This is a genomic window from Psychromonas arctica DSM 14288, from assembly GCF_000482725.1.
Lineage (GTDB): Bacteria > Pseudomonadota > Gammaproteobacteria > Enterobacterales > Psychromonadaceae > Psychromonas > Psychromonas arctica.
Genome location: NZ_KI519477.1, coordinates 28787 through 86457, shown reverse-complemented (window position 1 = coordinate 86457; position 57671 = coordinate 28787). Strand labels below are relative to the sequence as shown.

Annotated in this window: 50 protein-coding genes and 3 tRNA genes (1 of these 53 cut by a window edge); 23 read left to right on the top strand and 30 right to left on the bottom strand. The window is 37.6% G+C overall.

The features are described from left to right. Positions 1 to 1024: the 3' portion of an ExeA family protein gene (locus H592_RS24805; protein ID WP_028868961.1), read on the top strand. The gene continues 692 nt to the left of window position 1, outside the view; the window shows 1024 of its 1716 coding nt (coding positions 693-1716); its start codon lies beyond the left edge, outside the window; the stop codon is at positions 1022 to 1024. Positions 1025 to 1031: 7 nt separating this feature from the next. Next, positions 1032 to 1823: a general secretion pathway protein GspB gene (locus tag H592_RS0111915; RefSeq protein WP_028868960.1), complete on the top strand. Its 792-nt coding sequence runs from the start codon at positions 1032 to 1034 to the stop codon at positions 1821 to 1823. Between the two features lie 208 nt (positions 1824 to 2031). On the opposite strand, the gene H592_RS0111910 is transcribed toward H592_RS0111915, so the two are convergent. From H592_RS0111910 to H592_RS0111900, 3 genes are all read right to left on the bottom strand, one after another. Beyond that, positions 2032 to 2631 carry a TIGR04211 family SH3 domain-containing protein gene (locus H592_RS0111910; RefSeq protein WP_028868959.1) on the bottom strand — a complete coding sequence of 200 codons (600 nt, stop codon included), beginning with the start codon at positions 2629 to 2631 and terminating at the stop codon, positions 2032 to 2034. A gap of 122 nt (positions 2632 to 2753) precedes the next feature. After that, positions 2754 to 4019, bottom strand: a complete 1266-nt coding sequence (locus H592_RS0111905; protein WP_028868958.1) for an inorganic phosphate transporter — start codon at positions 4017 to 4019, stop codon at positions 2754 to 2756. A 15-nt stretch (positions 4020 to 4034) separates the two neighbouring features. Continuing rightward, on the bottom strand, positions 4035 to 4715 hold the full coding sequence (locus H592_RS0111900) for a TIGR00153 family protein (protein ID WP_028868957.1): 681 nt from the start codon (positions 4713 to 4715) through the stop codon (positions 4035 to 4037). Positions 4716 to 4894: 179 nt separating this feature from the next. On the opposite strand from H592_RS0111900, the gene H592_RS0111895 reads away from it, so the two are divergent. Both H592_RS0111895 and H592_RS0111890 read left to right on the top strand, forming a co-directional pair. Then, positions 4895 to 6406, top strand: coding sequence for a CYTH and CHAD domain-containing protein (locus H592_RS0111895; RefSeq protein WP_028868956.1), 1512 nt, complete (start codon positions 4895 to 4897; stop codon positions 6404 to 6406). Positions 6407 to 6722: 316 nt separating this feature from the next. Next, positions 6723 to 7868 (top strand): methyl-accepting chemotaxis protein, encoded by a 1146-nt coding sequence (locus tag H592_RS0111890; protein WP_028868955.1) that lies wholly within the window; start codon positions 6723 to 6725, stop codon positions 7866 to 7868. Between the two features lie 171 nt (positions 7869 to 8039). Here the strand turns inward: H592_RS0111890 and H592_RS0111885 are convergent, their stop codons facing one another. From H592_RS0111885 to H592_RS0111870, 4 genes are all read right to left on the bottom strand, one after another. Beyond that, a complete protein-coding gene (locus H592_RS0111885; protein ID WP_028868954.1) occupies positions 8040 to 8381 on the bottom strand; it encodes a hypothetical protein in 342 nt (113 codons plus the stop codon). Between the two features lie 2 nt (positions 8382 to 8383). Further along, positions 8384 to 9022 (bottom strand): hypothetical protein, encoded by a 639-nt coding sequence (locus H592_RS0111880; RefSeq protein ID WP_028868953.1) that lies wholly within the window; start codon positions 9020 to 9022, stop codon positions 8384 to 8386. 120 nt (positions 9023 to 9142) lie between these two features. Further along, complete coding sequence (locus H592_RS0111875) at positions 9143 to 9826, bottom strand: PspA/IM30 family protein (RefSeq protein WP_028868952.1); 684 nt, start codon at positions 9824 to 9826, stop codon at positions 9143 to 9145. A 13-nt stretch (positions 9827 to 9839) separates the two neighbouring features. Beyond that, on the bottom strand, positions 9840 to 10253 hold the full coding sequence (locus H592_RS0111870; RefSeq protein WP_028868951.1) for a YjfI family protein: 414 nt from the start codon (positions 10251 to 10253) through the stop codon (positions 9840 to 9842). Positions 10254 to 10692: 439 nt separating this feature from the next. Here H592_RS0111870 and glnE point away from each other — a divergent pair, with 439 nt between their 5' ends. Next, complete coding sequence (glnE, locus tag H592_RS0111865; RefSeq protein WP_028868950.1) at positions 10693 to 13548, top strand: bifunctional [glutamate--ammonia ligase]-adenylyl-L-tyrosine phosphorylase/[glutamate--ammonia-ligase] adenylyltransferase; 2856 nt, start codon at positions 10693 to 10695, stop codon at positions 13546 to 13548. A 200-nt stretch (positions 13549 to 13748) separates the two neighbouring features. Here glnE and lpxL read toward each other — a convergent pair whose 3' ends face one another. Further along, entirely contained in the window at positions 13749 to 14669 is a 921-nt protein-coding gene (gene lpxL / locus H592_RS0111860) for an LpxL/LpxP family Kdo(2)-lipid IV(A) lauroyl/palmitoleoyl acyltransferase (protein ID WP_028868949.1), read from the bottom strand. A gap of 321 nt (positions 14670 to 14990) precedes the next feature. On the opposite strand from lpxL, the gene H592_RS0111855 reads away from it, so the two are divergent. Further along, on the top strand, positions 14991 to 17261 hold the full coding sequence (locus H592_RS0111855; protein ID WP_028868948.1) for a sensor domain-containing diguanylate cyclase: 2271 nt from the start codon (positions 14991 to 14993) through the stop codon (positions 17259 to 17261). Here H592_RS0111855 and H592_RS22225 read toward each other — a convergent pair. The 4 genes from H592_RS22225 to H592_RS0111835 form a co-directional block, all read right to left on the bottom strand. Then, positions 17253 to 18734 carry an AMP-binding protein gene (locus tag H592_RS22225; RefSeq protein ID WP_051369152.1) on the bottom strand — a complete coding sequence of 494 codons (1482 nt, stop codon included), beginning with the start codon at positions 18732 to 18734 and terminating at the stop codon, positions 17253 to 17255. The two genes, H592_RS0111855 and H592_RS22225, sit on opposite strands and share 9 nt — an antisense overlap. Next, entirely contained in the window at positions 18722 to 19786 is a 1065-nt protein-coding gene (menC, locus tag H592_RS22220; protein WP_051369151.1) for an o-succinylbenzoate synthase, read from the bottom strand. Before menC ends, H592_RS22225 begins: the two co-directional genes overlap by 13 nt. Before the next feature lie 115 nt (positions 19787 to 19901). Further along, positions 19902 to 21302 carry a replicative DNA helicase gene (gene dnaB / locus H592_RS0111840; protein WP_028868947.1) on the bottom strand — a complete coding sequence of 467 codons (1401 nt, stop codon included), beginning with the start codon at positions 21300 to 21302 and terminating at the stop codon, positions 19902 to 19904. Positions 21303 to 21328: 26 nt separating this feature from the next. Continuing rightward, positions 21329 to 21685 carry a diacylglycerol kinase gene (locus H592_RS0111835; RefSeq protein ID WP_028868946.1) on the bottom strand — a complete coding sequence of 119 codons (357 nt, stop codon included), beginning with the start codon at positions 21683 to 21685 and terminating at the stop codon, positions 21329 to 21331. Positions 21686 to 21873: 188 nt separating this feature from the next. Here H592_RS0111835 and plsB point away from each other — a divergent pair, with 188 nt between their 5' ends. From plsB to recQ, 5 genes are all read left to right on the top strand, one after another. After that, entirely contained in the window at positions 21874 to 24183 is a 2310-nt protein-coding gene (plsB, locus tag H592_RS0111830) for a glycerol-3-phosphate 1-O-acyltransferase PlsB (RefSeq protein ID WP_028868945.1), read from the top strand. A 182-nt stretch (positions 24184 to 24365) separates the two neighbouring features. Next, on the top strand, positions 24366 to 24998 hold the full coding sequence (locus tag H592_RS0111825) for a YigZ family protein (RefSeq protein ID WP_028868944.1): 633 nt from the start codon (positions 24366 to 24368) through the stop codon (positions 24996 to 24998). A gap of 12 nt (positions 24999 to 25010) precedes the next feature. Further along, the gene (locus tag H592_RS0111820) at positions 25011 to 26468 is read left to right on the top strand and encodes a TrkH family potassium uptake protein (protein ID WP_156916115.1); all 1458 of its coding nucleotides are present in this window, start codon (positions 25011 to 25013) and stop codon (positions 26466 to 26468) included. Between the two features lie 3 nt (positions 26469 to 26471). After that, positions 26472 to 27062, top strand: coding sequence for a menaquinone-dependent protoporphyrinogen IX dehydrogenase (hemG, locus tag H592_RS22215; protein WP_084296272.1), 591 nt, complete (start codon positions 26472 to 26474; stop codon positions 27060 to 27062). A 96-nt stretch (positions 27063 to 27158) separates the two neighbouring features. Further along, positions 27159 to 28973, top strand: coding sequence for a DNA helicase RecQ (gene recQ, locus H592_RS0111810; RefSeq protein WP_028868942.1), 1815 nt, complete (start codon positions 27159 to 27161; stop codon positions 28971 to 28973). Between the two features lie 93 nt (positions 28974 to 29066). Here recQ and H592_RS22210 read toward each other — a convergent pair whose 3' ends face one another. Then, a complete protein-coding gene (locus tag H592_RS22210) occupies positions 29067 to 30032 on the bottom strand; it encodes a metal-dependent hydrolase (protein WP_051369150.1) in 966 nt (321 codons plus the stop codon). A 357-nt stretch (positions 30033 to 30389) separates the two neighbouring features. Next, positions 30390 to 30743, bottom strand: coding sequence for a hypothetical protein (locus H592_RS0111800; RefSeq protein WP_028868941.1), 354 nt, complete (start codon positions 30741 to 30743; stop codon positions 30390 to 30392). A 403-nt stretch (positions 30744 to 31146) separates the two neighbouring features. Here H592_RS0111800 and H592_RS0111795 point away from each other — a divergent pair, with 403 nt between their 5' ends. Continuing rightward, positions 31147 to 32820 (top strand): DUF2813 domain-containing protein, encoded by a 1674-nt coding sequence (locus tag H592_RS0111795; RefSeq protein WP_028868940.1) that lies wholly within the window; start codon positions 31147 to 31149, stop codon positions 32818 to 32820. An 80-nt stretch (positions 32821 to 32900) separates the two neighbouring features. Here the strand turns inward: H592_RS0111795 and H592_RS0111790 are convergent, their stop codons facing one another. From H592_RS0111790 to H592_RS0111775, 4 genes are all read right to left on the bottom strand, one after another. Then, the gene (locus H592_RS0111790) at positions 32901 to 33335 is read right to left on the bottom strand and encodes an META domain-containing protein (protein WP_169727658.1); all 435 of its coding nucleotides are present in this window, start codon (positions 33333 to 33335) and stop codon (positions 32901 to 32903) included. 112 nt (positions 33336 to 33447) lie between these two features. After that, positions 33448 to 35571 carry a RelA/SpoT family protein gene (locus H592_RS0111785; protein ID WP_028868938.1) on the bottom strand — a complete coding sequence of 708 codons (2124 nt, stop codon included), beginning with the start codon at positions 35569 to 35571 and terminating at the stop codon, positions 33448 to 33450. 90 nt (positions 35572 to 35661) lie between these two features. After that, positions 35662 to 36510 carry a deoxyribonuclease IV gene (nfo, locus tag H592_RS0111780; protein ID WP_028868937.1) on the bottom strand — a complete coding sequence of 283 codons (849 nt, stop codon included), beginning with the start codon at positions 36508 to 36510 and terminating at the stop codon, positions 35662 to 35664. Between the two features lie 486 nt (positions 36511 to 36996). Beyond that, positions 36997 to 38328 (bottom strand): IS4 family transposase, encoded by a 1332-nt coding sequence (locus tag H592_RS0111775; protein ID WP_028868936.1) that lies wholly within the window; start codon positions 38326 to 38328, stop codon positions 36997 to 36999. Between the two features lie 179 nt (positions 38329 to 38507). Here H592_RS0111775 and H592_RS22205 point away from each other — a divergent pair, with 179 nt between their 5' ends. Next, entirely contained in the window at positions 38508 to 38753 is a 246-nt protein-coding gene (locus tag H592_RS22205) for a DUF3624 family protein (protein WP_037071725.1), read from the top strand. A gap of 117 nt (positions 38754 to 38870) precedes the next feature. Here the strand turns inward: H592_RS22205 and H592_RS0111765 are convergent, their stop codons facing one another. From H592_RS0111765 to H592_RS0111745, 6 genes are all read right to left on the bottom strand, one after another. Further along, a complete protein-coding gene (locus H592_RS0111765; protein ID WP_245600416.1) occupies positions 38871 to 40001 on the bottom strand; it encodes an anhydro-N-acetylmuramic acid kinase in 1131 nt (376 codons plus the stop codon). Next, positions 39991 to 41358 (bottom strand): oxygen-independent coproporphyrinogen III oxidase, encoded by a 1368-nt coding sequence (hemN, locus tag H592_RS0111760; protein WP_037071724.1) that lies wholly within the window; start codon positions 41356 to 41358, stop codon positions 39991 to 39993. The genes H592_RS0111765 and hemN overlap by 11 nt, the downstream gene beginning before the upstream one ends. 213 nt (positions 41359 to 41571) lie before the next feature. Further along, positions 41572 to 42018 carry a DUF2489 domain-containing protein gene (locus H592_RS0111755; protein ID WP_425414390.1) on the bottom strand — a complete coding sequence of 149 codons (447 nt, stop codon included), beginning with the start codon at positions 42016 to 42018 and terminating at the stop codon, positions 41572 to 41574. Next, positions 41972 to 42070, bottom strand: a complete 99-nt coding sequence (locus tag H592_RS24920; RefSeq protein ID WP_425414389.1) for an SWIM zinc finger family protein — start codon at positions 42068 to 42070, stop codon at positions 41972 to 41974. Before H592_RS24920 ends, H592_RS0111755 begins: the two co-directional genes overlap by 47 nt. Next, positions 42067 to 42639 carry a Der GTPase-activating protein YihI gene (gene yihI / locus H592_RS0111750; RefSeq protein WP_028868932.1) on the bottom strand — a complete coding sequence of 191 codons (573 nt, stop codon included), beginning with the start codon at positions 42637 to 42639 and terminating at the stop codon, positions 42067 to 42069. The genes H592_RS24920 and yihI overlap by 4 nt, the downstream gene beginning before the upstream one ends. Positions 42640 to 42837: 198 nt before the next feature. Next, positions 42838 to 43440, bottom strand: a complete 603-nt coding sequence (locus H592_RS0111745) for a c-type cytochrome (RefSeq protein ID WP_028868931.1) — start codon at positions 43438 to 43440, stop codon at positions 42838 to 42840. Positions 43441 to 43568: 128 nt separating this feature from the next. On the opposite strand from H592_RS0111745, the gene yihA reads away from it, so the two are divergent. After that, on the top strand, positions 43569 to 44267 hold the full coding sequence (gene yihA / locus H592_RS0111740; protein ID WP_028868930.1) for a ribosome biogenesis GTP-binding protein YihA/YsxC: 699 nt from the start codon (positions 43569 to 43571) through the stop codon (positions 44265 to 44267). Between the two features lie 75 nt (positions 44268 to 44342). Here the strand turns inward: yihA and H592_RS0111735 are convergent, their stop codons facing one another. After that, complete coding sequence (locus H592_RS0111735; RefSeq protein ID WP_051369147.1) at positions 44343 to 46331, bottom strand: ATP-binding protein; 1989 nt, start codon at positions 46329 to 46331, stop codon at positions 44343 to 44345. Between the two features lie 205 nt (positions 46332 to 46536). Between H592_RS0111735 and prlC the strand changes: the two genes are divergently transcribed. Then, complete coding sequence (gene prlC, locus H592_RS0111730) at positions 46537 to 48588, top strand: oligopeptidase A (protein ID WP_051369146.1); 2052 nt, start codon at positions 46537 to 46539, stop codon at positions 48586 to 48588. 147 nt (positions 48589 to 48735) lie between these two features. Here prlC and cobO read toward each other — a convergent pair whose 3' ends face one another. Then, the gene (gene cobO / locus H592_RS0111725) at positions 48736 to 49344 is read right to left on the bottom strand and encodes a cob(I)yrinic acid a,c-diamide adenosyltransferase (protein WP_037071722.1); all 609 of its coding nucleotides are present in this window, start codon (positions 49342 to 49344) and stop codon (positions 48736 to 48738) included. A 307-nt stretch (positions 49345 to 49651) separates the two neighbouring features. Here cobO and H592_RS0111720 point away from each other — a divergent pair, with 307 nt between their 5' ends. Beyond that, positions 49652 to 50860, top strand: coding sequence for a DUF945 family protein (locus H592_RS0111720; protein ID WP_028868926.1), 1209 nt, complete (start codon positions 49652 to 49654; stop codon positions 50858 to 50860). 80 nt (positions 50861 to 50940) lie between these two features. Here the strand turns inward: H592_RS0111720 and H592_RS0111715 are convergent, their stop codons facing one another. Together H592_RS0111715 and leuA are read right to left on the bottom strand one after the other, a co-directional pair. Beyond that, complete coding sequence (locus tag H592_RS0111715; protein WP_028868925.1) at positions 50941 to 51570, bottom strand: MBL fold metallo-hydrolase; 630 nt, start codon at positions 51568 to 51570, stop codon at positions 50941 to 50943. Between the two features lie 71 nt (positions 51571 to 51641). After that, positions 51642 to 53192, bottom strand: coding sequence for a 2-isopropylmalate synthase (gene leuA / locus H592_RS0111710; RefSeq protein WP_028868924.1), 1551 nt, complete (start codon positions 53190 to 53192; stop codon positions 51642 to 51644). 319 nt (positions 53193 to 53511) lie between these two features. Between leuA and msrB the strand changes: the two genes are divergently transcribed. Next, positions 53512 to 53958, top strand: coding sequence for a peptide-methionine (R)-S-oxide reductase MsrB (gene msrB / locus H592_RS0111705; protein ID WP_028868923.1), 447 nt, complete (start codon positions 53512 to 53514; stop codon positions 53956 to 53958). Here msrB and H592_RS0111700 read toward each other — a convergent pair. Beyond that, complete coding sequence (locus H592_RS0111700; protein ID WP_028868922.1) at positions 53938 to 54390, bottom strand: GNAT family N-acetyltransferase; 453 nt, start codon at positions 54388 to 54390, stop codon at positions 53938 to 53940. The genes msrB and H592_RS0111700 overlap by 21 nt on opposite strands. A gap of 119 nt (positions 54391 to 54509) precedes the next feature. Between H592_RS0111700 and murB the strand changes: the two genes are divergently transcribed. The 5 genes from murB to H592_RS0111675 all read left to right on the top strand — a co-directional run bounded on the left by murB (position 54510) and on the right by H592_RS0111675 (position 56987). Next, positions 54510 to 55571, top strand: coding sequence for a UDP-N-acetylmuramate dehydrogenase (gene murB, locus H592_RS0111695; RefSeq protein WP_028868921.1), 1062 nt, complete (start codon positions 54510 to 54512; stop codon positions 55569 to 55571). Then, entirely contained in the window at positions 55564 to 56535 is a 972-nt protein-coding gene (birA, locus tag H592_RS0111690) for a bifunctional biotin--[acetyl-CoA-carboxylase] ligase/biotin operon repressor BirA (RefSeq protein ID WP_028868920.1), read from the top strand. The genes murB and birA overlap by 8 nt, the downstream gene beginning before the upstream one ends. A 117-nt stretch (positions 56536 to 56652) precedes the next feature. After that, positions 56653 to 56728, top strand: a tRNA-Thr gene (locus tag H592_RS0111685). A 10-nt stretch (positions 56729 to 56738) separates the two neighbouring features. Then, positions 56739 to 56822: transfer RNA gene (locus H592_RS0111680), tRNA-Tyr, on the top strand. Positions 56823 to 56912: 90 nt separating this feature from the next. Further along, positions 56913 to 56987: transfer RNA gene (locus tag H592_RS0111675), tRNA-Gly, on the top strand. A gap of 141 nt (positions 56988 to 57128) precedes the next feature. On the opposite strand, the gene H592_RS0111670 is transcribed toward H592_RS0111675, so the two are convergent. Further along, positions 57129 to 57464 (bottom strand): helix-turn-helix domain-containing protein, encoded by a 336-nt coding sequence (locus tag H592_RS0111670; RefSeq protein ID WP_245600414.1) that lies wholly within the window; start codon positions 57462 to 57464, stop codon positions 57129 to 57131. Between the two features lie 24 nt (positions 57465 to 57488). Here H592_RS0111670 and H592_RS24610 point away from each other — a divergent pair. Further along, on the top strand, positions 57489 to 57671 hold a 183-nt coding region (locus tag H592_RS24610), incomplete at its 3' end, for a hypothetical protein (protein ID WP_245600413.1).

Sequence of the window (57671 nt, the reverse complement as noted above, 5' to 3'; positions counted from 1 at the left end):
CCCACGTTTAATTAATCTTATTTGCGATCGAAGTATGCTCTGTGCATATAGCCAAAGTTCGCCTAAAGTAACGGCTAAAATGATCGATTTAGCGGTAAAAGAAATTGATTTGAGTCTAGACGATGGTCATGCAACTGAATCCGTTAAGCTGTTTTGGCGGTTTGTTTTATTATTACTGTTAACGGGGTTCACAGTCTGGCAAGCACCCAAAATATATCACCATTTTAATCAACCTCAACAAGCCATTGAAACTCTTAGGGAGTTTAGTTTTTCTGACTCATCTGCATCGGTCTCTACATCAATACAAGTAGCAGAAGTTAAAGCAGAACAGCTGCAAACAGAATCAGAAGTTAATGACGTGAGTCTTTTGCCTTCTACAATGACAGAAAGTATAAACTCAGAAAGTGATATTTATACCTGGTTCGATAGTTATCCTGAATTAGACTTAAGCCAGGGTTACTTTGCAAACGCGCTGCAAACCTTATATGCAGTTTGGGGTTATCAAGTTGATTTGGCGGATGCAACCTGTGAACAGGGGGAGGTTGCTTCATTGTTATGTTTTTCTGATAATACTTCGTTACAAAAACTACAGCAGTTAAATTATCCTGCGGTGGTTAAGCTGGCTAGCGATCAAGATGTTGTATATGCAGTGCTTTATAAAACCCAGCAGCAAGGTAAAGCGCAATATGAAGTGTTAATAGGTAAGCAAAAAATATCTGTATCCGAAGAGTGGTTAGAAGAGTATTGGAATGGCGGCCTGACTTTATTATGGCGAACTCCCTTTGATATTAGTAAGCCTCTAAAATTCGGTGAAAAAAGCCAGCGAGTTGTATGGTTAAGCACACAATTAAATAACTTGTATGGTCTGAAAACGACTAATAAACAACGCTTTGATTGGAAGCTCAAGGAACAAGTAATTGAATTTCAAAATGATAATGGGTTAGTTGCTGACGGCATTGTAGGGCGACGTACCTTGATGTTCTTAGTGCAACAAACAGAACCTAATATTCCATCGTTGTTATAGGATCGTTATGTCTACGATATTAAAAGCTTTAGAAAAAAATAAGCATCATCCAGAGACGCTATTGATAGATAAATCAACAGATAAAAATTGGAAATTAGTCGTGGCAGCCGCTTTATTGATAATCGTGTTGTTATTAGTGCTGGTTTTGTATTTATTATTTAAACCAGTAGAGAGTGTGACAGCAAATACTAATCGTGTAACCATCACCGCAAGCCCTACACAAACATCTAGCGTTCAAGTGGTACCTGTTATATCACAACAGCCCAAATGGGTAAGAGAGCCTATTCATGAGGTTAGTGAAATTGATTTCAAAACTAAACCTTTACCCAAATTACAGAAAAAAGCGCTAGTTACGAGTACACAAACTTTTATATCTGCAGAAAAAAACACACAGAATGATAAATTAGAACTTACCACAACAAAAAGTGATGAAGTTGAAAATAGTCTTGCGCTAGCCGATGTGCCCAGTGATTTACAGCAACGTTTCGCGTTAGCTGTTGAACTTGAGCAAGGCCAACAATCAGTGCCGAGCCAAGTTGTTAATGATCAACCAGTTGTAGAATCTGACATTACAAAAATGCCTGCACAATTCCAATATCAAGTCCCTGTGATGAGCTATGACTCTCATGTTTATTCAACTAAAGCTAGTGATCGCTGGATCCGTATTAATGGTGTGGATATGCGAGTTGGTGATTATGTTGGAGCGGTTGAATTGGTAGAAATAATGCCTCAACAGAGTGTCTTTCGTTTAGGAAAACAGCGTTTTACTCTAGAGTCATTAAAGGATTGGAAAGGTTAAGTTGATTTCTTTGTCGTGCGCAGTATTGGTCACCTAATAAATAAAGTAGGTATAAAAAATCAAAAAGAGTTTGAGAAGCATTGTAGTAACGTTTAAATACTAACTTTTTACAGTCGTTAGCTTTTATTATATGGCTTGTTAGGCGCAACACGCTTACTCTTTGAACCTTTAAGAGTAAGCGCGATTATTACTAGCTATCGATTGCCAATTACCAGTTATCAGTGCGTTTTTTACGGCGTGGTAAAAAGGGAATAATTAAGCCAATTAATAAACCAAAGAATAAAACACTACCGCCGTACATTAACCATTCCATCTTAATGCGTTCATCTTTAGTCGATTGTAATAAATCTAACTCCATATTACGTTCTTCTAAATCAGCAATGGTATCGCGTAATGCTCTTTTTTCACTATCAAGCTGAGCGATTAAACTATCTTTATCGATAATAGCTTGCTCACTTTCTGTTAATGCTTGTTTATTATCATCGTTAATGGTTTTTAACTTGTCTTGGCTTTCTTGATATTTCTTTTGTAGCTCAGGTAATAAGGATTTTGCTGGTGGTTGCTCTTGAATCTCACCTGATTTTACCCAACCGACTTTGCCAGTCGGAGATTTGACTTGCATGAATTTTGTTTTGCTATTGTATTTTAAAGTACTGACAGCTGTGCCGACTTCGATCGTACCGATAATGCGGTACTCAAGACTAGGACCTGAATGCATATAAATTGAAAGATTATCACTGACATATTGTGTGGCTGCAAAACTGCTTGAAGAGAACAGCAAACATAAGAAAAACTTAATTGATTTCAAAAGAAATACCTTTTTAGCAAATAAATTGAGTGGTCATTCTAAAAGTTATTAAAGCTCAGTAAAAGTAAAAAGAGAACCTAAGCTCTCTTTTTTCGATCAATACATGACTTAATGAGCGTTTATTAAGAAAAAACACTCTTTAAGATGTAGAAAAATACAATTGATAAACCGGCGCCGATAGGCAATGTCACTATCCAAGAGATAACAATATTACGCACAACACCTAAGTTTAATGCAGCGATACCACGTGCCATGCCTACACCCAATACAGCACCAACTAAAGTTTGCGTAGTAGAAATAGGTAAACCGGTACCCGATGCAATTACAACCGTTGAGGCAGCGGCTAATTCTGCGGCAAAACCTCGGCTAGGTGTTAAATGTGTAATACCATTACCTATGGTCGCCATCACACGTTTACCAAAGATAGCAAGGCCTAATACAATACCAATACCACCTAGTGGTAAAATCCACCATGCAAGCTCTGCTTTTGCTGCAATTTGACCATTATGCTCAACGATACTGACAACCGCTGCAAGTGGTCCAATAGCATTTGCAACATCATTTGAGCCATGTGCAAATGCCATTGCACATGCCGTTACAATCATTAATACAGCAAATATTTTTTCAACATTCGCAAAGTGCATATGTTTGTCAGCTTGTGGATCAATTTTAACGCGATTAATAAAGAATTTACCTGTTATTGCCACAAGCAAACCAATGATCACCGCAGAAGCGATGGCTTCCATGGTACTAACATGTAAGCCCACATGTTTAAGGCCCTTAGTTATCGTCACTAATGACAAGATAAAACCAGCTAAAAACATATAAAAAGGTACAAAGCGTTTTGCATTAGCAATAGGATCTTTGGTATTAAAGATTAGCTTTTGCGAACTCATAAAAATGAAATAAGCAATAATCCCTGAAATTAGCGGTGTGATTATCCAACTACCGATAATACCGACTACTTTACTCCAAGTGACACTATCAACACCGACACCAACAGCAGAGAAACCAACGATAGCACCAACGATAGAATGCGTTGTTGATACTGGCCAGCCGAAGTAAGAGGCTATAATTAGCCATAAGCCTGCGGCTAATAGTGCTGCAGTCATACCAAATACGAGCAACTCGGGTTGGTCAATAAAGTAAGCGACATCAATAATCCCTTTACGGATCGTAGAGGTTACTTCTCCACCTGCTAAGTAAGCACCAGCAAATTCAAAAATCATTGCAATGATAATTGCTTGTTTAATGGTTAGTGCTTTTGAACCAACAGAGGTTCCCATTGCATTAGCAACATCATTTGCACCGATGCCCCAAGCCATTAAAAAGCCTACTGCACCAGCAAATATAACTAACATGCTGCCGTATGTGTTTAAAATTTCCATAAAAAGTCCTTAGAGCTACGATCTAGCTAGAATAAGTTCTAACTGGGTGCCGATTAATTCTGAGTGATCGGCTAGACTACCTACCCATTCGAGAATCTTATACAAAAACATGACATCTACAGGTTTGTAATTATCTTCAATGGCTAATAAGTTACGACGAAGTTTGATTTGCAATGAGTCTGTATCATCTTCAATCGTTTCAAGTACTTCTATCATTTTAGTAACGATATCTACTTCACGACCTTTAAAGCCCGTTTCAAGCAATTCATCTAGCTCATTAATTGCATTTTTTGCTTGCTGTATAGCATCTAGGCTGCGTTGTACATAAGCCATAAAATCAACGAAGATTTCATTAGGGATTTGTAATTGACGCCCAAAAGTACGCCCAGCAATGTCTTTTGCTGTATTAGCAATTTTATCTTGGCGATTAACTAGCTCTAATAAATCAGCGCGGTCAATAGGCATAAACAAACCTTTTGGCAGCGTTAAGCGTAATTCACGTTTTAGCTCATCGGCTTGTTTCTCATATTGAGATATTTGCTTTCTCACAACTTCTGCTTCTACCCAATCATTTTTTGAACATGCTTCAAAAAATGGAAGTAGCAATTCGCTACAAGTCGCAACTTTGTCCATGTGTAATTGGATCGGTTTGATTGGAGATTTTGCAAACACTCCAAATATCGAATTAACTGGCATGATTCACCTTAATTTTTGATGGTTTGGTAACCACATAATGATCAAATAGAACATCTAATATGCGGCGCATGTTAACTTTCTTTTGCACACAATAGAACATCAATTTAGTATAATTGAGGAAATTTTACGATTAAAAATGATCTTGGTTATTAAATGAAGGGCTATTTTAGGTATAAATTATGGAAACAGAGATAGAAATTAAGTTCTTTTTTAATGCGCATTTTGCCGATGAACTATTGGCTAAAATAAGCCAATACAAAGTTATTTCTCATAAAAACCAAATGCTATATAACGTTTATTTTGAGACTCCTCTGCGTGCGCTAAGAACCATGGATATGGGATTAAGAGTACGTCGAATTGATGACCAATGTACGCAAACGATTAAAACCTCTGGTCGAGTGATAGGGGGCTTGCATCAACGACCTGAATACAATGAACCGATAGAAGGGTTGCAACCAGAACTGTCCCGATTTAACAGTAAAATTTGGCCAGAAGATTGTAATATAAATCAATTACAATCACAGTTATCTCCTTTATTTAGTACTGATTTCAATCGTTTACATTGGTTGTTGGAAATGCCTGATGGGACATTAATTGAAGTCGCTTATGATTGTGGGAAAATTATTGCTACGCAAGGCGAAGCTGATATTTGTGAAATTGAATTAGAATTAGTGAAAGGTGATGAATCTAAATTATTTGTTTTAGCACAAGATATTGCCTCATTACCGCAAGTACGTTTAGGTAATGTAAGTAAAGCTCAGCGTGGATATATGCTCACAGAAGGAGCTGATTTTGTCGTTAAACCAATCGACTTTTCTACTTTAAATCATGATATGAATTTACAAGAAGCGATGTCAGTAAATTTTCAACATGGTTTAAAACATTTGCAGTATCATGAAAATTGCTACCTTGAAGGAGGTGATTTTAGCGCCTTAGTGGAGTTGCAAAAAAGTATTATGTTTTTACATCAAAATATTCATCTTTTTAAGGAAGCTGGCGTCTCTTTTGTCGGTTGTGCTTGGATTGAAGACCTACAATGGCTTGCTAGAAGCTTTTCATGGGTAGATGAACGTTTAGTTTTTAGAAATTTATTAGAGAATAAAGCTTACTATATTCGAAAATTACCGAGATTAAAGCAATTACAGAAAAAACTACGTTTAGCTGATCAGGCGCTTCCAAGCGAAGAAGATATTTTTAATATGTTGCACAGTTCTCGCTATTGCCACTTTGTTTTAGGGTTAACGGAATGGTTAATTCAGCTTGAAAAAACACCACAAACTGACGAGCAGCCAGTATCATTACTCTCTTTTTCTGATACTGCATTAACCGAGGGATGGTCTAAATTAAAAATAGCATTATCTTCTGAACCCTTACTAAGTATTGACAAACTACTCGCACACCAAGGGTTGCTAGCGGCAAACTTAATGACAGGGTTTAGCTTTGGTAATTTATTTAGCACGGAACGAATTGCTGAGTATTGTTATCCATGGTTAGATATTTATCAGGGAATTCATGAGTTATCGATGCTTGATACTATATATGAAGTAGCTCTTGATGAAGAAAGTAGCGAAACGAAAAATGAATATCTCAAGTGGGTTAAGCGTAAGCAATATTCTTTATTAAGTGCGATTGAACAATCTAAACAACGTGCACTATTAAATGAAATGTATTGGATTGACCCTGATAATTAACCCAAGTTCAAGGTAACTTGAACGACCCCATTATTACTTCCTTTATTTTTTAGGTTAACTGATTGAAGCTATAAATAGTTATTGCTTCAATCAGTGCTTCCAAAACCCATGTCTTTTTTGTATGAAATAAATACAATTTTTTCTGTTTATATTTCAATGATGCACAATAAGAAGCCAAGGTTAGATAAATAATAATAAATGTGCTTTTTTAACTATAATTGAGTAGATTTTGAAAATATTTCAACTAATATTTTTCGATTACAATTGATAGATTACTATCCCTCTTCCTTTTTCTTTTATTAAATCGAGTTAATATATGGCACAAGTACAGTTAAATAGCTTAGAAAAAAAATTAGTTAATACGTCTTCTTTGACCAAAGGTATTATTCTATTTTTCCTCGGAGCATTGTTTATATTAGTTATTAATCAGTTTTTTGTGGTTAATTTAGTGGCTACCTTTATTGTTGTCTTTTTATTAGTTTTAGTCGTGGTATGGCAACATTACTGTAACCATAAGCAACTCGCAGTTTTGCAACAATATCTTCAAGACCCTAGTACCTCAAAACCAGAACAATTAGAAGGGGCTTTCTCTCAGCTTTATTTCGTTGCAAATAGCCAGATTGAAGAGGCTACAAAGTATAGTGAAAGCGCAGCTGGTACCTTGACTCAATTGCATGAAGTGACTGAACAATTTGGTGCATGCATGGAAGTTATCAATGAATCCGTGGCTGAAGAGTTTGAGCAAATAGAGTTACTAGCGACGGCAATGAATCAAATGACTACTGCCGTAAAAGAAGTAGAGGGTAATGCAGAAAGTGCCTCAACTTCTACCTTGGAAGCTACAAATGTCGCTGAAGAAGGTCGCAGTGCTGTTGATGCTACGATCACTTCCATTAATTCATTGTCTAAAAATATCGATGATTCAGCAATTGCCGTTAATAACGTAGAAAGTAAAGTTGAGAGTATTGGAAGTGTGGTTGACACTATCCGCAGTATATCTGACCAAACCAACTTATTAGCCTTAAATGCAGCAATTGAAGCTGCACGCGCCGGTGAATATGGACGTGGTTTTGCGGTGGTTGCTGATGAAGTTCGAAGCCTTGCCAAACGAACACAAGATGCGACGGTTGAAATTCAAGCAATGATCGAACAGTTACAAAAGAGTGCACAACAAGCTGTTGGTTTAATGGATAGTAGCGTTAAAGAAGCTGAAATTGGGGTGAAAGAAGTGACTAAAGCGGGTATTAAACTTTCTGACATCGTTGGTAAAGTAAATCATATTTCTGAGCTAAATTATCAAATAGCTTCTGCTGCTAAGGATCAGGCAACAGTTGCTGAAGAAATCAATAATAGCTTGGTGCAAGTGAAAGAAACAGTAGAAGGTTCTGTGGTTGTATTGAAAGAAGTGACTGATATGACTGAAGAAATCTATGGTTATACGGTGCTTTTAACCAAAGTTTAATATTACTAAACACTATATAGGACTATTTTTAGGCTGAGATGTTTGTTGCACAAAGTTACTGGTTATAAACCTATAACCAGTTGTATTGCTAACAAGTGCAGTTGCTCTGTAGTCATGTACCCTTTACCATTCAAGGAGCTAAAGCCTTTTGATTGGTAAAGAGTATTGTATTTATTTTTCTTTAAAATATTCACTGTTAGAAGCAAATTTAGTTAACTCTTCGATCACACATTTTTTAATATCTAATTGGTTTTCGGCTGAAATATTATAGCGTTGCCCCAGTTGCATATAATCTTCTGTACTTAAGCTAACTGTTAAACGTGGGCGTTTAGGCTTTTTGTGTGTGGTTAATTCTAATAAGTCTCTGATCTTTTCTGAAGGGCTGATCCCTTCATCTAATGCGCTACGGCGAATGCTATATTGCAGCTTGCTATCCATATCGAAAGCTATTTGTACTGCTTTGACAACTTTTGCTGATTGCTGCCATTTTTTAGGTAATTCACCATTTGGCATGTTTATTCTCCTTTGATCCATAATTCTGCAATATCACTTGCAGGGCGCAAGCTTGATAAATATACATCGGTATCACCATTCTCAAAAATAAAGATTTCTATCTTACGTAAACCTTCATTACCTTCTAGTGAATAATATTCAAATTCTTGGCCATGTTCCTGATCAGTATATTGTGGTGGTTTACTGTCCCGATAATCGGCTCGATGAATGTAACCAGATGTTGAAAAGTCTTGTTGAATATATTCCGCGGCTAACATATCTGCATAAGCGTGTTGTTTGGCTGTCGGTGTTAAACGGGCGTGACCAGGGGCTTCAAAAATTTCAGAAAAAGCATCCATATCAAATAAAGCTTCTACTTCAGCACGTGTCAATAATAGGCTGCACTGCATAAGGTTTTTAGGGAAACTCAGATAAACCAATTTTTGATCACTACCTTGCGCAATCAATTGTACATAATGCTGATGTTTAAATTCAATGGTAATGACGTCGTTAACTTGTAGCTGTTGTTTACGCATTACTTCAGGTAATGCAAAACTATCACCGAAACAAAAAATATCACCCATTAACAGCTGATCAGGTTGATTCAAAGCTCGTGTTGGTGTCGTTGCTTGTTTACTAAATAACGATTTTAAAAAACGCATAAATATCCTTTAGCAAATATGTGATGGTAAGCGTTAGGTAGATGCAAAAAAACACGACTGCCTAAGCAAGTCGTGCTTTATTGTTATAGTAACTGTATTAGTGATGTTTCAAAATATAATTTATTTATTTTTTAATCGATCTAATACTGATTGCGCACTATTTTGTTGAGCGCCAATGCCAGCATCTTGCAGTTTATTTTTTAATGATTGGTCCGTGTTCTCAGAGGCTAATTGCTCTGCTGCCTGCAGCTTATCATCAAACATTGCTTGTTTTTGTTTGATTCGTTCTAGCGAATCTTTGGCATTTAATAATTTAGAGTTGCTTGCAGTAAAGTTATCTGAAATTGCAGACGTCGCTTTTTGTACACTCTCAGTGGTTTTTACCATGGTTAACTGGCGTTTATATTCAGTTAATTTGCGCTCACTCTTTTTAATCAATTCTTTTAAGCGATCAATACTATTTAAGAAACTTTCATTTGCTTGTTGTTGATCTGCTGCATTACTTTCAAGTTCCGCTATTTTTTCAGCGACTTCAATCGCTAACGGTTCATTGCCTTGGTTTAGCGCTTGCATTGCGTAACCTTCATGCTCTTTGATGCTGGCTTGTAATTGCGCTAATTCGCGAGCTGTTTGCATTTGTTTAGCCATCACAGTAGTCAAATCACGTTTGGCAATAGTGATATGTTTTTCTGAATCACGAATTTCTTGAGCAAAAATTCTAGTCGAGTTAGCATCTACAATTGCTTCACCAGCTTCAGTTGCACCACCACGTACAGCAGTGATTATTTTTCTAAATATGTTCATTTTAAACTCCGAATTAATTTAAGTAGCTATCCATTTCACTGATCACTTCAAGGCTGTTATCGCTTAGTGTGACCAATTCAAGCTCTATATCTTCTAAGCTTGAGTTGATTGATAGCGCGCCAAAGACAACATACTTGTCTTCGACTTTAGCAAAAGAAGAAAGCGGCATAGGAATGTTCATTTCTAACATTGCTTCCATCATATTTGCTCTAAGTTCTGATTTAATTTCATCTTCACCCCATAAATAGGCAATACATAAAATTTGGTTATCACTGATAGAAACAAAAATAGGGATCTCTTCGCGGTCAATAATCTCTACTTGTAGTACATCTATTTCACCATTGATTGGCGTACAGTCAAAATTGAAGCCCGTTTCGGTATCGTCTGCTAATTTATTTAAATGGGTAGCAATAGTATGAATATTCATCGTGTTCCTTAACCGTTTTGACATTAAATGTCATGTGAGTATTAATTTAGTAGCCAAGCCATTATATGTCAATGGATTTCTGCGTTTATTTTCGTCGTTTTACTTAACTCGGTGTGAATGCTGTTATTAAAGTCTACTCGTTGTCACTATCTTAGTCAGCTAATTATCTATGTTAAATCGTTGCTAGTGTGATAATAATGGCGCTTTAAAAGCACTTTTCAATGACTATCATTGTAAAAATGTAGAGTAGGTTTGTCATGGTGAGCTTTAGGGCTGATTATTGCGTCATTAGTAATATTTTATTCTGTGCGTAGGATCATGAATTTTAGACTAAGGATCAGCTTATGATGCTTTTTTTACCTCACTTTTTATTTTCAGGAAGGTAAACTCTATCAAAGTAGCGCCTTCCTCAACCATCGAATCTTATTGTGAGTAATGTATGTCTTTATTAAACGAAGTAGCACAAAAATATATACAGCAACTTGGTGAACGTTTTGATTTATCGAGTTTAAGTAAAGAGCACACTCAGCAATTACATGAAGTCTTTGCATTAAGTGATTTTGTTGCTGAATCTTTAATAAAGCAACCAACTCTTATTCCCTGCTTATTTGAAAGTAATTTATTAACTACAGCGGATCGTACTGAACAACTGATAATAGAACTAAAAACTGCTCTGTCAGAGATTGAAAATGAAGGGCAATTACACCAAACATTACGTTTTTTTAGGCGTAAGCATATGGTGGTGATTGCTTGGCGAGAGCTCTTAAACCTAAGTACTTTACAGGAAAGTTTTATCCACATTTCATTATTAGCTGATCAGTTAATTTTACAAAGCTTAAATTGGTTATATCAGTTGCAATGCCAAGAGCAAGGTACGCCAATCGGGGAGTCAGGTGAGCAACAAACCATGTATATTTTTGCCATGGGTAAGTTAGGTGGTAAAGAACTCAACTTCTCTTCTGATATTGACCTTATCTTTTCTTACCCTGAACGCGGCCAAACCGAAGGCGGGCGACGGGTTATTGAAAACTCTGCATTTTTCACTAAATTAGGGCAACGTTTAATTGCAGCATTACACCAAATAACCGTTGATGGTTTCGTATATCGTGTGGATATGCGTTTACGTCCTTTTGGTGAGTCTGGGCCATTGGTAACAACCTTTAATTCTATTGAAGACTATTATCAAACTCATGGTCGAGAATGGGAACGCTATGCGATGGTCAAAGCGCGTGTTTTAGGCAAAGAAGGAGCCTATAAGCGAGAGCTTGAAGCGATGCTTAGGCCCTTTGTATTTAGGCGTTATATTGATTTTAGTGCCATTGAATCATTACGAAAAATGAAAGCAATGATCAGTGCTGAAGTGCGTCGTAAAGGTTTAAAAGATAATATAAAATTGGGTATGGGCGGGATCCGCGAAATTGAATTTGTTGCGCAAGCCTTTCAGCTTATTCACGGTGGAAGGGATTTGCAATTGCAATGCAAAGGGTTACAACAAACCTTAAAAGTGATTGCAGAAACAGAGGTATTGCCGGCGGATAGGGTTGCTTGTTTATTAGATTCATATCATTTTTTACGTGCAGTGGAAAATGTATTGCAGCAAATTGGCGATCAGCAAACGCAGACCTTACCGAATAACGAATTAGATAAGCTACGCTTAATTAAAGTCATGAAGTTTGAAGACTGGGAAAGTTTTTATGCACGCTTAAATCAAGTAATGGAAAACGTACATAAGGAGTTCAATTGGGTTATTGGAGAATCTGATGAGCAACAAAATGAACCACAAGAAGAGTTTGTTGAATTGTGGGAGTTGCAGCTTTCTAGTGAAGAAATTGAGCCTATTTTAAGTAAACATATTAAACAAAGCAGCAAGTCCGCTAAGCAAGTTGCAGCATTTTCAAAAATGATTGTCTCTTTAAAAGAAGATATTAGTCGCCGTCCGATTGGCCCAAGAGGACAAGAGACAATTGATAAATTATTACCAAGAATTATTGCTTTAACTTGTGCCTTTACTCATCCGGACAGTCTTTTTGAACGCATTCATCATTTGATTTTAAATATTATGCGCCGTACTGCTTATTTGGAGTTATTAAATGAAAATGAGGGGGCTCTAAATCAGTTATTGAAATTATGTTCAGCCAGTCCTCGAGTGTCAGCACAGTTGGCACGCCATCCTATCTTACTGGATGAGTTGTTAGACCCTCAAAAACTCTATCATCCAACTGAGTTAAGTAACTATAGAAGCGAGTTACAGCAGTTTATGTTGCGTATTCCTGAAGAGGATATGGAACAGCAAATGGAAGCGTTGCGTCAATTTAAACAGATGCAATTTTTACATATTGCCACCGCTGATATTGCAAAGGGGATTAAATTACCCCAGGTAAGTGATCATCTAACTTGTTTAAGTGAGGCTATTCTTGAGTATGTGGTGCAAATAGCTTGGGCTCAAATCACTGAAAAATTTGGTATACCAAGTAATGTTGCGGGCACTGACCGTAAGGGGTTTGCTGTTATTGGTTATGGTAAAATGGGCGGTTTAGAGCTTGGCTATGAGTCAGATCTAGACGTGGTATTTTTACATGATACTAATATATCAGGAGTAACCAACGGCTCTCGGAGTATCGATAATCAGTTATTTTATTTCCGTTTAGCGCAACGTATTATTCACTTATTTAGCTCTCGTACTAATTCTGGCATCTTGTATGAAATAGATATGCGTTTGCGTCCATCTGGCGATTCTGGGGCGCTTGTCGCAGGTATGGCTGGGTTTCATCGCTATTTAAAAGAAAATGCATGGACATGGGAGCATCAAGCCTTGGTCCGCGCTCGCCCAGTGTTTATTGATAGCATTATGCAGCAAGAGTTCACGCAAATACGGGCAGAAATATTAAGTCAAACGCGAGATCAACAGCTGTTAAAAAAAGACGTATCAGAGATGCGTGCTAAAATGCGTGATCATTTGAATCGTGCTGAAAGTCAGGAGTTTGATCTTAAGCAGTCTCCTGGGGGGATGGTCGATATTGAGTTTATCGCACAGTATCTGGTGCTAGCTCATGCCAGTGAGTTCCCTGAGCGTTTAACAGAGTGGTCGGATAATTTGCGCATTTTTGCTGCTTGCGAACAGCTTGGGTTATTAACTGAGTTGCAAGCAAAACAATTAATTGATGCCTACTGCCATATTCGAGATGCGGCCCATCGTTTAAGCTTGGGTAAAAAGAAACGTATTACACATATAGATCAATTAGTCGAAGATCGCAATGCTGTCATTGCCGTATGGGAGCAACTTTTTTTAGACTAAGTCAGTGTTTTTTTTGGATTAAGCTAACATCTTGTTTTAGATTAAATTAGTAGCTGGTTTTTGGCACAGCTAATGTTTTTAAAATAAATCAAGACGCAGAGGGATCGGCGAACTAAGAGGGATAAAAATAAAGGCGAGATTGCTTTGTAACGCAACTCGCCTTTATTCGTGTATTTATCAAGCTTTATTCACAAGTGCTATTAATAGACCGAAGGTTCTCCCTCTGGTCGGGTCTTAAAGCGACGGTGTAACCACATATATTGATCATCACACTCGCTAACCATGCGCTCTATCTGTTGATTAGTATAAGTGGTATCAGCCTTTAAATCCTGGCTTGGAAAGTCACTTAACGCCTCATAAAAAATTAACTCATAGCCCTCTGAACCAGGTAAACGCTTTAAAAATACTGGAATAACAACACTATTTTTAACGCGAGCTAACGTACTTGTGCCAGATACTGTGTTGGCATTCTCTACATCGAAAAAGGGTGCAAATATACTGCTTTTGTGTCGACCATAATCATGGTCGGGCGCGTACCATAATGCCTGTCCAGTTTTTAATACGCGTAACATCGCTTTAAAATCTTTGCGATCTAGCATGGCTTTATGCTCTCGCATACGTCCCCAGTAAAACCAATAATCTAAGACTTCGTTACTATTTTTTCTATACACTGCATAACTTGGGTGAATCAAGCCTAATGCACGTGCGCCCATTTCTAAAGTTAAAAAATGTGCGCCCAAAAAGATAATACCGTTACCTTGTCGCGTGGCTTGTTTTAGATGTTCAATGCCTCGCACAGTTAGTAAACCGCGTACACGCCAACTTGGCCAAAACCAAGCCATGCCCATTTCTAATAAAGCAATACCAGTATTTTCGAAGTTAGTTTTTACTTTCTGATCAACTTGTTCTGGTGTCAGTTCAGGAAAACATAATTCAATATTACGACGTGCAGTATGAAATCGTTTTTTAGCAAAAGGGATCGCTAGTCGCCCTAGGTATTTACCGATATTCAATATTGTTGAATAAGGCAATAATGATGATAAAAAGAGAATTAAGATCCCTATCCAAGCTAACCAATATCTTGGGTGAATAAAGCTAGATTTTAATTTGTAAATATCCATAAACTGCTCTCTGCTATCGGGGAGGTATGATTCTAACGAATAATATTAGAAATACCTATTATGTCTTTGAATCTTATTGTGTTGATTAGTCTTTTGTCATTACTTTTGTTGAAGGTTAAGCTTAATAGGCTTTTAGCGAAAAATATTGAAGTATTTTTAGCCATTTGTACTTTTTATAATGATGCCGTTATCATCTGTTGTTAAAGAGTCATTACCTGACAGTGGTTTAATTGCTTCGAAAACACCCTTAAAATATCAACTGTGCCTAGTCTAATTGATATATACTCATTATTAATTTTTGTATATTTATTTGGGTTTACCATGTTAAGAGCAAAGCGTTTCCACTCTTCTGACTTTATTTTTGTGGTACTCATTGTCATCTTAATCACTTCTATTTTTCTGTTCATGTCCAATGATCAAAGCCAAAAACAACAACGTCAATTAGTTGAGCGTGCAGTATACAATAGTTACGTCTCTGCATTAGCTCAAGTGAAGTCTAATGCTAGCTTACTGTATACTTTACAATATCATAATGAAGCGATTTTACCCTTAATAGAAAAGGCAAATAACAATATAAACGCCCCTCAAGTTTTAGCCTCGATTAAGCAAAGCTTGTATGAAAAATTACATCCTTTATTTCGTAGCAGTCTCCAATATTTTGAACATCAACAGGTGTATCTCAGTAATGGTGAATCGTTGTTAACATTGCAAAAATTTACAGAACCAAGTAATAAAAATAACGTCGACAATACAACCTTGAGAAAGGTATTACAAAGTAAAGAGGCGTCATTTGGTTTGTCCTTGAAAAATGGTCGTTATCTATATAGCTACTTTTTTCCTGTTTTTAATCGCAATAATAGTTTCATCGCAGTGGTAGAAGTTGCTATGCCATTAACTGCAATGAAACAAATATTAACAGCAACTAGCGAAGTCAAATCGCAATATTTGTTAGCAAAAAGACCACTCTTATCGACCCAACAAAAAGCTAAGTTATATCAAGAAACGGCCTTTTCTGATGCTTTTTATATTGGCATCAACGAAAACAAATCAAACTTTGCATTGGGACAGCTAAGTGCGGCTAATTTGGCGCAATTAAAGCAGAGCTTAAGCCTAGCAGAAGAAACAAAACTAATGCAATTGAAACGCTTTTCAGTCAATACTCGTATTGCAGGACAAGATGGCATTGCTGTTTTTATGCCAGTTCATGATACGCGTGGTTATGCGGTAGGTGGCGTATTCACTTTTTCTCCGATGATGAAGTTGTATATTTCGCAATCTGATCGATATGCGATCACAGTTATTCTATTATTGATGTTGCTATTAACGTTAGCGTATGCCATTAGAAAGTGTATGGCTCTGAGTCGGTTGCAATTACGCTACCAGTGTTTTTTAGATGGTTTACCTTTCCCTATTTTTGTTAAAGGCTTTAATAATGAATATATTGTTGCTAATAAAGCGTTTTATCGTTTCTTTAATCTTACTAGAGCGCAGTTATTAGATAAAAAACAGGGGACAGCAATTGAACCTGAAGCCTTAACCATGTCTATTGCGGATATTAATCAAGCCGGTGGTTGCATTGAAGTAGAACCCGAGAAATTAAAAGAAAATGATCCTTCAAGTTATAAGATTTTCTATTATGCAAATTCGCAATTGAGTAAAGAAATGATTGGTTATATTGGTTACATTAAAGATATTACTGACCGTAAATCACTCAATCAATCTTTAAAATCATCCGTATTCGATCAAACGCAATTTATGGATTTATTACCATTAGGCGTGCGTATTTTTAACCTTCAAGGACGCACTACTTTTGTCAATAAAGTGTTGGCACAATTAAGCGGGCATCAAGTGGATGATTTATTAGATACAGACTGTGATGCTCTATTTACGTGTTTGCAATGTAATAAAAGTGTGTGTCCTCTACTAAAAACTAAGAATACAGAGCAAGTGCATCGCATAGAAACTATTAAATATACTGCAACAGGCGAGGCACGAACCTATGAAGTTATTCAGCATCCCTATTATTCAACAGAAAAGCAAATTCAAGGGATTATTGAAATCACCCGTGATATTACCGTTGATAAATCATTATTAGATAAAAATTATGAATTGATGCTAACCGACGAACTAACCGGCTTATTAAACCATCGTGGTATTGTCAGTGCCGGAGAAAATTATTTCCGTTTAAGCCAACGTGCTAACAAACCTTTCTTTGCTCTATATATTGATGTCATTGGCATGACTAAGGTTAATTTAGATCATGGTGAAGCAGAAGGAGATCAATTATTAATATCTTTTGCAAAAATATTGACTGACACCTTTAGAGAAACCGATTTAGTAGCGCGTATTGGTGGCGATGAATTTGTTATTTTAATGACAGATAGTGAATATCATATTACTGATACTGGGTTGTTTCCTCGCTTAGACAATAACGTTAAAAAGTTTAATTCAAGCTCCATTAGAAAAAGTCGTTTAGTGATTGATACCGGAATTGTTGAGTATAAAAAAGAAAATCATACTGATTTATTGTCCTTAATCAATGATGCAGAACAATTGGTATATGAGCATAGTATCAAACGTACTTTAGGTTAGTCCTTGCTTACTTAAGCTGTCTGTGAAAACTTGTTTGGGTACTTTTAATGCTTGGTTATTTGCTAATTGCAAAGGCCAAGCAAGATAATGATCTGGTTGTTTATAACCGATCAGTTGTTGGCCAAGGTAATGTTTAAGTTGCTGACAATCTAGATCAAATTGAGTCGAGTCTGAAAATAATACAAAAAGGGCAATGCGCTGCCCATATTGTTGATCCTTGGTGGGACAAATATAAGCTTGTTTAACACGACTATATTGTAAACATACTCGCTCTATCTCTTCCGGCTGAATATTTTCTCCACCACTAATAAATTGCCTATCTTTACGCCCTATAATGGATAATTGATGTTTGTTCAGAGTGCCTAAGTCACCACTTGCAACCCATTCTTCTGCTGCAATTTTATGTATTGCATTATCTTGGAAATACCCAACAAATCTTGTTTTGCCAGTAATATAGATTTCACCTTTGTGTATCTTTATTTCTCTATATGGCAAAACCTGCAGCTGACTATTGTTCTCTGAGGTGGCAACTTGCGAGGTCATTTCAGTACTGCCGTAACTTAAGTGATAGTGAAACCCGCGTGCGGCTAACGCTACTAGGTGCGCTTCTGAAAAAGCACTTCCACCTAATAAAACATGTTTGATGCTGCATTGCTTGGCGTTAAATAATGAATCTGCCAATAAGCGGATCAATTGCGTTGAAACTAGGGATAAGTGTGTGATCCTGTGTTGCTGTAATAAGGCAACTGTTAATGGAGCAGTTGTTAGGTGTATGCATGCACCTGCAATAATGGTTCGTAATACCGTTGCATAACCACCAATATGAAATAGTGGTAACGATAATAAGTTGTGGTCCTGTGGGGCAAGAGGGATCAGCGTTTGTGAGCCTTGTGCGCTGAAAAAGTGATTACGATAATTATGGACAATAGCTTTAGGAAAGCCACTGCTACCAGAAGTAAAAATAATATTACAAGCTTGTTCTGGTTCAATCAGTAAAGGTGCGAGCTTTACTGCGGAAGAAGGGATATTTGTTGTAATAGAATATGATGCCTGTTGGTGCAGATTTGATAGCAGTAATTCAAAATCTATCTGTAATTGAGGTAACGAGGCAGATAGGAAATCTGTAGCTTGCGCATTCTCAATCCAACAGTAAGGTGTATTTAATACTGCCAACCTTTGTGCAATCTCAGTAGTGGTAAAACGCGGATTTAGCGGACAAAATAGCCAGCCTGTTCGTACGCATAATAATTGCATTAATAGCAACTCAATGCTGTTACTGGCGACACAAGCAAGTCTGATCATTGACGGTTGAGTGTTTAGGTCAATTTGTGTCAGTAGTTGCTCTTGCAATGCGCATAATAGTTGATCTAACTGCTGATAAGTGATCGACTGTTGATCATATTGCAGTGCAGTCAAGTGACTATGGTAAATAGCATGCCAGCGAACGGGGCAGTGGTTAATTAAGAGTGCCATATACAAGTTGCCTGAGATGTCATGAACCTTTGTAAGTCTGAGTCATTCTTAACTGCATAACTTATAGAGGAAGAGAAAACGTGTAAGGTGTCTAAGCCTAAGCTGACCTTTAGTTGAGTTTGTTGTTGCCATTGCTTTGCTAGATAAGCCAGCTGCTGCAGCGCGATCGGCGATTCAAAACTCGCACTGATGCTAAGACTTAATTGTTGCTGTTGTGCGTGTGTTAATAAAGCTTGAATATGAGCAGGATAGCCAATCAATGTGGGTTTGATGATCAATGCTTTAATGCAGTTACTGGTAGGCAATGAATGGCATATTAATAAGCTCTCATCTAATGCAATAGAGACCTTAAATTGTGTTGAAATAGATATATTATCCTCAATGGAAAGCGTTGGTTCTTCAATATAATCAATACATTTGCAGTCAATCGTTTTTAGAAAATCGATATATTGAATTGCAGTCCATTGCTGATTGGCATCTAAGCGTAGCTGAACAGTGGGGTTAAGTTCAATAAGGCTTTTTATCACTTTGATATCCTCTGCCACCGATAAACGCGCTACTTTCAATTTTACTGTTGCTGGATAATTTAGCTCTCTATAGCGCTTGATGATCTCGTTTAGGCTACCTTGCAATAAAGGGATGGTAATTAAGGTAATATCTTGCGCTACATTACGTGTTTGTAATGCCCAAGGAATGCGTTGCTGTAAACAAAATAAAGCAAAGCTGACACTCGGTAAAAAAGGCGTTGTCAAATGTGCTTGTTGATGATTTGTTTGTTGTTTGCACATGTCTTGATTGGTTGAAGTTCGTACTTGTAAGGCATTGATTAGTTGTGTTTGACATGCTGCAAGCGTTTCTTGGCTAAAACCGGGCAATGGCGATACTTCACCAATATAATCTTGCCCATGTGGGTTGTGTTCAATTAACCACAGTCCTTCACGGGTGTTTAGATGATGGCCTTTAAAATTGATGGTTTTTTTAAGGGGCAATGAAAAACGGTACAAGCTTAACTTTTTATTTGAGAAATCAAATAGTTGATCAAACTTGTCCATTGTTGTCCTTTTCTAAATTATTTAAGTAAGCCGTTAATTGTCGCGTAAGTCACGTCTAACTTGAGCGTATTCAGTAGTTTTTCAAGCGGCTAGTCATAGACGCTATCAACTTTTACTATTCATCACCATGATAAGCAGTGCCGGTGTAATCATCAAAACGAGAATAACGCCCTTGGAACGTTAAGCGTATCTTACCAATTGGCCCGTTACGTTGTTTACCAATGATAATTTCAGCAATGCCTTTGTGCTCACTGTCTTCGTGATAAACTTCATCTCGATAAATAAACATAATTAAATCAGCATCTTGCTCGATCGCACCTGATTCACGTAAGTCTGAGTTAATAGGGCGCTTATCAGCACGTTGCTCAAGACCACGGTTTAACTGAGATAAGGCAATAACCGGGCAACGTAACTCTTTAGCTAATGCTTTTAAAGAGCGTGAAATTTCAGAAATTTCTAAGGTACGGTTTTCACTTAAAGAAGGGACACGCATTAATTGTAAATAATCGACCATGATCATGCTAACCCCTCCGTGGTCACGTGCAATACGACGCGCCCGTGAACGTAATTCCGTTGGTGTTAAACCAGAGCTATCATCAATAAACATTTTACCGCGGTCTAATAAAATAGACATAGTAGAAGATAATGAAGCCCAATCGTTTTCATCTAATTGACCGGTACGAATTTTACCTTGATCTATACGCCCTAAAGAAGCCAACATACGATTCATGATTTGGTCTGAAGGCATCTCTAGTGAGAAAATAATGGTTGGCTTGTCTGCATTAAGGGCCGCATGTTCCGCTAAGTTCATGGCAAAGGTCGTTTTTCCCATTGATGGACGCGCTGCTACAATAATCAAATCGCCGGGTTGGAAGCCCGTGGTCATTTGGTCTAAATCGTTATAACCAGAGGACAATCCGGTAATACCATCGCGAGGGTTTTTACATAAATCATCAATTTTTGCGACTGTTTCTTTGAGGATGTCTTTAATCGCTTGCGGACCTTCATTTTGATTATTTCTAGCCTCCGCAATTTGGAATACTTTTGTTTCTGCAAAATCTAGTAGTTCAGCACTATCACGGCCTTCTGTGTCATAGCCAGCTTCTGCAATATCATTGGCAACACCAATTAATTCTCTAACAATCGCGCGCTCACGAACAATATCCGCATAGTTATTGATGTTAGCTGCACTTGGCGTGTTCTGTAACAGCTCTGCTAAATAAGCAATGCCACCAATGCCTTCTAATTCCTGTGTATCTTCGAGTTTTTCTGACAGCGTAACGATATCTACGGGAATATCATTACTGCTTAGTTTTTCAATGGTTGAAAAAATAAGGCGATGTGCACGTGTATAAAAATCACGGTCAACAACGCGTTCAGAAACATCTGACCAAGTATCATTGTCTAATAATAAACCGCCAATGACCGCTTGTTCGGCTTCAAAAGAGTGCGGAACCGTTTTGATTGGTGAATGCGTTTTATTTTTTTGTTTAGTAAAAGCAGGTCTATCCGCCATATTAGAATCCTAATGAGTGAAGTAAATTAAATAAACAGGATTTCAATCCAAATATACGCGGTTAATAATAAACCAATTAATACAGCTGATGAGCCCATATCTTTAGCGCGCCCAGAAAGTTCATGGAATTCACTGCCAATTCTATCTACAACGGCTTCAATGGCTGAATTAATTATTTCAAATATTAATACCAAGATCACTGATGAAATTAAAAGGATACGTTCTACTTGACTGACGTCTACTAATAAGGCAATAGGGATTAAAATAAGTGCTAGCAAAACCTCTTGACGAAAAGCAGCCTCATGTTTAAAAGCACTTTTGATGCCTTTTAGTGAATAACCAAAAGCAAGAAATATTCGTTTTATTCCAGTATTTTTTTGCATTAATAAGCAATCTCGTGTGTATTAATTGAAGCGCACACTTTAACAAATCGACATCACTTGGTCATCATTTAGCTGTTGATTGAGAGGAATCATTTGCCAGCGGTCTCAGAATGCTTGTCAACGCCTATACGCACTAGCTTTGTATGTTAAACTAAAGCCAATATAATGGACAATAACAAGGAAAGTATGTGCTAGTTAAAGGCTCCTTTTGGTCTAAAATGATCAGTCGTTTTTGGGTGAAGAGTGTGGTGGTGCCACAAAACCCTGTTACTGAGTTAAAATTAGACCTATCTCGTCCTATTATTTATGTGTTGGAACAAAACAGTGCTAGCGATTTATTAGCATTACAAAAAGCCTGCGTTAAGCAAGCTTTACCCGATCCTTATCAACCTTTGCAATTGCATGGCATTACACTGCCTGCTGTTATTTATTTACATGATTGGTATTTTTTTAAAAAGAAACCGCTAAAGCAACAGCAGTCTGCTTATTTAGCGCAATACCAACACTTATTATCGTTGCACCAACAGGATGCCAAGCTTGATGTGCAATTAGTACCAGTGACATTTTTCTGGGGAAGAAATCCAGGTAAAAGCAATCCACGAAAAGCTTTTCAGGGACATAATAATGTAAGTAGCTTGCAAAAAGCATGGTCCATTATCATTGCGGGTAGTGATCATTTAATACGTTTTAATGTGCCCATATCTGTTCGATCGTTAGTAGAAAAAAACAAACGCTCAAAACATTTAGCACATAAGCTTGCGCGAGTAGCCTTGCACTATTTTAGTACCCAAAATCGTTCTAGTCGTGGGCCTCAAATCCCTAATCGTAAAGCGATGATCAAACGTGTTATCGCCAGCTCGATGATGCAACAAACCATTCAACAAGAAAGCCAGCAAAGTGGTCGAAGTGAACGACAGGTTACTCAGCAATGTCATGCTTATTTAGAAGAGATTAGTAGTAATTTTTCATATCGTTTTTTACGTATTTTCCGATCTGTTTTGTCTAAAGTCTGGAATGGTATTTACCAAGGGATCGAAGTTAATCATGCGCAAGCGGTGCGTGATGCAACACAAAGTGGGGCAGAAATTATTTATATGCCTTGTCACCGCAGCCATATGGATTATCTCTTATTATCTTATTTATTATTTGGAGAAGGTTTAGTACCACCACATGTAGCAGCCGGAGTGAATCTTAACTTTTTTCCTGCTGGTGGTATTTTTAGGCGCTCTGGTGCGTTCTTTTTACGCCGTAGTTTTAAAGATGATCCTCTCTATGGCAAAGTATTCAAAGCCTATTTTGCGATGTTATTTAAACAAGGTTATCCGATTGAGTTCTTTACCGAAGGAGGACGCAGCAGAACCGGGCGCTTACTACCCGCTAAAACGGGTTTACTGGCAATGAGTGTACAAACCTTTTTAGATCAGCCTGAACGTAATGTGATGATTGTGCCTGTGTATATTGGTTATGACCATATTATGGAAGTGAACACTTACATGAAGGAACTGTCTGGGCAGAAAAAACAACAAGAAAGTGCGTGGCAAGTCCTAGGTATTATTAAAAAATTACGTAATTTTGGGCGTGCTTTTGTTAACTTTGGAGAGCCAATTAATCTCAAGCAATATCTTGATCAACATCAGCCTAATTGGCGACATCAAGCCCTTACTGAGCAGCAATTTGCTACGCAAGTTAACCACTTGGGCAATAATGTTATGCAGGGAATAAATCAAGCAACAGCAGTGAATGCCTTACCTTTGTGCGCAGCTATATTATTGGCCAGTACTAATCATCAGCTAGGTAAACATCGTATGCTGGCTTTATTGCAATTACATCAACAGTTATTAGCTAATACGAGTCAGGACTCTAGAATCACTTATCCAACACAACCTCCTGAACTCATTTATCAACAAGCGTTAGCCATGAATAAGTTCTCAGAAACTAATTATGTGGTAAGTTGCGACCAAAAACAAAGTGCACATTTAACTTATTACCGTAATACCATTGTGCATGTATTTGCACTACCTTCATTGGTGAGTTATGGCTTAATTAAATTAAACAATCAAAATAATAAAATTAGTTGTGCCACATTAACCGAGTTAGTAAGTAGTTTATTAGGCTTTATCAATGCAGAATATTTCCTAGCGCCTTCGACAGAAACGCTTAAAGAGCGAGTCACTAGTGTTTTAGTACAATTACAGCTGGGTAAATTTGTTCGTGTTGAAGGTGACATAATAACGCTGAGCGATCTGTCATTTATCCAGACATTAAGCAGGCACTTAAGCGAAACACGATTGCGTTATCACTGTGTATTGAGTTTGTTATTTGCAGATTTTGATCAAAGCGATGAGGCATTATTAGCAGCCAGTAAAAAACGATTATTGGGCAGCAGCATTGAACCGTTTGATGCCAAAGTGATTAATGTTTTTATTCAGCAACTCGATAGAGAAACATTACAACCTAAACAAGTTGAAGAGTTATTAGCTTGTTTATCAATGAAGTAGAAGTGAATATGCTATAGAGTTGGCTAATTTCGCTCACCAGTGACAAGTTGACTGCACAGCTTACTTATTATCTGACGCATTAGAACATTGACTGCAGTATTATGACAGCAAATGCTTTATCAAAATGCCTATTTTGTAGTTATGGTTTTATGGCATGCAAACACAAGGTCTTTTAGTTAACAGTGAATAAACCCTATTTAATTTTACAGCAACCGGTTTTTTTTCAAGAAGAAATTAAAAAAAGCCGATTTTTAACTTTTATCAGTCCAGCTCAAGGTAAGGCTGCTGCGATGCAATACCTTGCCGAAATAAAAACCTTGCATAAAGATGCACGCCATCACTGCTGGGCTTATATCGGTGGCAGTCCTAAAGATAGCGTTAACATGGGGTGTAGTGATGATGGAGAACCCAAAGGTACTGCTGGAAAGCCTATGCTTGCTGTTTTGCAAGGTACAAATGTTGGTGAAATGGTCGCTGTCGTAGTGAGGTATTCGGGGGGCATTAAATTAGGAACGGGTGGTTTAGTACGTGCTTACAGTAATGGTTTGCAGCAATTGTGCCCAACTATGCCTACAATAGAGAAGCGTTTTTTCCAACAATTTAAGTTACAATGTAACTATGCCCAAATGGCAACGGTAGAGCATATATTAGCTTCACATTCAGGAAGAATCATTAATGTCGATTATCAACAAATGGTAGTGGCATTAATTGAAGTCGATAGCGAACAAATCATTCAATTTAAGCAAAAATTACAATCATCGATGCAGGGACAGATCATTGCGAAACAAATCAATACTTCAACTAATGCTAACTAGTTGGGCTAGCTAGTGGCCATTCGTTCAATTATCAGGATTGTGGCGATGTTGATCGGTCTATTCAGCCTGACCATGTTACCACCTGTTTTTGTTGCCTTCATCTATCAAGATGGTGGCGGTAATGACTTTTTAGCTGCATTTTTTGTGACTTTATTCATCGGTTTTGTTTTTTGGCTGCCGAATCGACGCCACAAAGGTGAATTAAAGGCGCGTGAAGGTTTTTTAATTGTGGTGTTGTTTTGGGCAACACTAGGCAGTGTTGGTGCAATTCCATTTCTAATGAGCTCCAGCGTAGACATGAATCTTGCGACTGCCTTTTTTGAATCTTTTTCCGGGTTAACCACTACCGGTGCAACCACTATTGCTCAGCTAGATGACTTGCCAAAATCAATTTTATTTTATCGACAAATGTTGCAATGGTTTGGTGGCATGGGGATCATTGTATTAGCCGTTGCGGTTTTACCGATGTTAGGTATCGGTGGCATGCAGTTGTATCGAGCAGAAACACCGGGGCCAGTGAAAGATTCAAAGATGACCCCACGTATAGCCGAAACAGCTAAAGCGCTATGGTATGTTTATTTATGCTTAACGGTTGCTTGTATGTTGGCATTTTGGATTGCCGGTATGAGTTTGTTTGATGCACTTGGTCATAGCTTCTCAACCGTGTCGATTGGTGGATTTTCTACTTACGATGCCAGTATGGGGCACTTTAATAGTGAAGTAATTAACATTATCACCGTGGTTTTTTTAATTATCTCGGGCATTAACTACGCGCTGCATTTCACGGTATTCTCTGCTAAAAAACTCAGTTTTGATGTCTATCGACGCGATCCTGAAGTGCGTGCATTTATATTTATTCAAGTGTTTCTAACTATTATCTGCTTTTGGATGTTAATGGGGCACGATGTTTATAACAGTATAGAAACCACCTTTTCCCATGCATTATTTCAGTCCGTTTCAATTTCAACCACGGCAGGTTTTACGACCACTTCTTTCTCAGATTGGCCTTTGTTGCTGCCTGTTTTACTTATTTTCTCTAGTTTTATCGGAGGATGTGCTGGCTCCACGGGCGGTGGTTTGAAAGTGATCCGTGTATTATTACTTAATTTGCAAGGGCAACGTGAATTAAAGCGGTTAGTGCATCCCAAGGCCGTATATAAAATCAAGTTAGGTGATAAAGCCTTACCGGATCGTGTTGTTGAAGCAGTGTGGGGATTCTTCTCTACCTATGCGTTGGTTTTTATTGTCTGTATGCTGGCATTATTAATGACCGGGATGGACGAACTGAGTGCGTTCTCTTCTGTAGTCGCCATGCTTAATAATCTAGGGCCTGGTTTAGGTGAAGTCGCGGTACATTTTAATGATGTTAGTGATGCTTCAAAATGGGTAATGATTATTGCCATGTTATTCGGTCGATTAGAAGTCTTTACATTATTAGTGTTATTTACACCTGTATTCTGGAAAAATTAAATTATGTCTAATGAAGCTCAACCTAAGCAAACTGAAACTAAGCAGACTGAAACCAAGCAAACTGAAAATTGTGCAGTAAGCAAAACTTTAGTTCTTTATTCCTCTGTCGATGGACAAACATTAAAAATAATTAATCGGATTAAGCAACCCCTTACTGGGGAAGTGATTGTATTGAATATTGATGATAATCCGACCATTGATTTTGCTTTGTACCAAAAAGTCTTAATCGGTGCATCTATTCGTTATGGCAACTTTCGTCCCAATATAATTAAGTTTGTTAATCAGCATAAAACGCAATTAGATACAGTATGTAATGCTTTTTTTGTGGTTTGTTTAACAGCACGTAAGCCAGAAAAAGCGGTGCCAGAAAATAATGCCTATATGAAAAAATTTGATCAACTTTCACAATGGCAACCTCAGTTAAAAGGAGTATTTGCCGGAGCACTGTTGTACTCTCGCTATAATTGGTGGCAAACCCTGTTAATTCAGTTGATTATGAAAATGACTGGCGGCAGTACTGATAAAACACAGGACTTAGAATTAACCGATTGGGAAAAAGTTGATTCTTTTGCTCAGGACTTTGCAGCACGTTAGTTTGTCTGATAAGAAAATTTAGGCTGAAATAATGTCGACGCTGATTTACAATACGAGCCCGTTTCACCGCTTAGATTATCAATAGGTTGCTATATTTTGAGCCAGAGTATCACTAGTACTGCACATGACGTCTTATTTGATGTGTTTGGGTACAAGCAATTTCGAGATGGTCAAGAAACCGTTATTAACGAGTTGATCGCAGGACGTGATGCACTGGTGGTTATGCCTACGGGCGGCGGTAAAAGTTTATGTTTTCAAATTCCTGCATTAGTGAGAGAGGGGATATGCATCGTTATATCACCTTTGATCTCTCTTATGAAAGATCAAGTGGATACCCTACAAGCTTGTGGTGTCGCAGCAGCCTATTTAAATTCTAGTCTCTCCTATCAACAACAAAATGATATTATTAACTCCCTACATCGTGGGCAGCTGAAACTATTATACGTTGCACCTGAGCGTCTTTTACGTCCTGACTTTGTTGCTCGACTACAACACTTGCCTATTAATTTATTTGCCATCGATGAAGCCCATTGTATCTCTTCCTGGGGGCATGATTTCCGTCCTGAATATGCACAATTAGGCAATCTTAAAGAATATTTTCCTAATATTCCTTTAGTGGCTTTAACTGCAACGGCAGATCATGCAACACAACAAGATATTTTACAGCGCTTACAGCTCAATCAACCTTTAATAGAAATTCGTAGTTTTGATCGCCCTAACATTGAATATTTATTGATTGAAAAATATCGCCCATTATCACAATTATTTAATTATTTAGATCAGCATAAAGACGAAAGCGGAATTATTTATTGCACTAGTCGTAAGCGTACTGAAGAGATTGCACAAAAATTAGCCGCAAAGGGGGTAAATTCTCGTTGTTATCATGCGGGATTACCCTTAGAAGAGCGTCAAACGGTACAAGATTTATTTATTAAAGATGAAGTTGAAATCGTCGTTGCGACCGTGGCTTTTGGTATGGGTATTGATAAACCCAATGTGCGTTTTGTGGTGCATTATGAAATACCTAAGAATATTGAGTCATACTATCAAGAAACAGGACGAGCAGGTCGAGACGGTTTACCTGCGCAAGCGATGTTATTTTATGACCCAGCGGATCCAGCACGTATTCGTAGCTTGTTAGAAAAGAACCCAAATCAAGAGCAACTGCGTATTGAGTTACATAAACTGAATACAATGGTCGCATTCGCGGAAGCACAAACGTGTCGTCGTCGAGTGGTATTAAATTATTTTGGTGAATACAGCCCCAAAGCCTGTGGTAACTGTGATATTTGCTTAGATCCTCCGCAAAGTTATGATGCAACGGTGGATGCGCAAAAAATACTATCCTGTGTTTATCGAACTGGGCAGTATTTTGGGATCACACACGTGGTTGAAGTATTACGTGGTGCACAAACTGCACGTGTCAAAAGCCTTGGCCACGATCAATTATCAACGTTTGGTATTGGTAAAGATAAATCAACCGAACATTGGTTTAGTATTGCTAGGCAATTGATCCATTGCGGATTATTAATGCAAAACTTAACTCGAGGCTCTGCTTTACAATTAACAGAAGCTGCTCGTTCAGTGCTTAAATCAGAGAATAGCTTAATGCTTGCTGTTCCAAGATTGCAGTTAGTGAAAACCACTGCCAAACAAAAGCGACGTAGTGTGTCTGTTAATGCAGATAATAAATTATTCGCTAAATTACGCCATTTACGCAAGCAGATAGCTGATCAAGCAAACTTACCTCCCTATGTTATTTTTAGTGACGTTTCTTTGTCTGAAATGAGTGAATTAATGCCCACCAATGACTCGCAATTTTTATCAATCACAGGTGTTGGCCATATTAAGTTAGATAAGTATGGAGAAGATTTTTTAGCTGAAATTAAGCAATATGTTGATCAGCTATAATCTTCAGTAATATTGCGTTTTTTTGCTTTAAGCAAAATCATCACTTTATACTCATAGAATATATCTTTGTTTATGTCGCCTTGAATAAGTGAACTATTGCAGTTTTTCCATTAGTACTTTCCAACTCACCTCTGGTTCCGGCATTTTTTCCGAGGGGATCACTAACCAGTTCTGATGCTGTTCTCGCTTTGCAATGCTAAAAGAGAATGGGTAATAATGTGATAAGCCAATGCGTAAATCCGTCACAATCAGCCGACCTTGACTCTCATTAAAGCTCAACAAACCATCACTAAACCACTCTAAGCGTTGTAACTCTGTTGAATTAAAATGCTTGGACAGTGAGCGGCCTGTTGCAAAGGCTTGCCATTCAGTGTTTTGGATATTTAAAACACTGCTGAAGGTTTCATAATAAGTATCATCTTGATAGCTAATAATCCGCCATACAAAGATATTAAAGGGTGTTGGCGAGATAAATATCTGACTATTTTTAACTACCGTATCAACAGTTAACTTTTGTTTTAAATACCAAAATTGTGCCTGTCCTAGTGCTAAGTAAGCGCAACTAATACACAAAACAACGCTATTTATTTTGTACCATTTTAAGGTGTTTTTTTGCAACCACAGCCCTAAAACCGCTATTAATAATGGCAAAGTATAAAGGGGGTCAATAATAAAAATGCTTGACCAAGAGGTAGGTTGTATTGGGATCGGCCACCATAATTGAGTGCCATAACTGGTAAATGCATCTAATAACGGATGTGTAATTAAAGGTAATAATATGGTCAGAAATAATGATTTTTTAGAGGTTTTCCATTGTGGCCTAAAGTACAAAGCAAGCCTATATAAAAACACACTGAAAGCGCTTAATACAATCAAGGAGTGACTGAAACCGCGGTGAAAAGTAAAGTTATCAATAGCAGTTTGATAGCTTATTAACACATCTAAATCAGGCAGTGTACCTAAGATAGCACCCGCTAGCAGTACCTTACGTCCAAAAGGTTTGAAACCAACTGCAGCTGCAACACTTGCCCCTAGGGCTATTTGAGTTAAGGAGTCCATAATTACTCTACACGTTCAATCGTAGAGTCAGTGTAATGTAACTAAGGGTAATAATAAATCAAATTAGGTAGTGTTTAATTTTTGAAAAATCAGTTGAAGTTATTATTTGAATTTAAGTTTAACTTGTTAGACCCTTAACTCTTGTTAACTTTAAACCTGATCACTAAATTAGAATAGCACCGCTATTATTGTGTATTTCTGCCTAATCATCTGCCAATCGCTAACGATGTTTTTGATTCTTTTTTGATCAACATAATAGTAACGGTACTGTTTAATATAAAGTAAATTATCTATGGTTATTTAACCGCATTATTCTTTTTTCACTCTTCTTTGAAGTTTGAATTCAAGTAAAGAGCGTTATTTAAAATCATTTAAACGTTTTAAAATAGCTTCAAATATGTTGGGCTCTATATTTTTTTCAATATCATCCAACTGATTATTTTTAAATAATTCACTTAAAAAAGCACATAAATAAGTTAAAGGGGCATGTGCAAATAGCTTTGGATTCGCTAAGTAATCGTTACCTCTATGGTTCATCCAAGCAGCATTGTCTTGCTGGTCCATAAAATGGTTACGTGAGATAGTAGTATGTAGTTTCTCCAAAAGTTGGTGATAATCAAAATTATCACGTTCAAAGTCGTTGCTGTAAGAAGCAATTAAATTGATAGTCCTTTGCTCAGGTAAAATATTAAGTTGATGTAGATTGCTCATAGTAGACTCCTCTATTCATTGGACATTCAATTATTTGTTATTACTGAAATCACCTATTACGAGCCACTAAACTTGCCGTTCGCTTAATATGTACAAAATAAAGCGCTATATAATAGAAACTAATAAGCAATCCGAGGCTAATAACGGTAACTTATATCCACTATTTTTTAGTGGTTATAAAAGTAAGTATAAAGGATGTTTATGATAGATTCATGACGATATCCTAATAATTTGATTATTATTTTGTGTTTTTTGTGTGATCTATTACTAATTGTTTTATAGTGAGTTTCTGATACTTTGAATTATGAAATTCTTAATTTATGCCGATTGTCTTAAACAGGTGCTCAACATTTAACAAGTAGAATAAAGCACTTAATTACTCTGGTTGGTATTAGGAGTCGATATGCTATTGGAACACATTGAAGTAGTGGGGTTTCGTGGAATTAATCGCTTATCCATTAGTATGCATGAGATGAGTGCATTATTAGGTGAGAATAGCTGGGGTAAATCGAGTTTATTCGAGGCACTCTCTCTGTTTTTATCGGGAGCTAAAAAAAGTTATCGCTTCACGTTAGATGATTTTCATCGGCCACCTATTTCTGACCTACCTATCATTAACCATATTTATCTTATCTTTACCTTTAAAGAGCAATACCCAGAAGAGTCTTTACAACGTCATTTTGCCAGTATTAGCGATGCTTGGGTAACATTACCCGATCGAAATAAATACATTATTTATCAAGTAGACGGCAGTGTGGATAGCAGCGGAGAAGTATTTACAGACAGACACTTTTTAGACCAAGAGGGGCACCGTAAGCACTTCTCGCAAAGTGATTTAAATAATCTGGTGAATGAATTTATATCTTTTGTTCCTGTATTACGATTAGGCAGTGAGCAAAACGATAGTCAGCAAGCTTATCGACCAGTTAAACATTTATTAAACAGCCATAGAGCACGCTCTGAAGCGCGTATTAAACGAATTTTTCAGCGTATAACAAGTTCGTCACAGCAATTATCCGAAGTAGAATTAAAGAAAGGGTGTGATTCAATTGTGTATCTTTTTGATCACTATCTATGCAAGCGCTATGGTGATTTACCAAACTACCTTAATGATGAAAAGTTAAGGTATGTGGATCACAGCTTTTCCTTTAACGCATTAACGCGTTTTAATGATCTATTAAAGGATGGGCATAAAACAGATCGCGCCATGCTACTACTAGTATTGGGGCAATTTTTAGAGGAGCGAGGAGAGCACTTACTTCGTCGTGGAGCGACACCTATCTTGTTATTAGAAGAGCCTGAAAATAATTTACACCCTGTCAATTTGGCGATCACATGGCGTTTCTTTTCCTTGTTACCCATGCAGAAGTTAGTCAGTACTAATTCTGCGCAGCTATTATCATTTTTTCCGTTAAGCCGGATCCAACGTCTAGTGCGCAAAACGGATATGATCAAAAGTTATACCGTTAATCGTAAGCATTACTCAAATAATGACCTAAGACGTATTGCCTTTCATTTGCGAATGAATCGCCCACAAAGTCTATTCGCACGTGCTTGGTTATTAGTTGAAGGAGAAACCGAAACTTGGTTGTTAACTGACTTAGCGAGGTTATGTGGTCATCACTTGTTAGTTGAAGGGATTCAGGTTATTGAATTCGCACAATGTGGCTTAAAACCACTGATTAAATTAGCACAGGATTTGAATATTGAATGGCATGTACTAACCGATGGTGATAGTGCAGGACAAAAATATGCAAGTCGAGTCAAAGAGATGCTAGGCGAGTCGGATTCTATCCATGCTCGTTTAACCGTGTTGCCAGCTCATGATATTGAACATTTATTTTTTGAAAATGGCTTTGAAGAGGTTTACCTAAAAGCCGCAAATTACAGTAAACAAGACTTAGCGAGATTAAATGCCAATAAAGTGATTGAAAAAGCAGTGCACAAATATTCTAAGCCAGGTTTAGGGATTGCTATTGCTGAAGCAGTAGAGTCGCAAGGAGTTGAATTGGTTCCGCTATTACTCAAACGGCTTTTTTCCCGATTGGTAGGCATGGCACGCAGTCAATCGGGTTAATAAAATAGCATTTTAAAACAGGCTAGTTGCGCAGTTGTGGTGATTCACAGACCAAGCAATTGAAGTTAATTGTGTCATTATTATTCTGTTATTGGATCCACTAGCTGATAAGTTAATGAATGCTTTTTATTACTAATAATTAATGTTTCATCATCAATCATAACATTTGCCCAGCGAGTTAATACTTCACTAACATCCATCTCTACGTCATTTTTTAATGGTTCACACATCTTACGTGTATTCCCCATATCGCTAATACGTAATTGATTATTGCTAAATTCAGCCATTCCAAAAAATTGGTTACAACCTAAGTTACCAGAACTTTTGTTATCACTGTCTATATGTAATGAACTGTTAATAATCGTGGCTAATTGAATGTTATCAACGTGAGTCAACTTCCAATTATGCTGTAGTTGTTCAACGTTTACTTTCTGTGGTTCAATTTGAGTCTCAGAAGAGCAAGCTCCAAGCGCAATGATACTTGCAGTTAGTATCATCATTTTAACGGTTTTCATAATTATGTAATCCAATGGGTATAAATTTTTACGATATAACATCAACTAACCTACTGCAGCGAATGCAGTTTATAACTCGCAGTAGGTGATAATTAAAAATTAACTATTTTTATTACTTTTTATTGCTTCGTTTGACACTTTTAACACCAGTTAGTTTCTTAATTTGTCGCATAATACGTGACAAATGTACTCGGTTAATAACTGTTAATGTCACATTAATCGAATAAATTTGATTAGTGACTGCAGTTGTTTGTAAGTCCACTACATTGGCATTACTCTTAGCAATTACATTAAACATTCTTGCTAAACCTGCTTTATGATTGACCATTTGAATGCTCAAATCACTTGAGTATTCATATTGATTCATAAAGTTCATGTCCCATTCGACAGCAATATACTTATCTAGTTCATTTTCAAACCCAATTACATTATGACAACTTTTAACATGTACAACTAAACCTTTACCGGAGCTCGTATGAGCAACAATTTGATCGCCTGGCAATGGCTTACAACAGTTGGCATAGGACAGCATAATATCTTCAGCGCCCTTAATCGCACTTTGTCTAATTTGTTGTTTATGATGGGACTCAGTTAGCTCGTCCGCATTACCACGTAAACGCCTTGCGATGATAATACTTAACAGTTTTCCGCTGCCGATAGCATGCAATAGATCATTGAAACCATCTAAATGATGATCGGCAATGACTTTATCAATATTCTCTTGTGGAATATCAGTCAAGTTGGTCGCGTTCAGCGCTTGTTTTAATAAGCGTCTGCCCATTGGAATCGTGGTTGATTGTGGTAATTGCTTAAGATAATTACGCACACTATTTCGCGCTCTGTGTGTCGCTGCAAAATTTAACCATTCAGGGCTTGGATTAGGCTTTTTAGCGGTAATAATTTCAATCGTTTGTCCGCTTTCTAATTTTTGGCTTAATGATGAGTACTCATTATCCACTTTTGCACCAATACAGTGATGGCCTATTTTTGTATGTAAGGCATAAGCAAAATCAACGGCTGTGGCTAATGCCGGTAAAACAATAATTTTACCCTGTGGTGTTAATACATGAATATCATTTTTACCTAACTCTTGTTTAATATTTTCTAATAAAACAACGGAGTTAGTATTCTGGTCTTCTTGTTCTGTTAAACCTTGGAACCAATTACGGGTTTGTAATTGAGCAGCTATATTAGAACTTTGTGCACTTTCTTTATAACTCCAATGGGCAGCAATACCATGCTTAGCAACGGCATCCATATCTTCAGTGCGAATTTGGATTTCTATATTCACACCTTCATGCGTAATAAGCGTAGTATGTAATGACTGATAACTATTGGTTTTAGGCAGCGCAATATAATCTTCAAAGTATTCTAATTTAGGCTGGTAAAGGTGGTGTATTTGCCCTAAAACGCGATAACAAGTATCTAAATCTTTAACGATGATACGAAATGCATAAACATCCATTACATCATGGAACTGACAGCCTTTTTTACGCATTTTTTTATACAGACTATAGAGATGTTTTTCTCGTCCAATGACTTGTGCATCAATTGACATTGACTCAAGCTGATCTGAAATTTCATCACAAATACTGGCAATAAAATCTTTGCGATTACCACGTGCTTTGGTGATTGCTTCTTTCAGTACATGATAACGCGCTGAATTTTGTGCTTTAAAGGCTAACTCTTCTAATTCGTTTTTTAAATGATGTAAACCAAGGCGATTAGCGATAGGTGTAAATATTTCAAAGGTTTCCTGCGCAATACGCTGACGTTTATCTAATCGTAGTGAATCTAAGGTGCGCATGTTGTGTACGCGATCCGCGAGTTTTATTAGCATCACTCGGAAATCTTTAGACATCGCGATTAACATCTTTCTGATATTTTCGGCCTGTGCCTGCTCGCGATTTTCAAAATTAAATTTATCTAGCTTAGTAACACCTTCAACCAGTTGTGCAACGTTTGGATTAAATGCATCGGAAAGTTCTTGATGGGTGGTCTCAGTATCTTCTAACACATCGTGCATTAATGCCGCTGAAATAGCTTCATAGTCTAATTTCATCGCCGCAAGTATTTCAGCCACTGCAACGGGGTGAGTAATATAAGGTTCGCCACTTGCTCTTTTCACACCATCATGTGCTGCATATGCATAATGATATGCACGTTCGACAAAGGCACATTGCTCTTCTGTCATATAGGTTTGAATAGACGCTTTTAGTGTTTGAAACATAAATATCACTTTCCTTAATTTTAGTGCTACTTTAGTAGCATAATCTCTGTTTAATGAGTTTCAAAGTGTTTAATGCTATAAAGTAACAAATACCCATTAAATACAAGCAGCCCAAAGTTTTAACTGCTTTATCTCTTGTGGCCATAAGCTTTCATCGGTTGTTTCTAAAATTAATGGTATGTGCTCAAAACGATGATCTTTCATAATAAATTCAAAGCATTCCCAACCAATTTCACCAGCACCTAAGGGCGCGTGGCGGTCAACTCTGCTAGCAAAAGGGACTTTACTGTCATTAATATGCATCGCACGTAAATATTCAAACCCAACAATATCAGAGTAAGCTTGAAATGTAGCTTCAGTTGCTTGGTGGCCTCGTAAATCATAGCCCGAAGCAAAAGTATGGCAAGTATCTATACATACACCAACACGTTGTTTATCTTCTACTTGCTCAATAATCGTTGCAAGTTGCTCGAAACGATATCCTAAGTTTGTACCTTGCCCTGCAGTGTTTTCAATCACGGCTGAGACAGAGGTCGTTTGTTGTAAAGCAATATTAATCGATTCTGCAATACGTTTTAAACAATCTTCTGGGGTCGTCTTTTTAAGATGACTGCCAGGATGAAAGTTTAATAACGTTAATCCTAATTGTTCACAGCGTTGCATTTCGTCTAAGAAAGCCGCTCTAGATTTTTGCAAAGCTTCCGCTTCTGGGTGACCTAAATTAATAAGGTATGAGTCATGGGGTAATATATTATCGCTATTAATGTTATAACGCTTGCAAGCGGCTTTGAATTTGCGAATGCTATTTTCATCAAGCGGTTTTGCTTCCCAGCGACGTTGGTTCTTGGTGAATAATGCAAAGGCTGTTGCGCCAATATCATGGGCATTTTTTGGGGCGTTAAAAACCCCTCCTGCAGCGCTTACATGCGCACCAATGTACTTCATTAATAATAACCTAAAATTTGAATGGATAACGAGTATATACTTAAACCACACCAAGATACAGAATCACTGTTAGGTGTGCATGTTAGAATAAAACCTATAATAGGGTAATGCCGTTCGGTTAAGAGATTTTAGGCTTATATCTTAACGGATACCTTGATGGTATATATAGCACTGATTTCGTCGAAGTAATCATTTTCTGTTATAATTATTCTTTTAAAATGCTAGTTGAAGGTTAGTAGCAATCACTTCTTTAATGTGAATAATATAACACTCTGATTTGGCTTATTGATCGCCCTTTATTTTATTCTTGGTGTTTTATGCAAAATTTCCCTACAAACCGTTTCTCTATTGCTCCGATGTTGGATTGGACTGACTTTTAGGCTGTCACTTTCTGTTTGATGATGGGGACGGAATATAGGCGTACTATTATTTTTATATTTTATTTTTAAGCTAAAAGGCGTACTGGGGTGAACTAATGCCGTTCGGTTAAGAGATTTTAGGCTTATATCTTAACGGATACCTTGATGGTATATATAGCACTGAACGTGAAAACGTTCGGTGTTTTCTTTTTTTAGGCAGAATAAAATGCTTAACATCTTCTCGCATAAGTCGAAGTTTTTTGGGAATAGTGCCATCGCCTGATAAAGCGTAGCCTCGAATTTGCATATCTATTATACAAATAGCTGAGGTAAAGCTAATACGAGTAGGTTCAACGTTTGCTTCTTGAGCTATATTTACCATCTCAAGCCTAATTAGATTATAACCAAGCAACACTCCCCACAACTCTTGCTTTACCCCTTCTGGAAACCGACTTCGTAAGGTTATTTCGCCATTGAGTTGGTTATTTTTAAGTTCACCAAAGCTCTGCTCTATTTCCCAACGTTCCCAATAAACAGTTAACAATGCCTCCATGGTATAAAGCTCGGGATCAATGAGTGAAGTAATAAAACCTTTAATTTCCCCTTTGGGTTGCTTATAACAAATCATCCTAGCTTGCCAAGTTTCTGGTAACGTTGGATTTTTGGCACGCGCCTGTGGAGAAACAGGCATTTCAATCAGTAAGTCATTATCGGCATATCGCTTAATAACTTCATATCTCAAATTCTTTTTTACGGGCGTCAACCAGTGAGCATTAATGCCAAATTGTTGCCAATTTAGCATTAAGTCAGCTGAAAAATAACATCGGTCAAATAACGTTAAGGAGTCATCGGGTATATCTGTCAGCAAGCGCTTTGCTAACGTTATTTCACCTATGTCACAGCTATCAAAGGCGGCTCCAAGTAACATGCGAGTATGGGTTGAGTGTAAAGAAACCATACGTAATTGAGGGTATACAGGATGATTTTTTGAAATAAAACCAAATTCAGCTCTATTTTCAGGTGTGTCTTGAGCTCTAAATGTAGTGCCATCGACTGCGAGTAAATTTAGCCCTAATGAATGTGGTTGAGAAATAATGGTCTTATGCCATGCCGCGCACGTCGTACTAAACAGATAACTCATGGGTGATTCGCCTAGGCGTTTGCGACAGTCTGTTAATACGCTAGGAGCAACATGAGAGTAAATTTCATCTGGATTTATTTGCAGGGCAATATCTAAGGACCCACAAACTTCTTTAATAGAATGGTTGCGCATCAAGCCCATCATAATGATGAGCCATACAGCTTGTTCAGCGGGTAAACGCCGGCGCCGAATACTTGCTTTTTGTGTTTTAAACAATGCCTCTTCGATCCATTTTGTATCGATAGCAGTTAAAACATTGTTGTATGAATCTTTATTTTCAAATGACTCATAAACTAATTCCATTTCTTGATTAAACAAAAAAAATCCCCAACCTTTAATAAGATTGAGGATTATGATCTATCTGTAAGATCGTTCAAGTTTTCTTAACAGATCCTTAAACGATCGGCATTATATAATAGGGGGCTTTTTATAGGTCGCTATCACTGATGGGGGCGAATAGATGTCGACTAATAACGTCATTGAAATAGAGGTAATATATGTCTTGTGATGTTTGTACCACAGCACTGATTAAGCAAAAATTAGGTCGTTGTACACAATGTATGTGGATGAATTTTATCTTGTTGGCAGTGACGGGCAGTATTTATTATTGGTTTGATATTAATACACTACCAGCGGTGCAACGTGTTGCTTTTATCATGTTTCTAGGTAGTTTAGGATTATTGATGGTCGCACATTTAAGTGCTTGGAGTTTCTATCGGTGGAAAGGAAGTAAAAAACTTTAATAATAGCAAGGGAGGTAACTATCTTTAACAATATTGCTATGTCCTGCGTTTCGCTTATGGCGTCGTGGTTGTTGAAGTAAGCAAGTTATTAAGGTAAGTAATTTTAGATAGATAGTTTTAAGGTAAGTAGACACAGCCTAGAATCGCATCTCGTTGTGCGCCAGTTACTGCTTTTAATGGTACCGTCTTTTCTAATATACGCTGCTCAGCCAACCAAGCAAATGCCACTGCTTCTACATACATTGGATCAATTGCTAAAGCTTGTGTTGTTTGTATTTTATGCTCTGGCATTAAGTCTTTTAAACGCTGCATTAATAATGGGTTAAGTGCACCGCCTCCACACACGTAAACATCACATCCTTCACTTTGTTGCTTTATTTGGTCACAAATTGTCACCGCAGTAAATTCTAATAAGGTGCGTTGCACATCTTCTTTACTTATTACTTGCGTGGTTAATTTTTGTTGTAACCAATTTAGGTTAAATTTTTCTCGACCAGTACTTTTCGGGGCGCTTAATGCAAAGTAAGGATCGTTTAATAAAATGTCTAATAAGCGTTGATTAACTTTACCAGTGGCAGCAAACCAAGCGTCTTTATCAAAGGCTTGTTGGTGATGTAAATGGATCCAAGCATCCATCAACATATTACCTGGGCCGGTATCATAGCCAAAAGCATGTTCAGTCCCATTGAGAATACTAATATTAGCAATGCCACCAATGTTAAGGATCACGCGTTGTTGCTTTTCTTGTGCAAATAAAGCCTGATGAAAAGCTGGAACTAACGGCGCTCCTTGACCACCATAGGCCATGTCCATTCTTCTAAAATCAGCTACGCAGGGGATCTGTGTTTTAGCTGCAATTAAATTGCCATCACCAATTTGTTGTGTGAAAGCGTAGTGAGTATCGGGTGAGTGGAAAATAGTTTGCCCATGACTGCCGATAGCTGTGATATTACTGGCTTCTATGTTGTGAATATTCAACAGCTCAAGCACTGCTTCTGCACAAGCTAAAGCAAATTGATGGTCCACTTCACCTAATGTTTGTAAGGTCACCTTTTTTTCATTGCAGATGGTGAGTAATTGCTCACGTAATGATGGTGCTAGTGCTACCGCGGTGCCGGCAACTTGTTCAAAGTGACTTCCTTGGCGTTGGCATAAAGCAACGTCGATCGCATCTAAGCTAGTGCCAGACATTAAACCAATATAATAAATCGGTTGTGTTGGCACAGATGTTAGCGGCTTAGATGACACGCGAAAACTGCTGTTGGCGTGCTTTACTGCGTAGGTAAACATCAAAACACATACAGATATTACGGATCAATAATTGCCCAGTTGATAAAACTTGAATTTTTTCAGTATCAATTACCACAAGCTGATCATCGATAAAGGTCTGTAATAAAATGATATCTTCTGCAAAATAGTCTTCAAATTGGATATTAAATTGCTTTTCAATGACACGTTTATTAAGTTTAAAATTACAGATCAATTGTTTGATTACTTCACGACGAATTAAATCATCATTGTTGAGTGCAACACCACGCCATTGTGCATGACCTAACTCTTCAACTTGTTGATAATAATCACTAAGCTTCTTCTGGTTTTGCGAGTAACAGTGTCCAATCTGACTGATTGCGGATACACCTAAGCCTAATAAATCAGCGTCTTCTTGAGTGGTATACCCTTGAAAATTTCGATGTAAAACACCTTGTTGCTGCGCGATCGCTAATTCATCATCGGGTTTAGCAAAGTGGTCCATACCAATAAATTGATAACCTGATGTCGTCAAAAACTCAATAGTATGTTGTAGCATGGCCAATTTCTCTGCAGGTTTGGGCATATCATCTTCATTGATTTTACGCTGCGCGGCAAAAAGGCTTGGCATATGTGCATAATTAAAAATGGATAAACGTGCAGGATCTAGCGCTAAAACTTTTTCTAACGTGAAAGCAAAGGTTTCTTTTGTTTGTAGTGGCAGTCCATAAATCATGTCGAGATTAGTGGATTGAAAGCCTTGTTCTTTGGCGCGAGTTAAAAGTTGCTCAATGAAATCTTCATCTTGCTCACGATTAATCACTTTTTGAACGTCTTTATTAAAATCTTGAACCCCTAAACTAAGACGATTAAAACCTTCTTTTGCTAAATGGTCGATAGTACTCAATTCAATTTCACGTGGATCGACTTCAATACTTAATTCTGCTTGTTCTGAGAAAGTAAAATGAGTACGTAATAAGGTCATTAATCGTGTAATTTGTGGCGGTAATAAGAAAGTGGGGGTGCCACCGCCCCAGTGAAGTTGGCTCACTGTACGATTTTTGAAGTAAATGGCTTGGTTAGCTATTTCTTTTTCTAAATAATCTAAGTATTTGTCTGCTTTTTCTTGGTGACGAGTGATCACTTTATTACAACCACAAAAATAGCAAAGCTTATGGCAAAAAGGGATATGGATATATAAAGATAAAGGGCGGTTGGGATAGGTATCCGTTGCTTGAATCAAATCCGCATGTTCAAAGCTTTCAGCAAATTCCAATGCTGTTGGGTAGGAAGTATAACGAGGGCCGCTATAATTATACTTTTCAATTAGGGCCTGATCCCAAACAAGCTGCTGCATTTTCAACTCTCTTTATTATTTTGTAGGTTAGAAACGCAATATTAGCACCACTTCAAGCGAGTTATATTGCGTTATATCAGTCCATCTAAAAAAAGCATACTTAAGTTATTGTTTATACTATGCTCATTAACTATGGCTATTAGCTATGCACCTTTATACCGAGAATCTGCTCATCTTTCGGCAAGCTGATTTGCCAGCGTTGAATAGTAACGGCTATAGAATAGTAAACTCAGCTAATTTTGCACTTTCTTTAATGATATCTTCTTCAACTTCTACTTCAAATAATTCGCGTTTAATATCCATTATTTTAATCTCTTTTACTGGATAACTCTTACGCTCATCATGGGTTGGCATATCTTTTACTTTTTCATACATTGCCGTTAAAGCTGGGTAAGTAGCCGCTATGTCAATGGGTTTTGAAAGTTGTAATGTTTCTAATAATACCGTTAAACGAATAGCAGCTTCCGATACATTGCATTGCTTTTGTGCGGTCGCTTTAGCGATAAAGCGAATACTTTCAACAATGTTATTGTTTCTATCTTCAATTTTTTGCTGTTTTGTTAATTCTTGTTGCTGCTCAAGTTTCAAAGCCTGTACTTTTTGCATTTTTAATTTATTGAGCAACATGCCAGCATAAAAAGCCAGAGCAAGTACAATCACAACCGCTAAGGTTGCTAATATCATTATCATATCCATGTAGGGTTTCGCCTATCTAAATTCATCTAAAGCTGAGCTAGCATCTTCAAATTGCTGTAATAAGTCTTCTTCGCCTTGATCATCAATCCAACCTAATTTCTTCATTAGTTCTTGATGGCGCTTCATCTGTTTATCAACCCAAATTTGGTCTTCTTTTGATAAAGTTTGATCTGTTTCCATTTGCTCTAATAAATCATTTAAGCGTTCATTGTTTTCAAGTTCCGAAAGTTCTTTTTCAGGTGACAACTTAGGAACTTCTGGAGCTTGTTGTACCGCGCTTTTAATGACTTTCGCTTTGGGTTGTAATTGAACCTTTGGCTTAACAGTTTCTTGGGCTTGATCATTGCTTGTTAAGGCAATCGGTTTTTTGCTGCCAATACGTTTGTCGTTATTGGCTTGTCGTTGATTTTGTTGCGCGCTTTGCTTTGATTCAACGGCATTGCGGTTACCCGCTTTATTACCTTTTAATTTATCTTTGCGTTTTTTATCGCGTGATGCCTGAGCTTGTGATGACGTTTCTTTTCTGCTGCCATCAAATTTAGGTTCAGAGCTACCTGCGCTACGGCTTTTTTTAGTACGAGACATGTTTAGTTACCTTTTTATATCGATCATAATGTATGGCTACGGATAGCGTTTTTCAACATCAATGATAGCGGTGTAATTAGCACCAAAATGGGGGATGTTAGTGTTGCGCAGAATAACAGGTTTATAAAACTTAAAAAAGCATATAAAAAAAGGCATATCTTTAGAGATATGCCTTTTTAGCGATTTAATCAGAAATGATTAATGTAACGCAGAAATATATTCAGATAATAATTCGATATCAGCGTCGCTTAACTTAGCTGAGATATCTTTCATCATACCATTAGGTGCATTATGACGAAGATTACTACGGAATTTTTCAAGTTGAGACTTTAAGTAAGCTGGATGTTGCCCTGAAATTTTAGGGAATTTAGCAAGCTCTAAACCATTACCTCTAGGACCGTGACAAGCAGTACATCCTGGGATGCCGCGATCTAAATCACCACCCATGTAAAACTTCTTCGCTGCTTCTGCCACTTCTGGAGAAACGGTTTCAGGCGTCATTGTTTGAGAAGCAAAATAGGCTGCTAAATCTTCCATATCCTGTTCTGAAAGTCCCGCTACCATACCTGCCATGATAGGATCTTGACGATCACCACTTTTAAACTCTTGTAATTGTTTTACAAGATAAGAGGCATGTTGTCCTGCTATTTTCGGATATAGATTTGATGGACTATTACCGTCAGCGCCGTGACAAGCTACACACGTCGTTGATTTAGTTTTCCCTGCTTCTATATCGCCTTGTGCTTGAGCTACATTAATAAAACTCAATACTGCGATGACTGCTACTAATAATTTATTCATAACTATCCAATCTAATTCTTAAAGTTGTTATTTTAGGCGTGCTACAATGTGCGCAAATAAAGCTTGTGTAGTTTACACAAGTTTTCAGTAAAGTAACAATTTTGCTACACAAACATATGAGGCATATCGTGGAATTTCCAAAAATACATTTTCAAAAGGCACATTTTTTAATTAGTGCACCTGATATTCGCCATTTAGATAAGCATTTACCGGTGGAAAGTGGTATCGAGGTCGCGTTTGCTGGTCGTTCTAATGCAGGTAAATCTAGTGCATTAAATCGCCTTACTCGTCAAAAAAGTTTAGCAAGAACAAGTAAAACACCTGGTCGTACGCAATTAATCAACGTGTTTGAAATCGAAGAAGGCAAAAGACTGATTGATTTACCGGGTTATGGTTTTGCAAAAGTACCGTTAGCAATGAAGCTAAAATGGCAAAAATCGTTGGGTGAGTACTTGCAAGAAAGAGAGTCACTAAAAGGATTAGTGGTATTGATGGATATCCGCCATCCTTTCAAAGATTTAGATCAACAATTAATATTTTGGGCTATTGATGCCAATATTCCGGTGTTAGCGTTGCTCACTAAAGCAGATAAATTAAAACAGGGCGCGCGTAAAACCACGTTGTTAAAAATGCGTGAAGAAGCGGAAAACTTTGAAGGTGATGTACAGGTTGAATTGTTCTCATCTTTGAAAGGGTTAGGTGTTGATGTATTAGAGCGTAAAATAGCGCAATGGTATGGTGAACATGATTTACTAACGGCAACAGCGGAAGAAAATGAAGAAAATACCGAGCTTGATGCAGAACAGCCAATGACTATAGCTGAGTAAAACCGAAAACTGCCGAAAGATTAACTTCGGCAGTTTTTATGTTATTTATCGGCGTTTTTATATAGCGCTAAACGACTAAGAATTCATACATGCTCGATAAGGTATCCTCATCACAAAGTGCGCGCCGGGCGACGAGGGTATGTATTCAATCTCACCTTTAAACAATTGAGTCACAATATTATAAACAATATGAGTGCCTAAACCACTTCCTCCGGATCCTTTCTTAGTGGTTACAAAAGGGTCAAAAATACGTTCGCTCATGTCTTCTGGAATGCCTCTACCCGTATCTCGATAATCGATTACAAGCGTTGTTCCTTGCAATTCAATATCAATAAAAATCTGACGTTCTGCATCCCATTGCTGAAATCCATGGATTAGAGAGTTAATGATTAAATTGGAATAAATCTGCACAAAGCTTCCGGGGAAGCTATAAATAGCAAGATTCTCAGGGCAGGTGATGGTGATGGTGGTTTGGCTTTGTTTTATTTTATACTTTAACGAGGTAACGACCTGCTCAATATTTTCTTTTAATTTAAAGGTATAACAAGCCTCTGAAGATTGATCCACAGCAACTTGTTTAAAACTATTAATCAAATCTGCAGCGCGCTTTAAATTACTGTGTAATAACCGACCCGATTCTGAAAAACGCTCAATCAAACCGTGTAAATAAAGGTCTGAAAGTTGACCATCTTCGAGTTTGTTTTTTAAACCAGCAATCTCTTCCTTTAGCGCTGTTGCTGTGGTGACGCTAACCCCAATTGGGGTATTAATTTCATGGGTGACACCGGCAACCAAACTACCTAAAGAAGCCATTTTTTCAGATTCTACTAAGGTCTGTCGAGTTCGTTTCAGTTGTTCTACGGTTTGGATCATTTGGCTATTACTTGCGGTTAAAGCCGCTGTTCGTTTAGTGACCTTTTCTTCAAGTTGGTCATTAAGCAACAACATCTCTTGCTCTACTTGTTTTTGTGGGGTGATATCGTGGCCAAATCCAATCAAATATTTAATATCCATGCCTTCATAAAAAGCGGAAAAGGTCCATAATAGTGTATTAACTTCCCCCATCTGATCGTGCATCTCAATTTCAATGCCCTGTAACGGTTCGTTCTCTGCGAGTTTGTCTAGTAACTCTTGTTTACGGCTTTCTGATACAAAAATATCTAACCAGTTCTTTTGATTTAATTCTTCCTGTGAATAGCCCGTCAGAATAACAGCAGCAGGGTTTATAGTGGATATTTTAAAGTTAGCATCTAGACAACAAATAATAGTACTCGATGAGTTGATGATGGTGGCAGAGAAGTCTCGTTCTTGCTGCAGTTCTTTGATTGCTATTTCTTTGTCAGTGAGTTCCGCCACAATACGTTTTTTCATTTTATTAAGTAAATAAACAAGTTCATCTAGTTCATCACTTTTTGACGACATATAACGGTCACGTCCATCTAACCTTAAATCTCTATTACTTGCACTGAGTTTAATGTTACGAGTATAAACAGCGATTTTATTAATATGGCGGATAACCATGTAATAGATAATCATTAAGATACAAATGGATACCACCATGGTTTTAATGGTTTGCCCAACTAGGATCAGTAACGATTTTTCGATTAAATTATCGTAAACTTGGTCTAAAGAAGCTGCTACAAATAATGTTCCAACGAGTTGTCCTTGATGTATTAGCTCAAACTTTTTACTAATATCGTAATGCTCTTGGCTAGTGCCCTGATGTGAAATCGCTACTTCGGTATTACCAACGACTTCCTGTACTTTTATGTATTGTATATAAGGCAGGTTTATAATGCCTTGACTCTGAATCTCTATTTGTTCTTTATCAAAATTCCATAAGCTAACCGCGAGCGGCTGAATAAAACTTGATTTGACCTGTTCAATACTATCTTCTATTTTTTCTCTATCTTGTTGATAGTCTAATAATAATTGCAACAAGGTAATAATAATGGCTAAGGCACTACTACAAATTAAAATATAAGAAAGTAGACGTATTGATAAGCTGCTTTTTATTTTAAGAGGAGGTTGCTCTGCGATAGAAGTTATTTTATTTATAGGCATTAATGTCAATCCATTGCTTAAATGTATGTCGATAAATCGACGATATTTGCTATATCTTTATCGCCATCTGGCAGTGTCTACGTACTGTGAGTGGTTCAATTTACTGTTGAGGGTAAAAAAATATCAGTGAGTCTGAATTCAATACCTTGAATTTTATCATTTGCAACCGCATATTATCAGTTCCTTCTCAGATAAGATGAATGCTATGACTATAACAAAAGACTCGAGCTTAACAAAAACCGATGGCCTTCCTTTTTTCAGTCAGTTGAAGATTGATGAAATCGAACCCACTGTCAAACAAACGATTGCAGATAATAAAGCATTAATCGAACAAAAGTTAGCAGAATTAGATACTTATACTTGGGACAATTTTGTAGCAGTATTAGATGAAGCAGATGATCATCTTGGTAAGCTATGGTCACCAGTGTCACATATGAATGCAGTGGTTAGTAATGACGAATTACGTGCTGCACATGATGCATGTATCGGCCTATTTTCAGAGTACGGTACCTTTGTGGGTCAACACCAAGGTTTGTACGAAGCGTACCTAAGCATAGCTGAAAGTGCGGAGTTTGCTGAATTAAAAGATGAACAGAAAAAAGTCATTGAAAATGAACTGCGAGATTTCAAATTAGCAGGTATTGCATTAAGTGATGATAAAAAACAACGTTACGGTGAAATTAAGCAACAACTATCACAATTACAATCTTCTTTTAGTAACAATGTAATGGATGCAACGATTGCCTGGAGCAAGTTAGTTACTGATGAAGAGATATTAGCAGGCCTACCTAAAACGGCGATAGCAGCAGCAAAACAAGCCGCACAAGAAAAAGAGTTAGAAGGGTATTTATTTACACTCGACTTCCCAAGCTATTTAGCGGTGATGTCATACGCAGAAAATCGTGAATTGCGTAAAGAAGTGTATACCGCTTTCGCTACACGCGCATCGGACCAAGGGCCTAATGCCAATGAATTTGATAATAGTGATAATATTGAACAGATATTAGCGCTCCGCCATGAACTGGCTCAATTGTTAGATTTTAATGATTTTGGCGAATACAGCTTAGCGACAAAAATGGCTGAAAAACCAACACAAGTGATCAACTTCTTAACAGAGTTAGCAGATAAGTCGATACTGCAAGCAAAACAAGAACGTGATCAAGTACTTGCTTTCGCAAAAGAAAAAGATGGCTTAGATAACTTAGCATCATGGGATTTAAGTTATTATGCTGAATTATTAAAGCAACAACGCTACAACATATCCGATGAACAATTACGTCCTTACTTCCCTGAGAGTAAAGTCGTGTCTGGGTTATTTGATGTTGTACATCGCCTGTTTGATTTAAATATCAAAGAGTTTAAAGATGTTGATACTTGGCATAAAGATGCGCGTTTCTTTAAAATATTTAATCGTCAAAAAGAGCATATTGGTAGTTTCTACTTAGATTTATACGCGCGTGCGCACAAGCGTGGCGGTGCTTGGATGCAAGATTGCCGTGGGCGTCGTCGTAAAGTGGATGGTAGTTTGCAATTACCCGTTGCTTATTTAACGTGTAACTTTAATAAACCGGTGGGCGATCAAGAAGCTTTGTTTACACATAATGAAGTTGTGACCTTATTCCATGAGTTTGGCCATGGTCTTCATCATATGCTAACTAAAGTTGAATCATCGGGTGTCTCAGGTATCAGCGGTGTACCGTGGGATGCGGTAGAGCTGCCAAGTCAATTCTTGGAAAACTGGTGTTGGGAACCTGAAGCATTAGCATTAATTTCTGGCCATGTTGATACGGGTGATACATTACCTGCTGATCTATTGAAAAAAATGTTAGAAGCAAAAAATTACAACAGTGCACTACAAATGGTACGCCAGCTTGAGTTTTCATTGTTTGATTTCATTTTGCATCATGATTATAAAGTCGATCAAAAAGGTCAAGTTGAAAAAGTATTAGCAGAGGTACGCGCTAAAGTCGCTGTGATAGAAACGCCTGAATTTAATCGTTTCCAACATAGCTTTAGCCATATTTTTGCGGGTGGTTATGCCGCAGGCTATTACAGTTATAAATGGGCAGAAGTCTTGTCTGCAGATGCCTTTTCTCGTTTTGAAGAAACAGGTATTTTCAATGCAGAAACGGGACGCTCGTTTTTAACTAATATCCTTGAAAAAGGAGGGAGTGAAGCGCCAATGACATTGTTTAAAGCCTTTATGGGCCGAGAACCTTCGATTGATGCATTATTACGCCACTCTGGCATTAAATAAACGCACTAAAATTAAATAGCTTAAGCTACTTAATTTAAATATTAAAAAAGGCTTGAAGTGGAATACTTCAAGCCTTTTTATTGTGTCACATGAACTGTTTTAACAAATGGTAAATACTAGTGTGTAAATTCGTTTACCTAAACTCTACTACCACTCAATCCCTGCTTGTGCTTTTACGCCATCTTTAAATGCATGCTTTTCAGCTAAAATCAGGCTATAAGTATCAACAGCATCTATTAATTCTTGTTTTGGACCACGACCTGTTAATACTACGTTCATATTTTTAGGACGATTTTTTAGTGCATCTAAAGTTGGTTGAATTTCAAGATATTCATACTTAAACATATAAGTAATTTCATCTAATATAACTAAATTATATTGTTCATCAGCCATTAGTTCAGCGGCTTTATCCCAGGCTTTTTTAGCACTATCGATATCTTTTTGTCTGTTTTGAGTTTCCCACGTGAAACCGTCACCCATAGTAAACCAATCCACATTGTCATGGCTATTGAAAAACTTCTCTTCACCGGTGGACATTGCACCTTTTAAAAATTGTACAACCGCAACTTTATGACCATGGCCTAATGAACGCGCTAACATACCAAAAGCAGAACTACTTTTACCCTTACCAGGACCAGCTAATAGGATACTCACACCACGCTCTTCCTGTGCTGCTGCAATTTTTTGATCTTGTTTTTCTTTTACCGCTTTCATTTTTTTTAAATGCTTTTCTTCTGAAATTTTATCAGCAGCCATGTTTTTTCCTTATTGTTACTAAATAGGTGATGAACATAGGCCTGAATGATTCAGGTCTATGGATGGATTAATATACCCGTTATCATTCAATATGCAAAAATCAGCAAGACGAGAGGTGAACCGGTGCTAGGCATAAAGGCTAAAACGCCGTTGTAGTTATTATTTGAATTTATTTTGGTCGAATCGACTAAAAACTTGATTCAACTATTGTAATCTACAATGTTTTCAATAAATAATGAAGTAAATACACACCTCAGGCAGGTCGATTTCGAATCTCACTAGAAGCCATTTTTTTAATAAGGGCATAATGAAAAAATTATTTATCTCAATACTTGCACTGTTTTGTATCTTATTAGTTAGTACCTATTTTGTTGGTGAAATGGTGCAAACTGAATTTGAGAAGCAGGTGATACAGTCACAAAACAAACAAGCACAAGTGCAGTTGATTAGTTATGAGAAATCATTATTAACAGCACATGCGAAAATTGAAATCAGGATCCCAGTTGAAGGGCAGGGTGTGCAATATATCGTGATTGATTCTGATATTCGTCATTATCCGTATAAAGCGATAGCAAATAGCCAAATTAAGTTATTAGATTCGTACCAAGCTCAAAAATTAACACAATACTTCAAAACTGAGCAGTGGTTATACTCGACTGAAGAGCTCAACTTATTAGGCCATGTTACGGGAAAAGTGACATTAGTTGCAGGGGCATTTAGTAATCAACTTGAAAGTTTAAATACCGCACCGTTATTCTTTAACTATCAATATGATTTAAAAGATGACTCTGGTGCTTTTGATATTGATTGGGCTGGATTTAGTGGCGCTATTTATGATGAAAAGTTTGCCACGGATAATATCGCGGTATCAGCGACTTTTTCACAAGTAAAAAACAGCGATTTATTTAACTACCAATACCAGGCTCACCTTGCCCAATTTCATTTCCAGCGAGAAGAGCAACAGTTACAGCTTAAATCGGTACGTTTAGAGGGGCAAAGTGAAATAGGTCAACAGCAACAAACGGTTAATACAGTAAGTGACTGGCGGATAAAGGAGCTTAAAAACGGTACGGAAGTCTTTACTGATAATCATATTAAACTATTGTTATCAGGGCTTAATGTGGCAGCGCTACAAGACTTAAAATCGAGCTTAGAAAGACCGCACCTAATTAAGCAGAAATTGGGACATGTTTTGAGCTTAGGAGGTAAAGTTACTTTACAGACACTACGTTCAAATACGCCTTGGGGAGAGCTAAATGCTGACCTTGACCTTAATATTCAGCGTGGTAAAGGTCTCGCCGAAGTAATGGATAACCCATGGGCTTTAATCGATTACAGCAACGGTGAGTTGAATGTGAGTTTACCGGAAAAGCTAGCCGAACAACCCAATGTTGGCGGATTTATACAAATGGGAATTGCTAGTGGTATCTTAAAACAACAGGATCAGCAGTTAACGTTAACATCGAATTTAGATAGAGGTGAGCTGAAGGTAAATGGGCAAGTTGTGCCAATGTAAAAATTAATGGTACTCAACTAAAGTTTACAAAGCGAGTGGCATGTCACTCGCTTTTTATTCATTCTCGCTTTGAGTAAAAACTAACGCAAGTAAGGGTTACTGACTTTTTCTCTGCCAATGGTTGTGGTTGGACCATGACCAGGAAATACTACTGTTTCTTCAGGTAACGTTAGTAACTTTTGTTTAATGCCAGTGATCAATTGTCCATGGTTGCCACGCGGAAAATCAGTACGGCCAATCGAGCCATTAAATAAAATATCGCCGACAATAATTTGTTTGCTCTGCGCATCAAATAAAGCAACATGGCCAGGTGTATGTCCAGGGACATGCAAAACGTCGAGCTTGATATTACCGACTTCAATCACATCACCTTCTTCTAACCACTGTGTTGGTAAAAAACTGCTGGTGTTAGGGAAAGAGAACATCTTACTTTGCTCTTCAAGCGTCTCTAACCAGAAAGTATCTTCTTTTTCTGGGCCGATAACAGGTACATTCAAACGCTGCATTAATGGCTCGGTACCGCCCACGTGATCTAAGTGACCATGGGTTAAAATGATTTTATCAACGGTGACATTATTATTCTTAACCGCAGCAAGAATACGCTCCACTTCACCACCGGGATCGACGATGGCTGCTTTTTTTGTTGTTTCACAAATCACCAAACTACAATTCTGTTGGTAAGGTGTAACGGGAATAACAACTATTTTCATTTTCTAATCCTCAATAATGCAAAAGGCAACACTCGGTTGCCTTTTTATCAAACTCATTAACGGAGTTTATTTTAAACTTGTGCTAAATGCTGTTTCTTCACTTCAACAGCTTTAGCAAGATGGATATGGTTCATCACATGCACTAATGCTTTTGCAGAAGATTCGATAATATCTGTTGATAAACCAATACCATGGAACTTTTGCTCTTTATAAGAAGCAACAATATCCACTTGCCCTAATGCATCTTTACCCTTACCTTTACTGCTTATTTTGTAAGAGTCCATATTAATGTCTAATCCAGACATACGCATTAAACATTGATAAGTTGCATCAATAGGGCCATTACCTGTTGCCGCTTCGACCACACGCTTATCGTCACCGATTTGCATCACAACAGTGGCCGTTGCTACCAAACCAGAACCAGATTGTACGTTGATACTAGATAGTTTGTAATACTCAGGCTCATTATCGATTTGGTTAAAGAACATTAACGCTTCTAAATCGTAGTCAAACACTTGTCCTTTTTTATCGGCTAACGCTAAAAAGCTAGTGTATAACTCTTCTAAATCATAATCTGTATCGCGGTAACCTAACTCTTGCATACGGTGTTGAATAACGTGGCGGCCAGAGCGAGAGGTTAAGTTTAATTTATTAGTTAAAATGCCCACGCTTTCAGGAGTAATAATTTCATAAGTATTCTGTGCTTTTAACACGCCATCTTGGTGGATACCAGAAGAATGAGAAAAGGCATTAGCCCCTACAATTGCTTTATTAGATTGAATCGGCATATTACAAATTTGGCTAACTAATTGGCTAGTACGTGCAATTTCTACCGGGTTGATATTGGTTGAGTAGCCCATTTTAGCTTTACGTGTATGTAAAATCATCGCCACTTCTTCCAATGAACAGTTACCAGCACGCTCACCGATACCATTCATTGTACACTCAATTTGGCGCGCGCCATTTTCGACAGCAGTGATTGAGTTAGCAACCGACATACCTAAGTCATCGTGACAATGTACAGAAATAACCGCTTGATCAATGTTAGGCACGCGGTCGAATAATGTTTTAATAATACCACCAAACTCACTTGGGTAAGTGTAACCAACGGTATCTGGAATATTAATGGTGCTTGCACCTGCTTTAATCGCCTCTTCAACCATACGGCATAAGTTATCAATTGGTGTACGGCCTGCATCTTCACAGGAGAACTCAACGTCATCGGTAAAGTTACGTGCATACTTAACGGCTTTCACGGCCATCTCTAATACATCATCAAATGAACGCTTTAATTTACTTTCTACATGGATAGTAGAGGTTGAGATAAAGGTATGAATACGGAAAGCATCAGCAACTTTTAATGCCTGTGCTGCGGCATCAATATCTTTAGGCAGTGCACGAGAAAGGGCACAGACGCGACTATTTTTAATCTCTTTAGCGATGGTTTGAACAGATTCAAAATCACCCGGTGATGAAATAGGAAAACCTACCTCCATAATATCCACCCCTAAACGCTCAAGCGCAAAGGCAATCTGAAGTTTTTCTTTTACTGTAAGGCTTGCACTTAGCGCCTGTTCACCATCGCGTAAAGTGGTATCGAAAATAATTACTTGCTCAGACATAGAAATCCCTCTTATAGATAGTGGTTTATCGTGGCTATAAAAAAACCCGCGCAGTGCACGGGTTTTTAGAGTTTAACTGATATTGATTCAGACACTCATACCCCGTACGCATTAAGCGTCAGCAGTAAATTTGGCAGGAGTGCAGAAAGAAAGGTCATCAATTTACTCGATATATGATAGTTATATGAATAATTACGGTTTTTAAATTGTGCGTCAAGTGCTTATTACCATAACCGAGATAATGACCGCAGTGTTTGTAACGTTTTATTCTCGTTAATAAAGTCGTATTATCGAATATATTGAATAGAGAGGAAAGATAATGAGCGAATTTAAAAAACCATCTCAAGATGAGTTAAAGCAACAACTAAATGACTTGCAATATCAGGTGACACAGCATGAAGGCACGGAGCCACCTTTTAATAACTTATATTGGGATAATACGGCGGAAGGTATTTATGTTGATATCGTATCTGGTGAACCCTTGTTTAGTTCATTAGATAAATTCGATGCGCATTGTGGGTGGCCGAGTTTTACACAACCTATCGCTGAAATAGAGCTAACGGAGAAAGTAGACAATAAGCTATTTTCACAACGTACAGAAATAAGAAGTGTTGAAGCCGATTCGCATTTAGGTCATGTTTTTGATGACGGCCCAGCACCAACCGGTTTGCGTTACTGTATTAATTCCGCTGCATTACGTTTTATTGAAAAAGAAAAAATGGCAGAACAAGGTTATGCAGATTTATTAAGGTTGTTTGAAGCGTAAATTCTCATTAGGAAGTGCTCTACTCATACATAGCAGGGGTTTGCGACTATTATAGCGCTGATATTGGATACCGAGTTTTTCGGGTAATTCGTCCGCAGAAAAAAGTGTAAACCCTAATCGTTGATAAAATGTTTGTAAATGAGGGTAAGGAAAACAATAAATTGTTTGCACTTGAGAAAGCAGTAATTGGGAAATTAAAGTGCTCGCTAAACCTTGCCCCCGTGCTGCTTCATTACAAGCGACACCGGTTAAAAGTAATGCACCTTGTACCTTTTTTAAACGCGCCGCACATAGTATCTCTTGGTTTTTTAATACAAACACTTGTTCACTTTTATTCGCGAGTCCTTTTTTATACACCTGCTTATAAAATTGATTCACTAAAGGAATGTGATGTTTTTGTAATTGGCTGAATTGAAGTGAGCTAAGATCCATCTAAATCCCGAGTGACTTGTTTCAAGTGGTTGATAAGGTAAACTATCTAACCGTGGCCTACTTGAATTTTTTATCAGTGATAAGTAGGGGCGACTATATTAATGCCATAAGGGATTATCATGATTGAAAAAAACAGCTCACTCAAGGCTTTTAACAGCTTTTCAATTGATGCTCATGCGCATCTTCTTTTTCATTTTCGACAGCTTTCGCAATTACCCGAATTATTAGCATTGATCAAAGAGATGCGCGCTAATGATAAGCCTATTTTAGTATTAGGTGGGGGGAGTAATACTTTATTCTGTGACGATTTCAGCGGTTTAGTGATTAAAGTAGAATTGATGGGCGTGGCTCATAGTGCAGATCAAACTCATCATTTGCTCACCGTGAGTGCTGGGGAAGATTGGCATCAACTGGTTGAAAGTACCATCGAACAAGGCATTTATGGCTTAGAAAACCTAGCATTAATACCGGGAGTCGTAGGCGCAGCGCCAGTACAAAATATTGGCGCCTACGGTGTCGAGCTTAAAAATTTCTGTGTCAGTGTTGATTATATTGACCTTATCGACGGCAGTCTCAATACACTTTCCAATGAACAATGTTTATTCACCTATCGCGATAGTATTTTCAAGGGGTCTTTAAAAGATCGCGCTTTAATTACATCAGTGTCTTTAAAATTACCTAAGCAATGGCAAGCACATTGTCGTTATGGTCTGTTGCAAGGTCTCAATGAGACTGAAGAGTCGGTGAGTGCAAAGCAAATATTTGATAGTGTCTGTCGTATTCGCAGCGAAAAATTACCTGATCCTAAAATATTAGGCAATGCTGGTAGCTTCTTTAAAAACCCTATTGTCAGTGAACACTTAAGCCAACAACTTTTATCCCATCATTCGGATATGCCACATTACCCACAGCCCGATGGCAATGTTAAATTAGCAGCAGGTTGGTTAATAGACCAATGTGGTTTAAAAGGTAAAAAAGTAGGTGGCGCTGCAGTGCATCTACAGCAGGCCTTAGTGCTTATTAACGATAATGGAAAAGCAACGGCAGAGGATGTGATTGAATTAGCATGGTTTGTTAGAGAGCAAGTATTACAAAAATTTGCAGTGCTATTAGAGCATGAGGTGCGCTTCATTGATGCCGTTGGTGAAACATCGCTACAACAGGTGATCCAAAATGTCTGAATTAAACGAGCAAGGTAACAAGTTATTAACGCTACTAGCCGACGGTGAGTTCCATTCTGGTGAAAAAATCGGTGAGTTATTAGGGGTATCAAGAACCTCGGTTAATAACTATATCAAAGCCTTGCAAGAGATTGGCTTAGATATTTATAAAATCACCGGAAAAGGTTATTGCAGTGCCACACCCTTAGCATTATTGGACCAACAAACCATTAAGCAGGTGAGTGGTACAGAACATGTACATGTAGAACAAATTCTGGAATCAACCAATCAATACCTATTAGATAAAATTCCCTCGCTTGATAACGGCCAAACCTGTATCGCAGAATATCAAACCGCTGGACGTGGGCGACGAGGACGAGAGTGGATCTCTCCATTTGCTTCTCACCTCTACTTCTCAATGTATTGGCGATTAGATGCAGGTATAGAAAAAGCCTCCGGTTTAAGTTTACTGGTTGGCATCGCCACCGTTAATGCATTGGAAAAGCTAGGAATTCAAGGCGTAGGGTTAAAATGGCCTAATGATCTTTATTATCAGGGTAAAAAGCTTGCGGGTATCTTAATCGAACTCAATGCGCAGGCCTCTGATGTTTGCCATACCGTGATTGGTATTGGTATTAATGTGAGAATGCCAGCAGAACAAGGTAAATTGATTGATCAGCCTTGGATTGATTTAAATAGCATAAGTACACAACCTGTTGATCGTAATAAACTATCAGGGCTATTAATTAAAGAATTGCATACGCTATTGCATGCCTATGAAGAAACAGGACTAGCTCCATTTTTAGCGCGTTGGTTTGAATTGGACTGCTTTATTAATCAACAGGTGAATTTACTGGTGTCTGATAAGGTGCAAAAAGGCATTTGCAGAGGTATTAATGATCAAGGTGCCCTGTTATTGGAAATAGATGAACAAGTGGAAGCGTATATTGGTGGAGAAATTTCGTTACGTTTGGCGAATAATTAGGCTAAATGTGGAAAATTGATTTGTTTTTAAGCAAACAATCAAAAAACTCCAATTTTTTACTAAGAAACACTTGCAAGGTGTGCTCAAGTTCTTTAATATTCGCGGCACTTAGACAGCGCCGACTTAGCTCAGTAGGTAGAGCAACTGACTTGTAATCAGTAGGTCACCAGTTCGACTCCGGTAGTCGGCACCATCTAAGTACTGGAGGGGTTCCCGAGTGGCCAAAGGGAACAGATTGTAAATCTGTCGCGAAAGCTTCGGTGGTTCGAATCCACCTCCCTCCACCATATTTTTATCTCACTTGTCACAGTGAGTAAGCAAATAACAATGCACAGCATTGTTTTTTGCTTGGTAGCTTTTGCTACTAGATGCAGTTTGCGGGCATCGTATAATGGCTATTACTCCAGCCTTCCAAGCTGATAATGCGGGTTCGATTCCCGCTGCCCGCTCCAAGTTTTATACTTAAAAACCAAGCACTTGTGCTTGGTTTTTTTGTTTCTGCTTTCTGAAAAAATATTCGGTGACCAAACGGTGACCATTCGGTGCCTAAGTATATTTTTTAATGGTATTGATAGTAACCTATCTTCTCGTTTCTATTCCTCTGGGTTTACTTCTGATTTTTTACTTTGAAGTTCATAAAGTTCTCCAACCTCAACTTCTAAATATTCACATAACGTTTCTACTACATTTAATTCCACCCGCGTTGCTGTTTCATTAAATATTCTTCTAATCGTCCCTGGGTTAATACCTGTATCTCTCGAAACATCGCTCATTTTTAAGCGCTTCTCACCCATAATTTTTGATAAATGACATTTCAACAAAGTCTTCTCCAGAAAATAAAAGTCTCCTATAGACTTTAAAAGGTTGCAAAGGTCTTTTTTAGTGCTATATTTGTTCTGCAGCAGACTTTTAGCGTCTGCAAGATGCAAATTAAACTATTAGGAGATTGTACAATGGATATTACTTATATGACAACTTCAGAGTTATCTGATCGTATTAAATACGATCAACGAACAATCAGAGAGCAATTGAAAGACTCTGTTCTTTTTGAAGGTGTTCATTATATTCGTCCATTTGGAGGGCGAAAAATCTTATACATCTGGGAAAGAATAGAAGAAGAAATGCTTAATGGTATT

Excerpts from the sequence above, each read along its gene's own strand:
- H592_RS0111915 (WP_028868960.1), top strand. The coding sequence starts at position 1,032 with ATGTCTACGATATTAAAAGCTTTAGAAAAAAATAAGCATCATCCAGAG.
- H592_RS0111905 (WP_028868958.1), bottom strand. The coding sequence starts at position 4,019 with ATGGAAATTTTAAACACATACGGCAGCATGTTAGTTATATTTGCTGGT.
- H592_RS0111900 (WP_028868957.1), bottom strand. The coding sequence starts at position 4,715 with ATGCCAGTTAATTCGATATTTGGAGTGTTTGCAAAATCTCCAATCAAA.
- H592_RS0111895 (WP_028868956.1), top strand. The coding sequence starts at position 4,895 with ATGGAAACAGAGATAGAAATTAAGTTCTTTTTTAATGCGCATTTTGCC.
- H592_RS0111890 (WP_028868955.1), top strand. The coding sequence starts at position 6,723 with ATGGCACAAGTACAGTTAAATAGCTTAGAAAAAAAATTAGTTAATACG.
- H592_RS0111885 (WP_028868954.1), bottom strand. The coding sequence starts at position 8,381 with ATGCCAAATGGTGAATTACCTAAAAAATGGCAGCAATCAGCAAAAGTT.
- H592_RS0111880 (WP_028868953.1), bottom strand. The coding sequence starts at position 9,022 with ATGCGTTTTTTAAAATCGTTATTTAGTAAACAAGCAACGACACCAACA.
- H592_RS0111875 (WP_028868952.1), bottom strand. The coding sequence starts at position 9,826 with ATGAACATATTTAGAAAAATAATCACTGCTGTACGTGGTGGTGCAACT.
- H592_RS0111870 (WP_028868951.1), bottom strand. The coding sequence starts at position 10,253 with ATGAATATTCATACTATTGCTACCCATTTAAATAAATTAGCAGACGAT.
- glnE (WP_028868950.1), top strand. The coding sequence starts at position 10,693 with ATGTCTTTATTAAACGAAGTAGCACAAAAATATATACAGCAACTTGGT.
- lpxL (WP_028868949.1), bottom strand. The coding sequence starts at position 14,669 with ATGGATATTTACAAATTAAAATCTAGCTTTATTCACCCAAGATATTGG.
- H592_RS0111855 (WP_028868948.1), top strand. The coding sequence starts at position 14,991 with ATGTTAAGAGCAAAGCGTTTCCACTCTTCTGACTTTATTTTTGTGGTA.
- H592_RS22225 (WP_051369152.1), bottom strand. The coding sequence starts at position 18,734 with ATGGCACTCTTAATTAACCACTGCCCCGTTCGCTGGCATGCTATTTAC.
- menC (WP_051369151.1), bottom strand. The coding sequence starts at position 19,786 with ATGGACAAGTTTGATCAACTATTTGATTTCTCAAATAAAAAGTTAAGC.
- dnaB (WP_028868947.1), bottom strand. The coding sequence starts at position 21,302 with ATGGCGGATAGACCTGCTTTTACTAAACAAAAAAATAAAACGCATTCA.
- H592_RS0111835 (WP_028868946.1), bottom strand. The coding sequence starts at position 21,685 with ATGCAAAAAAATACTGGAATAAAACGAATATTTCTTGCTTTTGGTTAT.
- hemG (WP_084296272.1), top strand. The coding sequence starts at position 26,472 with ATGTCTAATGAAGCTCAACCTAAGCAAACTGAAACTAAGCAGACTGAA.
- H592_RS22210 (WP_051369150.1), bottom strand. The coding sequence starts at position 30,032 with ATGGACTCCTTAACTCAAATAGCCCTAGGGGCAAGTGTTGCAGCTGCA.
- H592_RS0111800 (WP_028868941.1), bottom strand. The coding sequence starts at position 30,743 with ATGAGCAATCTACATCAACTTAATATTTTACCTGAGCAAAGGACTATC.
- H592_RS0111795 (WP_028868940.1), top strand. The coding sequence starts at position 31,147 with ATGCTATTGGAACACATTGAAGTAGTGGGGTTTCGTGGAATTAATCGC.
- H592_RS0111790 (WP_169727658.1), bottom strand. The coding sequence starts at position 33,335 with ATGAAAACCGTTAAAATGATGATACTAACTGCAAGTATCATTGCGCTT.
- nfo (WP_028868937.1), bottom strand. The coding sequence starts at position 36,510 with ATGAAGTACATTGGTGCGCATGTAAGCGCTGCAGGAGGGGTTTTTAAC.
- H592_RS22205 (WP_037071725.1), top strand. The coding sequence starts at position 38,508 with ATGTCTTGTGATGTTTGTACCACAGCACTGATTAAGCAAAAATTAGGT.
- hemN (WP_037071724.1), bottom strand. The coding sequence starts at position 41,358 with ATGCAGCAGCTTGTTTGGGATCAGGCCCTAATTGAAAAGTATAATTAT.
- yihI (WP_028868932.1), bottom strand. The coding sequence starts at position 42,639 with ATGTCTCGTACTAAAAAAAGCCGTAGCGCAGGTAGCTCTGAACCTAAA.
- H592_RS0111745 (WP_028868931.1), bottom strand. The coding sequence starts at position 43,440 with ATGAATAAATTATTAGTAGCAGTCATCGCAGTATTGAGTTTTATTAAT.
- H592_RS0111735 (WP_051369147.1), bottom strand. The coding sequence starts at position 46,331 with ATGCCTATAAATAAAATAACTTCTATCGCAGAGCAACCTCCTCTTAAA.
- prlC (WP_051369146.1), top strand. The coding sequence starts at position 46,537 with ATGACTATAACAAAAGACTCGAGCTTAACAAAAACCGATGGCCTTCCT.
- cobO (WP_037071722.1), bottom strand. The coding sequence starts at position 49,344 with ATGGCTGCTGATAAAATTTCAGAAGAAAAGCATTTAAAAAAAATGAAA.
- H592_RS0111720 (WP_028868926.1), top strand. The coding sequence starts at position 49,652 with ATGAAAAAATTATTTATCTCAATACTTGCACTGTTTTGTATCTTATTA.
- H592_RS0111715 (WP_028868925.1), bottom strand. The coding sequence starts at position 51,570 with ATGAAAATAGTTGTTATTCCCGTTACACCTTACCAACAGAATTGTAGT.
- leuA (WP_028868924.1), bottom strand. The coding sequence starts at position 53,192 with ATGTCTGAGCAAGTAATTATTTTCGATACCACTTTACGCGATGGTGAA.
- msrB (WP_028868923.1), top strand. The coding sequence starts at position 53,512 with ATGAGCGAATTTAAAAAACCATCTCAAGATGAGTTAAAGCAACAACTA.
- H592_RS0111700 (WP_028868922.1), bottom strand. The coding sequence starts at position 54,390 with ATGGATCTTAGCTCACTTCAATTCAGCCAATTACAAAAACATCACATT.
- murB (WP_028868921.1), top strand. The coding sequence starts at position 54,510 with ATGATTGAAAAAAACAGCTCACTCAAGGCTTTTAACAGCTTTTCAATT.
- birA (WP_028868920.1), top strand. The coding sequence starts at position 55,564 with ATGTCTGAATTAAACGAGCAAGGTAACAAGTTATTAACGCTACTAGCC.